Here is a 46064-nt window from a genome sequence, read left to right on the forward strand (position 1 = left end):
CTTTTTTATTTTTCTGATTTTCAAAACAGACAAAAAACCGGTATTAGTTATTCACCAATACCAGAAAGTGTAGACCCTATAATTTATGTCGTACCCCCTACCTTTTTGGCTTGAAAACATTACTCTAGAACAGAACCTAAAACTGATCTTTGTCTCCCTTTTAAATAACGACCTAGTCAATTGTTAATTAGTGTTCAATTAAATTAGTTACGGCGGTTATCGTGTCTTTAGCGGTGAAAAGGGATAGGTTGTGACTTAACGCGTAATAAACCAGTGAATCCGTCGTAGTAGCATCGGCGTTGCAGGCACCAACAAAGGCGACATCCGCAGTTGTTAGTGAATCTAGTTTGGTAGGTGCAATTGTCTGCCAACCAGCTACTGGAAGTTGACTAACTAAAATTGGTGTCATTTCCTTGGCCAGTAGTTGTTTTTTTAGTCCGTAATCGGACTGAAAACTAGTATCTAGTAAAACAATCTTGGCCGTCGTGGCCGGTTTAAAATGATAGCTATCTAAAAGTGCCTTGGTTAACGCCTGCTGGTAGGTTTTACCTTGACCAATCGTTTCACCAGTTGATTTCATTTCTGGACTTAAGGTTGTTTTCATTGCTGGTAACTTCATAAACGAGAAAACTGGTGCTTTGACCGCCACTGTTTCGGGCGTTTTGCCTAAACCAGGTTGTAAATGTAAGTCGGTCAGTGTTTTACCAAGAATTAAGCTGGTTGCAATTTTAGCTAAATGTTGGTGGGTGACTTTACTCATGAATGGAACCGTCCGGCTGGCCCGGGGATTAACTTCAATGACGTAAAGTTGATCGGCAGCAATAAATTGAATGTTCATCATTCCGACACAGTGAACTTGCTCACCGATTTTAATGGCGGTGGCAACAATTGCCGCTTGTTGCGACGCGCTTAAACGTTGTGGGGGGTAAACGGCAATTGAATCGCCAGAATGAACGCCAGAACCCTCTAAATGCTCCATAATTCCCGGAATAAAAACTTGTTTACCGTCACTTAAAATATCGACTTCACACTCAATGCCCTTAACGTAATGGTCAATTAGAATTGGCTGCCCTGGAGCAACGGTCAGCGCCCGTTTTAAATAACCCGTTAAGGCCTGTTCATCTTGTACAATTGCCATTGCCCGGCCCCCAAGCACGAAACTGGGCCGAACCATTACGGGGTAGCCGATTTGTTGCGCAATTTTTTGGGCCGTCGCTAAGTCAGTCGCAGTTGCCCCGGCCGGCTGTTTGATCGCTAGCGATTGTAGTAGCTGTTCAAATTGTTTGCGATTTTCAGTTTGTTCAATTCCCTTTAATGATGTGCCAAGAATTTTTACACCGTTGCTAACGAGATCTTTCGTTAGATTAATGGCAGTTTGACCACCGAATTGAACAATAACACCAAGGGGCTGCTCCAGTTTAATGACGTTCATGACACTTTCTAGCGTTAATGGTTCAAAGTAAAGCTTGTCGGAAATGGAAAAATCGGTTGAAACGGTCTCTGGATTGTTATTGATGATAATCGCGTTATAGCCATTTTGTTGAATTGATTGGACACAGTGGACAGTTGTGTAATCAAATTCAATTCCTTGCCCAATTCTAATTGGACCAGATCCAATAACAAGAACACTATTTCCCAGGGGCTTACTTTCGTTTTCACTAGCAAAATAGGTGCTATAAAAATAGGGCGTCGTGCTGGCAAATTCACCGGCGCAAGTATCCACCATTTTATAAACAGGTTTTAAAGATTGTGTTGCCAGTGTTTGCTCAATGGTTGCAGTAGGTAAGCCACTGGCGGCCGCAAGCATTTGATTACTAAGACCAAATTGCTTAGCTTGCCCAATGGCAGTTGCCGTTGGTTTAAGTTTTAACGCTTGTTGAAGTTGGTAAATGTGGTCCAATTTTGTTAAAAAGAATAAATCAATTTGGGTTAAAGCATGAATTTCAGTGATTGCTAAACCAGCCTGCAGGGCGCTAAACAAGTAAAATAAACGGACATCAGTTGCGTGTTTTAGTTGTTGAACAAGTTCAGTGTGCGTTGGTCGTTTTTTTGGTTGCAGAGTAATTTGGTAATTAGAGTCAATTTCTAACGATTGAACGCATTTCAAAAGGGCCTCTTCAATTGTAATTCCAATCCCCATGACTTCGCCAGTGGCCTTCATTTGGGTGCCTAATGTACGTTCGGCATCGGGAAACTTATCGAAGGGAAAACGCGGAATTTTGGCGACTACGTAATCCAGGGCTGGTTCAAAGGCCGCAAAAGTTGTCTTAGTTACTGGATTTTGAATTTCACTCAAATTCAAACCAACGGCGATTTTGGCAGCAATTTTGGCAATTGGATAACCAGTTGCTTTTGAAGCCAGTGCTGACGAACGGCTGACTCGTGGGTTAACTTCGATAATGTAGTATTGGGCACTAGTTGGATCCTGCGCCAATTGAACATTGCAACCACCTTTGATATCTAAGGCATCAATAATTTGAAGGGAAGCCTTACGTAATGTTTGATATTCTTGATCAGTCAAGGTTTGCGAAGGTGCGAAAACGATTGAATCACCTGTGTGGATGCCAACGGGGTCCATGTTTTCCATATTACAAACCACTATTTTGTCGCCTAAATTATCGCGCATTACTTCATACTCGATTTCTTTGTAGCCGGCAATACTTTTTTCAACGAGACATTCATTAACTGGTGAAAGTGTTAAGCCGCGTTGCATTATTTTGGCCAATTCGGCTTGGTTATTAGCAATACCACCACCAGTGCCGCCTAAAGTGTAAGCCGGGCGAACAATGACTGGATAATGGATGCTGTTGGCAAAAGTAATGGCGGCCGCAATTGAATGAACAGTCAGGCTTTCCGGAACTGGTTGGTGAAGTTTTTGCATGAGTTCTTTAAAGGCTTTCCGGTCCTCTGCCTGCTTAATTGTTTTTAAACTGGTACCCAATAATTGAATTTGGTAGCGATCTAAAACGCCAGCATCATCTAGTTCAACGGCAAGATTGAGACCTGTTTGGCCACCTAAAGTTGGTAATAAGGCATCTGGTTTTTCTTTGGCCAAAATCTGGCTCACTGAATCTAGCGTTAATGGTTCAAGGTAGACCTTATCGGCAATTTCGTCATCGGTCATGATGGTTGCTGGATTGGAGTTAATCAAAACAACTTCATAACCTTCTTCCTTTAGGCTAAGGCAGGCTTGACTGCCAGCGTAGTCGAATTCTGCAGCCTGACCAATGATGATTGGCCCAGAGCCGATAACAACGATTTTATGAATTGTACGATTCTTAGGCATGCTGCAAAACTCCTTCCGTCATTAGTTGGTTGAATTGGTTAAAGAATGAATTGCCATCACTTGGACCTGGATTTGCTTCGGGATGGTACTGAACGGAAATGGCAGGCAGTGTTTCGTGTTTTAGTCCTTCAACGCTGCCATCGTTACCCTCAACTTGCGTCACTTGCAGTGGTGTAGTTGCCAATGAATCGGCAGCGACAGCGTAACCATGATTTTGACTCGTCATGATCGTTTTACCGGTTATTAAGTTTTTAACCGGATGATTAAGCCCGCGATGACCATAACTCAATTGATAGGTAGTTGCACCGTTGGCCAACGCAAATAATTGATGGCCTAGACAAATTCCGGCGAGGGGGTAATGCGTTTGTAGTTGTTGAATTAATGGTAGGCTATCTGCATAATCAGTGGGATTGGCAGGGCCATTAGAAAGTAAAATGCCGTCCGGGTTTAAATTGGCAATCGTTGTGAAATCACTAGCGTAAGGAACAACATCAACGGAGCATTCATGGGCCAGTAGATTGTCAATAATGGCCTGTTTTACGCCAAAATCGATTAACACAACGTGATGTTTTGCCAGATTAGTTGAATAATACTGTGTTTGGTAAGCTGGTTCTTTTTCTGTGAGCGTTTGTTGTGCCGCTTTAGCAAAGTTTGTGACGTGCGCCTGCTTGCTTAAAATTCCCGCCATTGTCCCGTGTTGCCGTAAATGTTTGGTTAAAGCCCGAGTATCAATACCACTGATACCCGGAATTTGTTGTGTCTTCAAAAAGTTATCCAAACTTTCTTGACTTGTATAATGGAAGCTTTGTTCGGCAAGTTGATGAACAATCACCGCCGTACAAGTAGCCTTTAATGATTGACTCCGATTTTGATCGATTCCGTAATTACCAATTAATGGATAAGTAAAAGTAATTAGTTGATTTGTATAGGATGGATCGGTAATTGCTTCTTGGTAGCCAGTCATTCCAGTATTAAAAACAACTTCGCCACTAACCTCTTTAGTTAAATCGCCGAATGCTTGTCCAGCAAATGTCGTGCCGTCTTCTAAAATGAGATATCGTTTCATAAAATTCATTACCTTTCATTTTATATTCATTTAAATTTAATTATCTTTGTTAACAGTAAACGGCATTTTTGATAAATAGTCAATACTTTATTCATTAAAAACGAAATAGTAACCATAAAATGACTGTTTTTTGAATAAAAATATAAAAGCATTGCATTTTAAGCGGAACTGGTATATTGTAATTGGCATACAGAAAAAATGATTAAATATTAATTTAAAGTCTTGGTGAGGTGACTTTTATGCACGTCGCGTTAGTTGGTGTCACGGGATACAGTGGCATGATTTTATATCAGTTATTGCAGCAACATCCAGAAGTAAATCAAGTTGATCTATACGGGCATAAGAATGCTAAGGCACAGTCGCTAGCTACAGCAGTACCCCAGTTTATTGGTAGTCAGGCGATGATTGAACCTTTTGCCGCTGAAAAAATTATGGCGGTTGATCAGGTTATCTTTTTTGCAACTTCAGCAGGGGTAACAACTGAACTTGCGAAAACATTTATTGCCGCCAATTTTCCGGTGATTGATCTTTCTGGTGATTATCGGTTACGAAGTCGTTCCTCCTTTAAGAAGTGGTATCACAAAGAGGCACCTGATCAGGCTGCACTACAGCGAGCCCATTATGGTTTGGCCGAATTTCATCAAGCTAGTGGCCAAACGTATATTGCCAATCCAGGGTGTTACGCCACGGCAACGTTGTTGGGGTTGGCACCATTAGTTCAACAAGGTTTAATTGAACCAGATTCAATTATTGCTGACGCTAAATCCGGCACTTCAGGGGCTGGGAAAAAATTAGCCGCTAACACACACTTCACGCAAACAAATGAGAACTTACAAGTGTATAAAGTTAACCAGCACCAGCACATTCCAGAAATTATGCAGCAACTACAAGAATGGAACTCACAAGTGCCGGCCATTCAATTTACAACTACCTTACTACCCATTACCCGCGGGATTATGAGCTCGATCTACGCCACAGTTAAACAAGGCGTGACTACGCAAGCTTTACAACACGCGTTTCAGGATACTTATCAGGAGCAACCTTTTGTTCGTGTCTTTACCGAACAGCTGCCAACTTTAAAACAAGTTATTGGTACAAATTTTTGTGACATTGGCATCGTTTTTAATCCCATTACGCAAAAAGTGTTTGTCGTCAGCGTGATTGATAATTTGCTGAAGGGTGCAGGCGGGCAAGCAATTCAGAATTTTAATCAACTATTTTCATTTCCAATAGCGAGTGGTTTACCGCAAACACCAATATTGCCCTAGCAGTTTTACTTAAGAGAGGATTGAAGCAAGATGCAAGAAATAAAAGAAGAAACTAAAATGAAGATTATTGATTTTACCTGGCCAGCAGGCTTTTATAGTGATGGCATTAACGCTGGATTACGACAAGTGAAAAATGATTTAGGCTGGTTGTACTCTAAAGTCCCAGCGCAAGCCGCAGGTGTTTATACCACTAATCAATTTCAGGCTGCTCCAACGAAACTGACCAAACAAACAATCAATGCCAAGCATGTCCTGCAAGCAATTGTCATGAATAGCGCTAACGCTAATTCATGTACAGGAGCCCAAGGCGAGGCGGACGCATTGGCGATGCAACAGTTAGCGGCCACCAAATTAGAACTTAAACCAGCTCTAGTAGGCGTTGCTTCTACGGGCCTAATTGGTAAAACATTGCCGATGAAATTGATTAAAGCAGGTATCAAACAGTTACAACTCACTAAAACAACGGCTGTTACCAACGCTATTTTAACGACGGATAAACAACCGAAGACTTGCAGTGTTCAATGTAAAATTGCCGGTAAGTTGGTTACAATCAGTGGCTTTGCAAAGGGATCCGGGATGATTCACCCAAAGATGGCAACCATGTTAGGCTTCGTGACCACGGATGCCGCAATTTCTGGGACTCAATTGCAAGAATTGCTTAGTCAACAAGTTGATGCGACCTTTAACCAAATTACGGTGGACGGTGACACGTCAACCAACGATATGGTGGTTGCGCTGGCAAATGGGTTAGCGGGTAATCAAGCGTTAGTACCAAATAGCCCAGATTATTCTAAATTTAAGGCTAATTTTAGTTACGTTTTAGGTGAATTGGCCAAAAAAATTGCGGCCGATGGTGAAGGGGCTTCAAAATTAGTTGAAGTGAACGTTCACGGTGCGGCTGATAAAGCGGACGGTCAAAAAGTGGCTAAGGCAATTGTCGGTTCTAATTTGGTCAAGGCCGCCATCTTTGGTGAGGACCCTAACTGGGGCCGCATTATGGGTGCAATTGGGCAGACGGACGCCAAATTAGATATTAGTAATGTCGCCATTCAAATGAATGGGCAGGCATTGGTAAAAGGCAGTATAGCAGTTGATTTTGATCCGACAGCGATGAAGCTTGCTTTGGCCAAACCAAAAATCATAATTGAAGTTGATCTACATAATGGTGTCGCGAGTGGCCAGGCCTGGGGTTGTGATTTGACTTATAATTACGTCAAAATTAATGCCAGCTACCATAATTAACGAATATCGGGGGAATTAGAAATGACGCAAACGATTGTCATTAAAGTTGGTGGAAACGCCATTAATGAACTTGATGCTAACTTTTTTAACCAGCTACGACAGTGGCGTGAAGCGGGTAAGCAAATCCTGATTGTCCATGGTGGTGGCCCAATTATTACGGAGTGGAGTAAGAAGTTGCACCTTTCAGTAAAAAAAATTAACGGTATCCGGGTGACTGATCAGGCCGTTTTAGCAGTGACCAAGGCCGTTTTGCTAGGTCTAATTCAACCACAATTATTAAGCAAATTAAGTGCTAATAACTTGCTGGCCATTGGTTTGAATGCCAGTGATCAGCACTTGTTGGTTGGTGAAACACTCAATCAATCACTATATGGTGAAGTTGGAAAAATTACCCAAGTTAATTTGCCATTATTACGGCAGTTATTACAGAAACAAATAGTTGTCTTGGCACCGTTAGCACAAACAAAGACCGGAGATTGGCTGAACGTAAACGCCGATCTTGCGGCCGCAGAGATTGCCAGTCAGCTAAACGCAACTAAATTAGTGTTGATGACGGACGTACCAGGAGTCATGACAAAGGGGCAAGTGATGTCCCATTTGAACTGGCCAAAGGCACAACAACTTTTGGGTAAACGGATCATTAAGACGGGGATGGCACCTAAAATCAAAGCAGCATTTCAGGCCTTAAATAAAGGGGTGGCGCAGGCCTTAATTACCGACGATCTAGCGCACGCCGGAACAACACTGACAACTGTTGCAACGGACTAATAGGCCTGTTTAGCGGTATAAAAATATTTAGGTGCCATGTTTCCAGTGCACGATTTTTGTGCTAGGAGAATGGACAACCTACGATAATAAGATTTTTGTGTAAGACACAAAAACACCCATAAGAATATTTAGGAGGTAATTCTATGCAGTACGTTTTTCCAACTTATAATCGCTTCCCGTTAGATATTGTCGCGGGTGAGGATTGGCATTTAACTGATGATAATAATAAAACCTATTTGGATTTTACAAGTGGGATTGGTGTTTGTAATTTTGGTTATAGCAACGAGTTGATTCAAAAAAGTGTGGCCCAGCAATTAACGAAGATTTGGCACACTTCTAATTTATATGAAAGTCACTTGCAAGATGAGGTGGCCCACCAATTAGTTGGAACTGAGGATCGGCTGGTCTTTTTTTGTAATTCGGGGACGGAGGCCAATGAGGCGGCGTTAAAGCTCGCGCGTAAATTCACTGGTAAAAGTGCCGTATTATCTTTTAACAATAGTTTTCACGGGCGGACATACGGGTCAATGTCATTGACCGGAAACCCAGCAATTCAAACTGGTTTTGCGCCGTTAGTACCCGGAATTTCTTTTGCAGACTACAATGATCCTGCAGCGATTGAACAGATTAAACCAGATTTGGCGGCAGTGATTTTAGAAGTTATTCAAGGTGAAGGTGGCGTTTACGCGGCCAAGGCTCAATGGTTAAAGGCGGTGGCCAAGGCCTGCCACGAACAACAAGTGTTATTGATTATTGACGAAGTGCAAACGGGTATCGGGCGAACTGGCAAACGTTTTGCCTACCAGTACTACGAACTAGACCCGGATATTGTGACCGTGGCTAAAGGATTAGGGAATGGCTTGCCAATTGGCGCAATGATTGGTAAATCTAATTTGGCGGTGGCGTTTGGACCGGGTAGTCACGGAACAACTTTTGGTGGTAATAAAATTGCCTTGGCGGCTGCTACGGCCGTTTTACAGCAACTAACACCTGAATTTTTAGCAGGTGTACAAACTAAAGCGACGCAGGTTTGGCAGACTTTACAAAATGAAATTCTAACTTTACCGGTAGTTACTAGTGTTACAGGTTTGGGCCTAATGATTGGGATTCATTTAGACGAAACTGTTGCCGTCGCTGATGTTATTGAAGAACTACAACAAAATGGTTTGCTGACACTTTCGGCGAAACATAATACTTTGCGTTTACTGCCACCATTAGTGATGGATTCTACAGATTTGATGTTCGGCCTACAAAAAATCAAACAAGTTTTAAGTTCTAAAACTCAAAAATAAAGGAAGATGTGCTATGAACCATTTTCAAAATAAAAGTTTTTTAAAAGAAATTGATTTCACGACCGCCGAGCTAAATTACTTGATTGATTTTGGCTGTCACTTAAAACAACTAAAAAAGCAGCACATCCCGCACCCTTATTTGCAGGGCAAGAGTATTGCGTTGTTGTTTGAGAAGACTTCCACGCGGACACGGTCGGCGTTCACTGTTGCGGCCACTGATTTAGGGGCGCACCCAGAATTTTTAGGAAAAAATGATATTCAATTTGGAAAAAAGGAATCCACGATTGATACGGCAAAAGTTTTGGGTAGCATGTTTGATGGGATTGAATACCGTGGTTTTGCACAAAAAACGGTTGAACAGTTGGCAACCTTTAGTGGGGTTCCCGTTTGGAATGGGCTAACTGATACTTGGCACCCAACGCAGATGATCGCTGATTTCATGACGTTAAAAGAACAATTTGGTCAATTAAAGGGGTTAACCTTGGCCTACGTGGGCGATGGGCGTAATAATATGGGCAACTCGTTATTAGTTACCGCAGCCAAACTAGGGGTTAACATCCGAATTGGTAGTCCCAAGGAATTACAACCAGACCAGAAAATTGTGGCGTTGGCTAAACAGGCCGCCGTTGATAGTGGGAGTGACATTACTTTGACGACTGATCCTGAGGCTGCAGTTAATGGTGCCGATGCGATTTACACTGACGTTTGGATTTCAATGGGTGAAAAAATTGATGTTGCCGCACGGGTCAAGGCACTGTTACCTTACCAAGTTAATGCCAAATTGTTGGCCGCAACGGGTAAAAAAACAACGATTTTATTACACTGCTTGCCGGCCTACCACGACGATCAAACAGAAGTTGGAAAATCGTTAGAAGAGCAGTTTAACGTCTCGGCGTTAGAAATTACGGATGATGTCTTTAACGGCCCACAATCATTAGTTTTTCAAGAGGCCGAAAACCGTTTACACGCGATTAAGTCAATCATGGCCGCTACTTTAGGCAATCTATTTATTCCGGACACATTATTTAATTCGGCAAATTAAAAATGCTAGTCAACAGGTTTTTACCTTGCGACTAGCATTTTTTAGTTGTTATTGGCTTCATCCGGTAATAGAATCGTTTGATTTTCACCATCATCGTAGGCCAGCAGTAAATCGGGATAACCAGGATCGGACGGAAAGTCAGTGTCAAAGCTTGCTACCACGTCATTGTCTTGAATGTAATCGTAACTAATCGTGCCGTTATGATTGGTTAACTGAAAAGCAAGCGTTTGACCAAGTGGAAAAATACCCTGCAGATTATTATCGATAATCGACCAAACCTGATCAATTAATTCACCAGGAATCTGGGCGATAACACCGTAAGTTGCAAAACGATTCCGATTATTTTCAAACATTGGCTATACCTTCTTTTTTGTGAATTACACTGACTACAGTATAACGTATTTGGCCTAAAAAATCGTGGAGTTAACTTCACGATTTTTTTAACGAATAACTTTCACGATTCCATTTTTTGTTTCTAGATTAAGGGTGTCCCCCGTATTTTGATTTTTAACCAGTGATTCTTTGAAGGATTTACCGAAAAAGTCATTATATTTAGAATTACTACTGTGAATAACGTAACCAGTGGTCGGAGTGGCCTGCACGCCAATACTGCCATTATTGGTGTGTAAATTAATTTGGCCGTGAATTTTATTGTGGCGAAGGTGGATGTCACCGGAAGTACTAGCTAGGCTAGTTTTTGTCAGCTGGCTTTTGACAATGGTGATTTCACCACTTTCAGTTATCACATGACTATTTTTTAGCCGAACTGTGTTAAACCGGATTGCACCATTACGTGAATGTAGTTGACTTGATTGCTTAGCTTTAACAGATTTCATGGCCAGGCTTCCGTTATTCGTTGTTGCACTTAAGTTTTTGCTGGTTTGATCTTTAACGTAGATATTACCGCTAGTAGTGGATAATTTAAGGTGGTTTAATTCACCTTTAGGTAACGTTAGAATGACCTCAACTGGCTTATCATTTGCGTCAAAATTTAACTTGGCCTTAGCTACCGGTGTTCTTTTTACCCGGACGGTTAAATGGCCATCTTTAACTGTGACCTGTGGTTGGCCAGTTTTTATGGTTCTTGTGGTAAGTTGGCGGCGGTTACCCGCTTTTACGGTAATAGCGGCATCTTTGGTATTAATCAGAACGTTATTAATTTTGGGCAATGATCTAGTTTTAGTCGTTTTTTCAATGATTCTAAAACCATGAGCATAGTAACCAACGTTTTTGTGGGCGCCAAAAAGAAGGCCAAGCACAATTAAAATGGTACCAGTGAGTAAGAGCAGCGCACTCCATTTAAAAAGTCGTTTCATTTAGCTGCCACCTTTCTTTGTGAATGCTGGCGGATTTTTTGGTATAAGAATTTGGTGAGGGTGGCGCCAGCCTGAAGTAAGACTTTAAGAATGAGGTAGCCGAGAAGGCTAATCAAAATAGTGGCACCTAAGGCTGCCAGACCGACACCAATATAAAAAATACCCGTAACGAAAGAGCTGAATAAAACACTCGCGCCGGCGATAATACTGAAAACACTAACAACGCCGGCCGCTAGTGTCAGTACTAAAAGAAGGACACAGCAAAGTAAGAACATCAAGATTCCTAACGCAAAGAAAAGTGCTATGGCCAATGCTAAAGGAATTGCAATGGGGGAAGCCATGACAGCTAGTAAGATCAACCAAATTAAGTGTGCATTATGTTTGGGTGTTGTTACCGTTGGTTCTTCTTCAGTAGCGCGAATTGAGTAATCGGCCAAAGTCTTACGAGCAAGTCGCTTTGGAGAACCAAGTTTTGCTGTGATTTCTTCGGTAGTCGTCAGTTCAGCATCTTCAATATACTCGGTATAAAAATCGATTACATCGGCACATTCATCTGCCTTTAACGGCGTCAATTGTTGTTTTAGTTGTTCTAAGTAAGTCTCTTTATCCATGGTTATCTCCTTTCAACAACCAGTCAATATTATGTTTGTAACTTTCCCAGTCGTTACGGATTACCCCTAACTGTTTAGTTCCTGCCTTGGTTAAGCGGTAATACCGGCGGTTACGACCTTTAAATGACTCATCATAAGTTTCCAACCAACTTTCCTTATGCAGCCGGCGTAGTACTGGATAAAGGGTGGATTCAGAGATTGGGATTGTTTGCTGAATTCGTTGCGTGATTGCGTAGCCGTAATAATCTTTTTCAGCAAGCAACGCCAACACGCAGCCATCAAGTAATTCCGTGCTAACTTGAATTTTCATAGCTATTCTCCTAACTATATTATACGTCGTATAGTATTAATTTAAATATAGTATAGGTAACCACTGGTGTAGCGGTCAAGCGTTTTTCGGGATTGGGACTAAAAATCAGTCGTAAGTAGTAGTTCTCAGGCACGCTTAAACTAAATCGAACAGGTAAATACTAAAAAAGCCTTTTTCAAAACTCGATGGGGTGTAGCGTTCATATTTAAATTGAATTATATCGCTATTAAAGATAATGCTTATGCCGCTTGGTTACTGAATTGCACGTGGTCAGATTTGGTTAGGTTCCATTCCGGCGCTGGTGTATGGAACGCGTGGCGCGTTAACAAGCTAATTTTCTTTCCGATTAAACCCATTCGGAAAAGAAAATGGATCTTGTCAATCACGCAAGGTACTAAATGACCACAATTCGGTCATCAAGTACCTTCGACACAGCTGATACGCCAGCGCCTCCATTTCACCTTGGCAGTGGTTGAGTTCTGATTATTGGCTAATTTAACCGTTTAGTTAGTGCCATTGAGTAGGAATCACAGCCTTAATGCTGCGCAACTTATCGGTGATCCTAATTGGCTATCAACACTGACAAAGGTAGTTTTTCCTACTTACTGGCCATACAAACTGGGACAGTAGCTGTCAGAGAAACAAATAACGCTTAAATGCTCCACTGTGGCCAGATTTCATTTTGGTGCGCGAGGGTCAGCTGTGTCGATAATTATTAATGGCGATCTGGGCCATTTAGAGCCATGTTTCAGCTTGGCGCTTTATGCCTTAGTTGAATGGCCATCGTCCGTAGCATCTAAGATTTTCGTTTCGAAAATCGTCCACTATTGCGAAGTAGAATCATGTGGGCTTGGCGAGATCCATTTTTACTCCGGCTTGCCTTTATCTGGTAAAAGTTGGCTCGCCAACCCGCCCTCGCGCATCGGAATGGGATCTAATCTATTCTGTCTCGTTCCAGTTAAGTTTTGGCGTGTTGCTACGACGCACTAGTCAGTCCGTGGTCTCCAGCTGTTGTTTAATCAACTGTTGAAGTTGACAAATTGTTTTTCGGAAAATTATGGGCTCGGTATAAGCAAAGGATAGGCGAATCATTTGGGTTGCTTGATTGCCGTAAACTTTGCCGGGATTAAACAGAATCTCACTGCCAATGGCCTGATGAAATAATTGATTAACGGAAATTTCTGCGTTAAGTTGTAGCCAAATATAAAAACCACCAGTTGGTTTTCGCCAAGTTGCGTAAGGGGTTAAGTAATCCTGTAGGGCAGTTAGAGCCAGCAGGCAACGCTGCTTCAATTGTTCGCGAATATCATTCAAATAAGTGGGAAAGGCCGAACTTTGCAGAACCTTGGTTAGTGTCAATTGAGCTAATGAACTAGCACCACCGTAATCAGTTTGCATTTTAACGTCACTCAAACGGCGAATAATAGCTTGTGGTCCTACAATCCAACCGAGGCGTAAGCCAGGTGCTAAAAATTTTGAGGCGGTCCCTAAATAAAGAACGGTTTGGTGTGTATCAAGACTTTTTAACGGTAATGGCGGTCGTTTAGCAAACCAAAGATCTTGGTACGCGGAGTCCTCAATGATTGGCAAGTGGCGTTTGGCCGCAAAGGTAAGTAGGTCTTGGCGGCGTTTAAGCGACATGACGAGTCCAGTTGGATTTTGGTAACTTGGAATAGTGTAGAGAAGTTGTTGTGCGTTGGATTGGGGAATTTGCCAAAAAGCAACGCCTTCATTATCAAACGGTAGGCCGACCAAGTGACTTTTAACCGATTGAAAAACTTCTAATGAATTCAAATAGCTAACCTTTTCGGTAAAAATAGTTGCACCATGGGTTAATAGACCAACTGAGATTAGTTGTAGTGCTTGTAAAGAGCCAGAAGTAATTAGGATATTTTCTGGATTGACCTTAATTTGCCACTGTTTTAAATATTCGGCAAGTGCCACCCGTAGCTCGTATAGGCCTTCTGGCGGTAGGTAATTGAGACTGTTAAGCTCAGTTGTCACGTCCGTCAGGGCCTGGCGCATTAATTTTTTTGGAAACAGACTAGGGGCTAGCTCGCCAGTACTTAATCTAGTGAAATCAGTTGTTTCTAGCTGATTAATCGTTTGGATCGTCGGTTGATTGGGAACAAATTGACCCGAAGAGGTGTAATTATGCCAGTTGAGTGCTGGCCGGGACATTAATAGTGACCAAGTGTTGCTACTTATTTTGGTTCCGCCGCCAGTCGTTGCACTGATAACACCGTAAGAATGCAGTATGGCGGTTGCACTTGCTAGGGTACTGCGGTTTACGTTAAATTGTTGCGCCAAGCGACGTTGATTAGGTAATTGATCACCTACGACCCAATTACCTGTTGTAATTTGTTTTAAAAAATAATCGGTTATTTGCTGATAAAGGGGTGCTTTTTTAGTTGGATCAGGTTGCCAATTGATTGTTAATTTCATTTTAGGACCTTCATTTTAAATTTGGTTGGATAAATTATTTAATTTGGCTGGGTAATTCTCATTGAAAATAACTTAAACTCAGATTTGTGTCAAACACCTAGGAAGTGTTTTTCCAAACAGGTTTACACCAAATTGGTCAAGAAAATACGAATAAAAATATTTTTCAAACATGGCCTAGGAAACGTTTGGCATAATTTAAAGTAATTTAGTTTGGTGGGATAATTTTAGAATGACTTATTTACAAGGATTATTATTTGGTGTGGCCTACATTGCACCAATTGGAATGCAGAATCTGTTCGTGATTAATACGGCCTTAACCCAACCGCGCGGGCGTGCCTTTCGAGTTGCGTTAATTGTGACTTTCTTTGACGTCACGCTTGCATTGGCCTGCTTTTTTGGCATCGGTCAATTATTGACCATGTTTCATTGGTTAAAGGCGGCCATCTTGTTAGTGGGCGGCCTAATCGTTATTTATATTGGCCTGACTTTATTAAAGGCGCGGGATGTCACCGTAACTACAGCAACAACTGAGCCAACGTTTAGTTATTGGCGGGCAACAGGGACGGCCTTTGCAGTAGCTTGGCTGAATCCACAAGCCCTAATTGACGGCACAATGTTATTAGGGGCCTTTCGTGCGTCGTTGCCAGGTGCCAAGGGGAACTTTTTTATTGGCGGCGTAATGACTGCATCGTTGATTTGGTTCACTAGTCTAACCGGCCTAATCATAATCTTTAGAACACATTTAAAAACGTCCTTTTTGTTGTTGCTAAACCGAATTTGTGGCGTGATCATTATTGGTTACGGTCTAAAATTATTAGTTAATTTTTGGCAAAGTTACGTCCATTAAGAAAAAACTAAAGTTTATTTGAAGGATAGGCTGAACCAACAGTGGTGCAAATTATTTGTAAAAAAATAATTCTTAATTAAAAATAGTGCAAAAAAATAAGCCAGAAGTATAGTAACTTCCAAATCAAGCACAATTACTGAATAATTTACCGATCTAAACTATTTTGGTGATTGTGGTTGGTTTTGAAGTTAAATATCTTTTGACTTATTTTTTGTAGATCTTGAAACAAGTTCAGTTAATGCTTACATGCCAGGCATCCATAGATCCTTACGATCAACACCGCGCTCTTTAGCAAAGGCGTTCATTAAAGTGTTCATATCCATTAAATGATATTGACGGGGGTGCTTCGGATCATAAGATTCAATTTGGGCCATCATACCGCCATCTTCGTGTTCAATAATGTGGCAATGGTACATGTAAACGCCGGTTAAATCGAAACGAACTTTAATTCGGACAGTTTCCTTTGGGTTAACCCCAACAGTATCTTTTAGCCCATGTTCGTTTGGATAAGGTTCGTGACCATTGCGCGAAACAATTGTGAACTGCGTACCGTGAACGTGGAAGGGATGAACCATGCCATCTTTTGTACTATTAGTATTGGTGATGTCCCAGTATTGGGCGGTACCAACTTCTTGACGCGCATCAATTCGTGACATATCAAATTTCTTGCCGTTTAAGGCAACTTCTTCATCCATACCATCCATCGTAATTTTACGAATTGGTGTATCCGGACTTGGATCAGGGTCGTCAATCGTCACTAAGTGGTCTGGTAATTTGGTATTATCAGGCTTGAAATCATGAATCTTAAATTTAACCAGGGGAACGTCATCTGTGTAGAGTGTGACCTCATCGCCGGGCTTATATTTACCAAAGTCAACGATAACTTCTGCGCGCTCGGCACAAGTTAACATTAGTTTGGTGAGGTAAACTGGTTCAGGTAAGACACCACCATCCGAAGCAATTTGGGTAAATTCAAGGTCATCGCTGAAATGCAAGCGCCATTCACGGCGATTAGCACCATCTAAGAAACGGAGACGTAACCGCTGAGTTGTTACGTCAAAATATGGATTAACAGTGCCATTGATCAAGGCAGTTGGACCTTGAACGCCATCTGGATCGTAGTCAGCCTTGTAATCCCACTGATTATTTTCGTGGAAACGACGGTCTTGTAAAATTAACGGAATATCGTCAACACCATAATTTCGTGGGAAAGGTAGCTTGGCTTCAACATCGTCCTTAATAATGACGCCAGTCGCTAGTCCGTGCCAAACTTGGACTGCAGTTGATGGACAGGGGTGAGCATGAAGCCATGATAATGAGGCGGGCTGTTCAAGCGTGAAATCAATTTGGTTAGTTTCACCAGGGTAAACTGGAGCGTGACAACCGCCATCAGTAATGGGTCCAGAAACATCTAAGCCGTGCCAATGGAAAGTTGTTAATTCAGGAAGTTCATTTTTTAAATTAATGTGAATGTGTTTGCCACGTTGAAAAACGATGGTTTGACCTAATAACGGTGCGTTGTAACCCCAGGTCTTAGTCTTGGCACCGGGAACGAGCTGTGATTCGCCGGTTTGGGCAATAACGGTGTAGTACGTATCCGTTGCAGTTTCTTTATCAGGTTTTAAGAGTGGTGGAACTGCTAGCGGTTTTTCCGGAGCATCATAAACCTCTAGCGGAATATAACCACCATCGTGCGTATTAAAAGCAGGTTCATCAAAGAAGTAGTCAGTATAAACTTTAGTTGCCATTTTAACTTCCACACCTTTCTTAATATCAACCACATTATAACGCAAGAAAAAAGAAAGCGATTGCCTATTTTTGCTGGTCGGACCATTACCCAACTTATTACTGGTTAATGAATCCGCCCTAAGCCCTAAGACAGACCGCTTGAGGCTTGATAGGCTAATTATGGAGGCGAATAAAATGTGGTTACAACAATTTTGGCACCGACGTTCTTACTATAGTAAAAATATGTTGGTTGCAATCTTATTATTTTTAATAATGAATACATATACTGTTTCGTTAGTACTGATTACGCTGATTGTTATTGTGGGAACGCTGTTTTTCAGTTACTTACAACGACTGACGCTATTTTTACGCGGCGACTATGGTAGTTTCTAACAAGTGATTGGAAAACGGTTAGAAGTAAACTCTTTAGGTCTTAATCTAATTAGGATTCAGACTAAATTCATTTTGTGTGCCCTTGCAGACACTTACTAGTCATCTAGTGATAAAGCGCGTATACTTAATTAAGAAAGCGCTGTCTCTAAAAACAAAGATCTGTGTTTTTTAAAGAAGGGGTGATTGTAATGCGACGTATTATTAATTACTGTCAATTGCATTTTTGGGTGAGTATCATGTTACTTTGTGTCCTTTGGGTTAGTTCCTTTTCACTAGCGTCATATTGGCTGGGAACCGGGCACATTATTATTCATAATTTTGTTTTTCTAACTTTGATTTTGGTTTGTGCGCTACTTGAAAAATTCGATCGGATTAAAACGAAGTGAAATAAAAATAGGGGGAACCGCTAAAACAATTATTTGTTTTAGTGGTCTCCCTATTTTATTTGGCGCTATTGTGGTTCGATTTGATAAGTTAGCTGAACTAATTGACCAATTTTTTGTGCTTTTTGAAGTGCCAGTGGAACATCTTTTAAATTTGTGTTAAGTAACGGAATTCCCTTTCCTAGCAAAACTGGTGCAATTGTAATAACCAATTTATCGATTAGATGCACTTTAAGTAACTGAGAAAAGAGATCAGCACCACCAACTAACCAAATGTCCTGGCCCAATTCATTTTTCAATTGTCGGACAAATTGGGTAACGTTACCCGCTACAACCGTTGCTCGGTCTTCAGTATCATGAAGCGTTGTTGAAAAAACGTAATTTTGTTTATCACTGTAAGGGTAACTGCCAGCCAAGTTATTTGCTTGTAAATAGGTTTTGCGGCCCATGATGACTGTATCAATTGTACTGTAAAAGCTTTGGTAAGAGCTGTCTGCTTCAGTTGTATCTAATTGTTGTAACCAAGCCATGTCGCCATCTTCTTCGGCAATGTAACCATCAAGACTTTGAATCAAATATAAAACAACATTTCGGTTCTGTTCAGACATATGATCACCCCGTTTATTTAGGATCAGGGTAGTGCACCCCAATTCATTGAATCAATTATATCACGAAAGCGCTTTAAAAAGTGTGACTTAATAGTTAAACTAGGGAGTGTTTGGAAAAGTGCCAGATTCTACTCCGCAATTACGATTGGTCATTTGTAAAGACCGCAAATAATTGTTGGCGCTACGAATGTTGTCTATTCTTGCGGCAATGAGTTAAGAAACACAGTTATACAAAGTCTGGAACTGCGCGCGACTTAATTTGTCGCGAACACAAGACATAAAGCGCCAAATTGAAACACAGTAAGCACAGGAGCCTGCCTTTTCAAACACGTTTACACCAAATTAGCCAGAAAAATACTAATAAAGGTATTTTTCTGGCTAATCTAATATAAAGGTATTTATTTGTTGGCATCGTGCAGAGGTAGTCTCAAGACACTCCCAGTTCACAATCACTAAAAGCTTTGCTATGATGAAGGAGATAAACTACGATAACGAAGGAGTCAGTTATGACAGAAGATCAGTTTTCACAGCCAGTTTTAGATTTATTAGCAGAAGTTCGCCAACGCTTTACTGGTGAGGTTAAAGTTCGAGTAAGTGATGAAAGTAGTGGCTATTTACGGCATGATCAAGCCCAACAGGTTTTAAATCCAGATGGCAGTTTAGCTATCTTAGTTAACGATGCGACCGATGTTGATTACACCGTCTCACATGAGCTATTACATTTATTGATGGTGATGCAGGGTTATCCGCAGATTTATTTTAACTTAACAACTAACGATGAGGCACTAGACCAACAATTAATGGCAACGGCAACTGATTTATATAATGCCGTTTGTCACGTTGTTGTTGTCAGTGAACAGCATAAACATGGTCTACTGACGGATACGGTTAAGCGCCAATACTTAAAGGGAATCCTCGATGTCGTCACGCCTGAGGATCCTAAAAAAGCGGATCGCTTGTTAGTTTTCCGAGCAGTTAGTTTGTTAGATGCGCTAGTCTTTTATCAAGGAGAGACTGAGTTTTTTGACGATCTATTTACGCAACGCTATACCGTGGCGTACGCTGCTGCCAAACAACTATACCAAGTGGTTAGTGCTAAACCAATTACGTCACCATTTGCGTTACGACGGACAGTGGTTAACTTATTTCGGGCCTTTGATCAGTGGTTGGAAAGCGCTGGTTTGCCAGTAGCACACCACGATCAATTTACAACCTTGGCCGGTGTCTTTTCAGATCGACAGTCAAGGCTGGAAGTGCGGCAAGTCTTTGACGTTTTTCATTCTGAATTGACTACCAAGGGTTCAAACGAACGTGCTTACATCGGTTTAGGCAAAAACGATCAACAAAATACGTTTGTGGTAACACCACCTAAGAATGAAAAGGATAGTGCCGCCTACTTCAAAGAACTTTACGCACTATCGGTTCAAGAATTAATGGAAAAAATTAATATGGCTTTTACGTTGCGTTAAAAATTTAGGGGGCTTTTTTATGTTTGATTTAAAGCAAGCAATAACAAAGGCGCACTACGTCACTTTTTTAACTGGAGCAGGCGTTTCAGTGCCTTCAGGAATCCCGGATTACCGGTCAAAGAATGGCTTATACGCGAATCAGCAAAATCCGGAGTACTTATTAAGTCACGATAATTTAGTTGATCATCCCGCCGATTTTTATAAATTTGTAAAGGACAATATGTACTATCCTGCTGCTAAACCGAATATTATTCACGAAAAAATGGCGGCCATTAGCAATGCCAAGGGTATGATTGTTACGCAAAATGTTGACGGGTTGCACACTGCAGCTGGTGCTGAGCACGTGGTGGAATTTCATGGCAATTTGTACCAAGTCGATTGTCAGCGGTGTCACCAGACCGTTCCTTATCAAGAATATTTGCAGGATTATCACCATAAAAGTGATGGCGGTATTTTGCGGCCAAAAATTGTTTTATATGGCGAAGGATTAAATGAGCAGGCAGTCAGTACGGCAATTGATGCTGTCGCTAAAGCCGATTTAATTATTATTTGTGGAACGTCATTTCGGGTAGCACCGTTTTCGATGTTGACAAATTATGCCCGACCTAATGCGGAAATTGTGGCTGTTAATGAAGAAAAGCTTGATTTGCCGTTTAAGTTCACAATGGTGCAGGCCAATGCTACTGACGTTTTCGCCAAGCTATAGCGGCACGGACTTGTGTTGAAAATGAAAATTCAGTAAAATAAAATTTAAAATAACGAATGGAAAGTGGCTTCCGGCTGCTTTTTTTATTAAGAAGAGGGGGTCATCGATATGTTAGAAGAAGAACGCAAACAGATTGATGAAATTGATCGGCAGTTAACGGCCTTATTTGAGCAACGTCTAGCCGTTTCAAAGAAAATTGCTACGGTTAAACATCAGCAGAAAATGTCACTAACCAATCCCACGCGCGAGACCGAAGTTATTCAGGCGCAAACTAAGAACTTAAGTGACCAGACGCTGGCACCGTATTTAACCGACTGGTACCGGAGCACCATGTTGCTGTCTAAGCAATATCAGGCTAATGTGATTAAAAAATTACGGCAGTAAAGACTAGAGAGTGTTTGAAAAAGCGGTTAGATTCTGAGGATTAGCCTAAACAGACGAATTATCTGTGCAACAGATGATTTGGCTGTTGTAGCTAACCGCAGGAATCTGCTTTTTCAAACACGTTTCCACCAAATTAGTCAGGTGAATACTAGTAGAAACTATTTCCAAACATGGCCTAAACAGCCGAATTATCTGTACAACAGATGATTTGGCTGTTGTAGCTACTATTCCGCAACTGAGAATTATTAGCTAAGTACGCTAATAATTTTGATGCTTCATCCGTTGTCCATTCAACTATGGCGAAAAGCGCCAAGTTGAAACATGGCAACCGCAGAAAGCTGCTTTTTCAAACACGGTGATACGAAATTAGTCAAGTAAATACTGGTAAAAGTATTTCCAAAACACGATTAGGCAGTGCAATATGCTAGAATAATCCCAGTGGAGGCAATAAGATGACCTACAAATATACCTTAGCGATTGTTCACGCACAAGAACAAATTTTGGTGATCAATCGGTTGAAAAAGCCGTATCCAGGGCAGTGGAATGGTGTAGGCGGTAAGGTTGAACCACACGAAACCGCAGATGTGGCAATGCAGCGTGAAATACAAGAAGAAACACAATTTCGGCCGAACGATTATCAACTAACGTTGGCCGGAATTCTTGATTGGCATATTGATGGCCGTTACATTGATAGTATTTACGTTTACGTGGCTGCACTGACTAAGGCTGCACCACAAAAATACCCACAAATGACGCGTGAAGGAATTTTGAATTTCTTTTCATTAGATTGGTTAACCCAATCTGCCAATTTAGGAGTTGTAGCTGATTTTCAACAGATATTGCGGCCAGCACTTTCTGGGAAAAAGCAGCGTTATAATACGAACTTTATTGACGAACGATTAGTTGACTTTAAAGTGACACCATTGATAATGTAACTAGGCGGAAGGGCCGCCTAAGAGAAACTTAGTTTGACTATAACGTTCAGAAAAGCAAACAGAAAGTTGCAATCTAGGTTGTGTTTAGAAAACACTTTTTACTATTGTTTTTTGGCCAATTTAGTGTAAGCGTATTTAAAAAACAGCTTTCCTAGTGTTTTTCTAAATGTCCCTTAAATTATAGATTGCGCAATTTTATCAATTGCAAAGTAGCGTTTTGATGGAGGACACTTGCTAAAGAATTGGGAGGTGTAAATTAAAAATGAGATTAGATTTTTCTGTTGCCGTTCATAGCTTACTTTATTTGGAACAAAAACAACCGGCCGTTATTTCAAGTCGTGAGTTGGCCGTTTCCATGACGACTAACCCGGTAATGATTCGAAATATTCTATCGGTTTTACATAAGCAACATTATATTCGCGGTGTTGTTGGGAAAAACGGTGGTTATCAACTCGACCGGACACTTGCGGAGATTAACGTTGGAGAGCTCTACGATTTAACGATTCCGCCAACAATTAGTTACGCTCGTTTTACGACTGGAAATACGGAGGCCAGTGGTGCGGGCAGTGATATTAGCCGTAATATTGAGGCCACGTTGACGGATTTATTTACACTTGCTGACACGGGTTACCGTGCTTTTTACCATCAATTTACGATGGCCGATTTAAAGCAGGATATTGCTCAACACGGTTATTTTAAACAAATTGCGCGGTTGCCTTATCAAGGAGGCACGGAGTAAAGTGGTGCACGAGGATCTATTACTGGCGCTTCAGTTATTGATGATTCGGATGCGGCGGACCAAACGATTACAGTATTTTGTTGGTATCATTACAGTGTACGTCGTGCTTAAAATCTTCTTTCAGGCTACCCCAACGTTATTTGCCGTTTCTTTTACGCGCACGCGGGCATCCTTGGTCGCTTTTTTAACGGTGATTATTATGATTGCCCTGAATAGAATACGCCGTAATTATCGTGTTAGCGGTCAACAACTAATCTCGATGTTGGGACCACTGAATCAGCAAGAAGCTGCAATTGTCCAACAATTCAAACGTTGTTAAAATCGTAGGATGAGGATTAAAATAGTAAAATGAGTAATTGGAGCTTGGGGATTTTCCAGACTCTTTTTTTGTAAAGTATGATTTTGGAATTGGAGGATGTTGCCGTGATTACGATTGGTTTAACAACGTGGACGGAACACGGCAGCTTAATGGGCGCCGATCAGTCACGTAAGTTAACGTTACCAGAGTATAGTGAATTTCTACCCTGTGTTGAACTAGATACGCCATTTTACGGAATTCCGCGACAAAGTTCTTTTGCTAAATGGGCGCAAGAGACGCCGGAACAGTTTCAATTTATTGTTAAGGCCAATCAGGTTATGACGCGCCATCGTGATTATCAAGAGACTGGGGCACCAAGTGTTGAAGCCGTATTTCAGCAATTTAAGGACAATAGCCAACCACTTGTTGAAGCCGGAAAGCTCAAGACGATCTTGCTACAATTTCCACCGTACTTTGGGGTTTCTAGAGAAAATATTTTGTATTTGCAACAGGTTCGCCAGTTTTTACCTGATCTGCCGTTAGCCGTTGAATTTCGGAATAAGACTTGGTATGAAGAAATTTATTTAAAACGAACTTTAAATTTATTAAGGCAGTTTGCGTATAGTCACGTTATTGTGGATGAACCACAAACGCCGGCGGGTAGTGTTCCGTACTATCCAGTGGCAACTAATGACGATTTAGCAGTTTTTCGGTTGCACGGTCGCAATTTTAGTGGCTGGGCAAATCAGGATCGTAATTGGCGTAGTCAGCGAACACTTTATCGCTACCGTGAAAGTGAATTACAAGCGCTGGTGCCAGATATTCAGCGTTTGGCGGCCACAACCAAGGAAATTTGTGTTATTTTTAATAATAATTCTGGTGGCGATGCCGCAGGTAACGCCTTAACCTTGAAAAAACTATTAGGGCTAGAGTTTACAGGCCTCAATCCCCAGCAAATTGATTTATTTTAGATTAAAAAAGGAGAATGAGCATGACGATTCAACGTTGCACTTGGGCAGAAGCTGATCCTTTGTTGCAGGCTTATCATGATCAAGAGTGGTGTCGACCAACCCATAATGACCGAACACTGTTTGAATTACTTTGTATGGAAACGTACCAGGCTGGTTTAAGTTGGTTAATTGTATTACGGAAGCGAGTGGCCTTTCATCAGTATTTTCATGACTATGATCCGCAGGTTGTTGCTCAAATGTCGGTAGCAGAAATTGATTCGGCCATGCTTGATCCAGCAATTATTCGTAATCGCCGTAAGCTAGAAGCAACAGTAATCAATGCTCAATCTTTTTTAACAATCCAAAGGCAACAGGGCAGCTTTGCTAATTATCTTTGGCAATTTGTTGCCAACCAGCCAATTGAGCATCAGATTACTGATGCAAGGGAATTACCGGCTAAAAATGAATTATCCCAGCAAATTGCTAAAGACTTGAAGCAACGTGGTTTTAAATTTATGGGCCCGGTAACAACTTACTCATTTATTCAGGCTGCTGGGCTGATTAACGATCATGTTATGAATTGCGCCTTTCGGCAGGTAACACCACGAAGATAGCGTGATGACGCAGAGTCTTTTATGGTATACTTTTGAAAAGGCCCTAACGTTTAAAACGGCGGGTTAGTATGGCTTGCGCTCATTTGTGCACAACGCTCATTAAACTGAATTAAGGGAGTTAGATTATATGGCAACAACAGAAAAGAAACCAACATTTTATATCACATCACCAATTTATTATCCATCCGGACGGCTGCATATTGGTAATTCATACACAACGATTGCGTGTGATGTTTTGGCACGTTATAAGCGATTACAGGGGTATGATGTCTTTTATTTAACCGGCACAGATGAACATGGTCTAAAAATTGAACAAAAAGCAGAGGAAATGAATATTAGTCCCCAGGAATACGTTGACAGCATGGCGGCCGACGTTAAAAAGTTGTGGAAATTACTAGAAATTTCTAATGATAAATTTATCCGAACAACCGATGACTACCACGTTAAGGCCGTTCAAAATATTGTTGAACAGTTGATTAAGCAAGGTGATGTTTATCTAGGTGAGTACGTGGGCTGGTATTCGGTTTCTGATGAAGAATACTTCACAGAATCACAGTTGGCCGAGGTTTACCGGGATGCTGCTGGTAAGGTTATTGGTGGTAAAGCACCAAGTGGCCATGAAGTTCAGCTAGTTAAAGAAGAGTCTTATTTCTTCAAAATGAGCAAGTACGCTGATCGGTTAGTTAAGTATTACGATGAGCATCCTGATTTTATTCAACCAGTTTCACGTAAAAAGGAAATGTTGAAGAACTTTATCGAACCGGGGCTGGAAGACTTGGCAATGTCACGGACAACTTTTAATTGGGGAGTGCCAATCAAGAGTAACGATAAGCACGTGGTTTATGTTTGGGTCGACGCCTTATTAAACTATATAACGGCTTTAGGTTACGGGACCCCTGATGATCACTTGTTTAAGAAGTATTGGCCGGCTGACGTTCAATTAGTTGGTAAAGAAATTGTTCGTTTTCACACAATTTATTGGCCCATTATTTTAATGGCCCTTGGTTTACCGTTACCAAAGAAAATCTTTGGCCATGGTTGGTTGATGATGAAGGACGGTAAAATGTCTAAATCTAAGGGTAACGTTGTTTATCCAGAAATGTTAGTTGAACGTTATGGGCTTGATGCTTTGCGTTATTATTTGATGCGAGCAATTCCGTTTGGCAATGATGGTGTTTTCACGCCGGAAGATTTTGTTGCGCGGATTAATTATGATTTGGCCAATGATTTAGGTAATTTACTTAACCGTACGATTGCTATGATCAACAAGTATGATGATGGTCAAGTTCCGGCTTGGGTGGATAACGGGACTGATTTTGATGCCGATCTGACTAAGACTGCTAATGAAGTGTTGCAGAAATACGATGACAACATGACTGCGCTGCATTTTTCGGATGCCTTAGATGAAGTCTGGCGTTTAATTAGTCGGGCTAATAAATATATTGATGAAACAGAGCCGTGGAAATTAGCTAAGGATCCAACCCAGAAACCTGCCTTAGATAGTATTCTTGTTCATTTGGCGGAAACTTTACGGATAGTTGCTTTGCTATTGCAACCGGTTATGACGCATGCACCAAAGGAAATGTTCCAGCAATTAGGCTTAGATTTTGCCGATGATACAGCGAAAAAGTTAGTTTACGGCAATTTCCCAGCAAACACTAAGGTTGTTGCTAAGGGAACACCGATTTTCCCACGATTGGATATGGACGCTGAAGTTGCCTATATTCAAGAACAGATGAAAAAGACGGTTGGTACCAACAAAAAAGATCGTTCAGTAGCAAAGACCGCCAATTGGGATCCCGCAACAACGGAATTGAATCTAACCAAGAGCAAGATCAAAATTGATGATTTTGATAAAAATGAACTTAAAGTTGCGGTAATTAAGCAAGTCCAAAAAGTTGAAGGCGCCGATAAATTATTACAATTTCGCTTGGACGCTGGGGATAATCAAGATCGGCAAATTTTATCAGGAATTGCCGAATACTATCCTGACTTTGAAAAGCTCGTAGGTAAGCACGTAATAATCGTTGCTAATTTGAAACCACGTAAAATGCGCGGTCAGCTGAGCCAAGGCATGTTACTTTCGGCTGAGCATGAAGGTAAGGTTCAATTAATAACGATTAGCGAGTCGATTCCCGCCGGTGCATTAATTAGTTAATTAGGAAGAATAGCAGCTATTTTGAAGAGTGATCAGTAAACTGGATTTGGTTGTGGAATAGAATTTGCAGAACCACGTCAGTGCTTTTATACTGAAGAAAACTTATTTAAAATGGCGGCTATTCTTTTTTTGTTCTAGAAAGAGAGATAAAAAATGCAGATATTTGATTCACACACACATTTAAATGATCAAGCGTTTGCTGGGAAAGTACCAGAATATATCAAGCGTGCTCAAGATCTAGGCGTGACAAAAATGGCAATTGTCGGCTCTGACGCAACCTTGAATCAAGGAGCACTTGATTTGGCACATCAGTACGCCAACTTATACGCCGTGATTGGTTGGCACCCAGAAGAGGCGTTAACTTATAATCAGCAAGTTGAGGATCATTTAGTGACACAACTCCAGGATGACAGAGTGGTCGCCCTAGGTGAGATTGGCCTAGATTACCATTGGGATAAGGAGCATCATGAACAACAACGAGCAATTTTTACTCGCCAAATTGAACTTGCTAAGACGTTACACTTACCAATTTCAATCCACACACGGGATGCTTTTGAAGATACCTACCGAATTTTAAAAGCGGCCGATATTCGAGATATTGGCGGAGTTATGCATAGCTTTAATGGTAACGCCGAATGGTTACAAAAATTTCTCGATCTTGGTTTAATGATTTCTTTTAGTGGCGTTGTTAGTTTTAAAAATGCACCTGAAGTACACGAGTCCGCTAAATTAGTACCGGCTGATCGCTTTTTAGTTGAGACGGATGCCCCATATTTAACACCAGAACCACATCGTGGCGAACAAAATCAACCGGGGTACACACGCTACGTTGTTGAAGCAATTGCAAAATTACGGCAAGAGGAAGTTACCACAGTGGCCGCGCAAAGTTACCGTAACGCAAGCCGATTTTTTGGAGTAGTGGCCAATGGTTGAGGAAAAAATCAAAGAAATTATTGTAGTTGAGGGACGTGATGATACACGGCGCCTACAGCAGGTTGTAAATTCTGATACGATAGAAACCAATGGCTCAGAAATTAGTGACGCCACGTTGACTGCTATTGCCACGGCCCAAAAGCGGCGCGGTGTGATTGTGTTTACCGATCCTGATTCGCCTGGAGAAAAAATCCGTAAAACGATTTCGGCTCAGGTTCCTGGTATCAAACACGCCTTTTTGTCTCAAGGGCAAGCTCAGCCGGAAAAACATAAAAGTAGCTTAGGGGTTGAACATGCTGGCAACAAAGCCATTAAGCACGCTTTAGCGCATTTATATACGCAAATGCCAACTACTGCTAAGCCCATTATTTCGCGGCAGGTCTTACAGGCAATGGGATTGACGGCAGGTCCGAACGCAAAGGATCGACGGCAACGGCTGGGAAATATTTTACAAATTGGTTATACCAACAGCAAACAACTATATAAACGGCTACAGTTATTTCAGATTAGTGAAGCCGAGTTTGCGGCCGCGATGAAACAAGTTCAAAAAGATAGTGATTTAAGTGAACAAAAATAGACCAAATAGAACTTAGGAGGGCCATGTTTCGCGTGCACGGTTTTCGTGCTAGAAGAATGGACATCCTCCGGAAATAGGATTTTGCGGCTTGATGCAAAATAGACTAAATAGAACTTAGGAGGAAAATAATGGCAGAGGATGAACGGCCGATCGGCACTCGCAGTCGTACGCGGGAGATTTTAGATACTTATGGTTTATCGTTTAAAAAAAGTCTTGGCCAAAACTTTTTAACTGAACCAGCAATTTTAAATGAAATTATTACTACGGCCGATTTAACTACGACGGATGATGTCATTGAAATTGGACCAGGAATCGGTAGCCTAACTGAACAATTGGCGCAACGTGCTCATGAGGTTCTCGCGCTAGAAATTGATCAACGTTTGATTCCGATTTTAGCGGATACGTTAGCCGCCTATAAAAATGTAACGGTGATTAATCAGGATGTATTAAAAAGTGATTTGGCGACACTCGTTCGTGACCATTTGGATGGAAAGCACCAAATTAAGGTAGTTGCTAATTTACCGTATTACATCACGACGCCTATTTTATTGCGGTTATTAGACAGTGATTTGGATTTCACACAAATTGTGGTAATGATGCAGCGTGAGGTTGCGGAACGTTTGGCCGCTGATTCGGGAAACAAGGTTTATGGCTCATTAACGGTTGCCGTTCAGTACCGAATGCAGGTTGATATTGCCCATATTGTGCCAAAGACAGTTTTTGTACCACAACCTAATGTTGATTCGGCGATCGTTTCACTAACCAAGCGAACAGATTGTACGGAAAGTGCTAATGACTTTAAGGCTTTTTCACGATTGGTCAAAGGGAGCTTTGCTAAACGGCGTAAGAGTTTGTGGAATAATTTACTGGCGCTCTATGGGAAGGATGAATCTACCCGTGAGCACTTGACGGCGGCCTTAACGGCGGTTGATATTAGTCCTGGTAAGCGTGCTGAACAATTAAGCATTACTGACTTTGTCCGTTTGGCAAACGCAATAAATTTGTAACTGCTACTAGAAAATTCATTGGGATATTTAAGTTGCAACGAAAAACGGCTTGTGGTATAATTGCAAATTTTGTAAAATCGTGTTATACTAATATTCATCTTAAGAAGAGGTGAAACGAATGCCAATTACACTAGCGAGCATTAAGGAAAATCTCGATAGCAAAGTCGGACAAAAAATGATGGTCGTTGCGCAGGCTGGACGCAAGAAAATCACTAAGCGAAAAGGAATTCTTCACGAAACTTATCCTGCAGTATTTGTTGTAGACTTAGATCAAGAAGAAAATTCTTTTGAACGTGTTTCATATAGCTATGCGGATCTTCTTACAAAGTCTATTGAAATCAAGTTCGATGATGATAAGCAAAACGTTGCATCGTAAATAAAAATTTAAGTGAGTGATATTGCAGTCTGTTAGGTTGTTTGGCCTAGATTAGCGACTGCTGTTGCTTATTTTTTTTGCTCTTTTTATTTACTGAAAAATCAGTATAATAAGAAACAAATTAAAAACGGCTTGGGGCAAAGCAATGATTACGGAGAAGGCGGCGGCCAAAATACGCCAATTTGGGGTCGATGTCGGTAGTAGCTCAACTATTTTTAGCTTATGTAATAAACAATTTGGGCCCAACACATTTACAACAGTATGCGCGGTTTTTGCCAGGAGGTTTACCTAGTTCACTCCTTACATTAAAACATTGATGGGATTAAATGGTCTTACTGCTTCTTTTTAATTCAAATTTCGGTTGATTTCTAATTATTTCCGAACAATTTAGGCTAATTTGGGTAAATCGCTAGTTTTTTAAGAATAATATCTTTATAATGAGTAAGCAAACTTTTTGAAAATGAAAATTGAGGTGTACTTATGAAGATCAGAAGAAGTGAACGGTTGATTGATATTACTCATTACTTACTGGAAAGACCGCATACGTTGATTCCGCTAACTTTCTTTGCAAAGCGCTACGAATCTGCAAAATCATCGATAAGTGAAGATTTAGGCATTATCCGCCGAACCTTTGCAACACGGGGGACAGGGATTCTTGAAACGGTACCTGGGGCCGCAGGTGGTGTCCGTTTTATTCCGACAATTAGTGAAGAAGAAGCAAAACAATTTATTACTGAAATGACAGTGCGTTTGGCTGAACAAAGTCGTTTGTTACCTGGTGGTTACGTTTATTTGTCCGATTTACTTGGACAACCAGAAGTGTTGCGCCAAGTTGGACGTCTAATCGCCACGCAGTATGTCGATCAAAAGATTGATGCAGTTATGACAGTTGCGACTAAGGGCGTGCCCATTGCTCAAAGCGTTTCAATGTACTTAAATGTTCCTTTTGTTATCGTTCGACGGGATTCAAAAATTACGGAAGGTTCAACGGTAAGTGTCAATTACGTTTCTGGTTCATCAGAACGTGTTGAAAAGATGGAATTATCGAAACGTAGTCTACCGCGTGGCGCACGAGTACTGGTTGTGGATGACTTTATGAAGGGTGGCGGTACAGTTAACGGTATGCGCAGCCTGATTACGGAATTTGAAGCTGAATTAGTTGGTATAACCGTATTTGCTGAATCAACCTTTGATGGTCCACGGGCGATTGATGATTACACTGCGTTATTATCAGTAGATAAAGTAAACAGTCAGAGTGATACTATCCACGTTAAGGCGGGTAATTATTTACAACGCGCATTTAAACATTAAAAAGTTTGAGGGTGATTAAGTGGCCAGCTATTTGTTTCCCATTAAAATGGCTTTACTTGTTTTTCCACCGCTTGCGTTGGTTATTACAATACCGTTCTTGGTATTACAGTATCGGCGTTACGGTGCGTTAACTTTTTGGCGTGCTTTTGTGCTGTATACATTTGTCTTTTATTTATTGTCGGCCTATTTTCTAATTATTTTACCATTGCCAACACGGACAAGTGTGGCGCTGTTAACCACGCCAAAGTATAACTTACAGCCGTTAATGGTGTTTCGCCAATTCTTTGATAACACAGTATTACAGCCATTACACCCAAGCACTTATTTACCGGCCCTAAAGCAACCAGGATTCACACAACCGTTTTTTAACCTTGTACTAACGATTCCCTTTGGCATTTACCTACGTTATTACTTTCAACGTTCGTTAAAACAGACGATTTTACTATCCTTTTGTTTAACGTTATTTTTTGAAACCACGCAGTTAACTGGTTTATATGGTTTGTACGTCCGGCCTTATCGGCTATTCGACGTTGATGATTTATTAATAAACACATTAGGTGGCATCTTGGGCTATTTCTTAGCACCAATTTTTATTAAGCTATTCCCATCGTATTCAGATATGAGTATTGCTGATTCAAAAAAGGGAAAACGGGTAAGTTATACCCGTCGGTTTATTGCCTTTATTATTGATTGGGGTATTGTTTTAATGGCCACGGTTACTAGTGTTGTCGCTGTTCACCGGCTGCTAGGTATTTTTGGACTGAGACAATATCTAACTGGTATCTACATTGTGATGGTACTTGGTTATTTTGTCTTAATTCCGTTACTTACTAATGGAATGACAATTGGAAAATGGTTCGTCCGAATTCAAATGGTGAGTAATAAGGCCAAGGCAACTAGTATTACGGTAGGTCAATTGTTAGTCCGCCAAAGCGTTCTTTACCTGGGAATTTTACCGGTGTTTGTTTACTGGTTTCCAAGAATGGCCCGGGCGGCATTACATGCACCTTACCGCCAGGTCGATTTTTATTTATTGCTAACTTTGGTAATGGCTATCTTGGCCGCCGTCTTTTGTGTTCACGTTTTAGTGAGTATGTTGTTTCATAATGATCGGTTAATTTATGAACGATTAAGTCATACTAAACAAATTAGTACCGTTACAACACAGAATCGATAAAAATGACCAGCAAGTATCTACGCTTTTAGCGAGATATTTGCTGGTCGTTTTTTTGCGGATATTATTGGTTATTTGTTTGCTTTTCGCCGGTTGTTCGATTACCCAAGGCAAAGAACACAGTGGCCAGTAATATACTGCACACACAAAGTAGGAAGACTAGTTGGTAGGAGCTAGATTCAATAATTGTGGCACCAACTAAAGGACCAACTGCGCGGCCCGCCGAAGCAAAGACGTTGACAAGACCTTGGTAACGTCCCTTTTGGCTTAAGGTCACACGTTGATCAACGTAGGTCGAAACAGCAGGTAGTGCTAGTATTTCGCCAATCGTTAAGACGCCCATTGCTAAAATAAAAAGGTGGTATGATTTGGCGATTAAAAGTAAGGCAAAAGACGATGCAAAGAGTGTAAACCCAAGGTACATTCTACCGTGTAAATGCTTTAGTAAAAACTGATCGAAATAAGTTAAAATTGGCTGTAATAAAACAATTAAGACGGCGTTAAATGTCCAAAGAAGGCTGTAATCTTTAACGGTCATTTGGTGGGCAACCATGTAGGCGGCAATATTGCTTTGCCACTGTTCGTAGGCCACCCAAGTAACGAATAAGGTAAATAATAGCAAAAAGATTTGGTGTTGACTGCGTCGATTGAGTACTTGAGTTGCGGCCTTTGCCCTATTAATTGGGTTCTTAATTGGATCAACGCGGTAGGTAATGGCGGCAACAATTAAAAATAGCGCGAATAAACTGAACGCTAAGACGAAAATGTAGGTAATACCATAGGGTAAAATGAAACCAACTATCAACGTTCCTAGGACAAGGCCTAAGTTATTTGTAAAGTATAAAAGGTTAAAGACATAGCTAGCTGGTCGTCCGGCCACAACCGTTGCAAAAGAATTAATGCAAGTGGCCACGATTCCGTTTCCCAAACCAGATAAAATTAGAAATAGTGGGTAGGCAGGCCAACCGTGGAAGAAGATCAAAAAACCGGTGGCGATCGTAGCCAAGCTAATACCACAAAGCGTCGTGTAGTAACGATTCCAGCGATCGAATAAAAGGCCACCAAGGTAATTACCGATGATCATAAATAATGAATCGGCAAATAAAACAATTCCGGCCGTAGTTAAACTTTCGTGCAAGTATTCATGCATGTAAATTGTTGTTAGTGGCCAAATAAAACTAATCCCAGTGTTGGTGATTAGCGATCCTAATAGTAGCCATTTTAAACTTAGCGTCTTTTTCTGCACTACTTCTAATACCTCCCAACTTTTAATAGCTATTTTTGGCGAACCAGGCGCACACCTATCAATGACGTTGTCTATTGCAATTGCCAAGTAAGGTTGAGCCATTATTGGTATTCCCTAGGCTATGTTTGAAAAATGCTTTAACTAGTATTTCCCTGACTAATTTGGTGTAACCGTGTTTGAAAAGCAGATTCCTGTGGTGACCGAAACGAACTTAGTCGCGAGCAGTTATGGACTTTGTAACTGTGCTCCTTGGCGAATTTTGCCACAAGAATAGATAACATTCGAGGCAGCAAAAGTTATTTGCAAATAACTAGCCATACTTGCGAAGTAGTAGTTGAACGGACAACGTCTGAACATCAAAATTATTAGCGCCTTAGGTTGCGCTTCAGACTTTGGTTTATCCAAGTCCAATCGACATTGTCAGTAATGCCCGGAACCTGGTGCTTTTTCAAACACTTCCTAAGTATGAGCCGTGTGTACCTGAAGGCTCCTCCAGTCAATTATTATAACTGACTGGAGGAGCCGTCCGCTACGAAATAAAGAACATTCTCATCTGAAGCTTATTTTCAAACACACGCTTGATCGTATTTTAAAATTACTTTTGTGTAACAAAGCTAGTTTTAATTGAATTTACGTTTATATTAGGAGTTATAGATTAATTATTAAATTAAGGGGGTTTGAGGCCCATGGATTGTACTTATTGTCAAAGGGAAGATTTTGTTTTAGAAAATAAACTAGCCGGTGCCTTTTTTTCGGATAAGCCACGAGCAAAAGGTGATATGTTAATTATTCCTAAGGCACACGTTGAGAATTTTGTTAAGCTAAGTCCGAAGCAAAAGGCAGCAATTGATCAGCTAATTTTTTTAACTAAGAAATACCTTGATCAAAAATACCAGCCAAGTCACTATAATCTTGTTGTACCAGAGGAAGATAAAATTACGGCACCGAAGCACCTTTACATTAATTTGGTACCCGGCTATTAAAAATCAATAAGTTTGACCTAGTACCTTGTTGCTTTAATTTTTCTAGGATATGATAAAGAAGTAAAATAATGAATTGGATAAGAATGGAGCGTTTTTAATGATGTCTCGGTACACAATAATTCTTGCGGCTGGTCAGGGTACGCGCATGAAATCAAAGTTAGCCAAAGTATTGCACCCAGTTTGTGGTCGGCCAATGGTAGATCACGTTTTAACGCAGGTTGAGCAGATTAATCCGGACAAAGTGGTTACGATTGTTGGCCATGGTGCCGGTGAAGTTGAAGCGGTGTTAGGCAAACGAACTGAGTACGTTTTACAGGCAGAACAAAAAGGTTCTGGCGATGCTGTATTGCGCGGGGAACCAGTGTTAGGCGATCTAGATGGTATGACCCTAGTCGTCAGTGGTGATACACCGCTGCTCACTGCCAAGACTTTTGAGCAACTCTTTGAGTACCATAAAGAAAAGGGTGCTAAGGCAACTGTTTTAACCGCAGTTGCGGATGATCCAACTGGCTATGGCCGGATTATTCGGAATGATTTAGGTGTTGTTGAAAAGATTGTTGAACAAAAGGACGCTAGTAAAGAAGAAGCAGCAATTAATGAAATTAATACCGGTGTTTATTGCTTTGACAACAAAACATTATTTGCTGCATTGCATGAGGTTGGTAATGACAACGCCCAAGGTGAGTATTATTTAACCGATGTTATTGGAATTTTGAAGCAAAAAGGTGAAATTGTTTCGGCTTTTAAAATGAAAGATTTTGAAGAATCCATGGGCGTCAATACCCGGGGAGCGCTTGCTAACGCAACACGGGTGATGCAGCGCCGGATCAACGCCGAACATATGGCCAATGGTGTCACGCTAATTGATCCTACAACGACGCGGATTGATGTTGGGGTTAAGATTGGTGCCGACACAACAATTGAGGCCGGTGTATTGTTAAAAGGACAAACAGAAATCGGTGAAGATTGCTACGTTGGTTCACACTCAGAATTACGTGACGCTAAGATTGGTGCTGACGTGACGATAACCAGTTCAACAATTGAAAAATCGGTTATGCATGCCCACAGTAATATTGGCCCAATGAGTCATCTTCGGCCTAACTCAGAAATTGGCGAATACGTTCATATTGGGAACTTTTGTGAAGTTAAAAATGCTCAGATTGGCGCTTACACGAAGGTCGGGCACCTCACTTACGTTGGCGACGCAACTTTGGGTCAACACATCAACGTTGGCTGCGGCGTTGTCTTTGTTAATTATGATGGCTTGGATAAACACCACACAGACGTTGGTGACTGGGCATTTGTTGGTAGTAACGCGAATATTGTGGCGCCGGTTAAGGTTGCCGATCACGCCTTTATTGCGGCTGGATCAACGATTACGGCCGATGTTGATTTTCATGATATGGCCATTGCTCGTGCCCGACAGGTGAACAAACCAAATTACTGGGATAAATTACCACATGAGCCAGAAAATTAGGCTTTCATGAAAATAATATTAGTTTTTTAACTGACGCTTGATTTGTTGTTGTAAATTGAATATCATTGGAACTGAGTGTTTTACTCGATAAACAGTGAATTATTTGGTGATTTGTTGAAGCGCACTAAAATTATAAATGGAGGCTCTTATGTCAGAACATTATTTTGATCCGAAGCTAAAAATCTTTGCTTTGAATTCTAATAAGCCATTAGCGGAGAAGATTGCGCAAGAAGTTGGTGTTGAATTAGGCAAAACAACTGTTACTAAGTTTAGTGATGGTGAGATTCGGATCAACATTGAAGAAAGTATTCGTGGTGATCAAGTCTACGTTATACAATCAACATCGGCACCAGTTAATGATAACCTAATGGAATTGATGGTTATGATTGATGCATTACGCCGCGCATCGGCTGCTTCAATCAATGTTGTTATTCCTTATTATGGTTATGCTCGGCAGGATCGTAAAACACGTTCCCGGGAACCAATTACGGCTAAGCTTGTTGCCAATATGTTAGAAATGGCCGGAGCCACGCGAATTTTAGCTTTAGATTTACATGCGGCACAGATTCAAGGATTTTTCAATATTCCAGTTGATCATTTGATGGGAGCGCCCTTGATTGCTGACTACTTCTTAACACATGGTGTTGATAAGGATGCCGTTGTTGTTTCACCTGATCATGGTGGCGTAACGCGGGCACGTAAGCTAGCTGAATTTTTAAAGGCGCCATTAGCAATTATTGACAAACGCCGTCCACGAGCTAACGTTGCTGAAGTAATGAACATTATTGGTGACGTTAAGGGTAAGAAGTGTATCCTGATTGACGATATGATTGATACGGCCGGCACGATTACTTTAGGTGCCCAAGCTTTGATGGATGCTGGTGCAACCGAAGTTTATGCCAGCGCCACACACCCCGTTCTTTCTGGTCCAGCGATTCAACGAATTTCTGATTCCGCAATTAAGCAATTAGTTGTGACGGATTCAATTCAATTACCAAAAGAAAAATTAATTGATAAAGTTGTCCAAATTTCAGTTGGCCCATTGATGGGTGATGCGATTAAACGTATTCACGAAAATAAGCCAGTTAGTCCATTATTTGAGAATAAATTTCATAAAGACGCTTAGCGAGTGTTTGGAAAAACGTTTAGATTCAGAGTATGTTTAGGCCAAATCATTTAGTAAATACTAGCAAAAGTAATTTGCAAGCGTGACTTGGTTTGGAGCGTGTGTTAAGTACATGCGAGACTATGTAAAAATAGGTTTAAGGTACGCTCTAAGTAATTAAATAAAAGTAACGGTAAGCGTGGAACGAAAATTAATTTTCGTTCCACGCTTTTCTAAAACTAAATTTAAAACCCTAATTTTTGCCTTGGTCGGGTTTGGGAAATTTCTTTACTAGTACTTACCTGATTAATTTAGTGTGAACGCTTTTCCAGGCGTTCCTTAGCGTTAATATAGTAATGGTGAGTTAGTGATTAAGGAGGAGAGAATGTGTTACTAAGGTGGTTAATTATTTCGATTATTTTATTGCTTGGTTTAACTTGGTATGATCGTCGCCTCCTGCTTAATGGCTATCTTGTGGTTTTAATTGGTGGTTGCTTGATCTGGATGGGGTATGCGGCTAGTCCACCTTTTTTTAAAAATGGCGGTCTAGCGTTAATTCGCATAGTCAGTTATTTAAGTGTTGGCGCAATTGGTTGTGGCATGCTATTTTTAAGTTACCGTTTGCATTTAAGCAAACTTCAACGTTGTTTGTTATTTAGTGCTGGTTGTTGGTTAATTGTGACGATTATTTTTAGTTTTACCAATTCAGTCGGCGTAAAGCTATCGTGGTTGATTATTGGCTATTTTGCTGTTGGGTTTGTCGCCTACCTTGCGGGGACGTTACTGGATATTATTTCGTTTAAAAGGCCGGCAACACCATACCTATTGGTTCTGGGCTCAGGGTTACGCCGTGATGGCTATGTTTCGCAAGTTTTACAGTGGCGGTTAGATCGGGCGGTTCGGCTATACCAGCAACTTACCATTAAACCTAAAATTATTGTTTCTGGTGGACAGGGCAGCGATGAACCACGTACAGAGGCCGCCGCGATGGCCGAGTATTTGCAGCGGCATAAAATTCCTAGTAAGCGAATTATTCAAGAGGTAAAGGCAACGTCAACTTTGGAAAATCTTAGTTATACCAGGCAGTTGATTTCCGGTGATTTAACAATAATAACTAGTAATTTTCATATTTTTCGAACTGGATTATACGCCCGCCGATTACGTATTTCCTGTCAATTGGTGAGTGCACCTACACCACCTAATTATCTATTGTGGGGGACTTTGCGGGAATACGTTGCTTTAGTTGCTATGAATCGTTGGTGGCATTTAGTTATCAGCCTTTCGTTGCTTATCGTTGGTGGATTTTTACTTAGGTAATTAAACTAGTTTACAAAATATGGCCTAATAGTTAGAACCGAAGAAAAGCCGGAGGCATAGGAGTGGAACAAAAGTTGGTTTGGCATGTGAACCCAGACTTTTGGTCCATGTTCTGGAGTAATACTCGGAAATAGTAAAAGGCCAGGACTTTTGTCCCAGCCTCGTCACGACAACTTTTTTACTGAGTTTAGGTTGTGTTTGGAAAATGACTTCATTAGTTTCTCTTCGGCCAATTTAGTGGAACCATGTTTGGAAAAGGTGATTCGTCTGTTTAGGCTAGACTTCAGAATCTGAACGCTTTTTCAAACACGCTCTAGTTCTTCGTAAAAAGTGGATGCTTTATAATTTCTGTGCTTTAACGATTTTGCTAGTTCATTCAGTTTTGTCTGGTGTGACACCAGGCGTGCCACTAGTTGTTGTTTTACTGGCTAAAAGATCGCGAATTTCTTTTAAATAAAGTTCTTCTTGAGTTGGTTCGATTGTTTCTTCTTGTTTCTCATGGCCGGACATTGTTTGTACACGTTTCAGAGCCTTTATTAATAAGAAAACAATAAAGGCAATGATGATGAAGTTAATAACGTCGTTCAAAAATGAACCAACTTTGAATTCGGTTTGGCCAACGTTAACGACCCAACTGGATAAATCTACTTTACCAACGACTAATGCTAAAATTGGGTTGATCAAGTTAGTTGTCAGTGATTTGACAATGGTAGTAAAGGCACCACCTATAATAACCCCAACTGCTAAGTCCATTATGTTACCGCGCATAATAAAATCACGAAATTCTTTTAACATACTTGCCCTCCTTGGATAACAATTATCTTATATGGAACCTATCTCTATTATACAAATAGATAACAGCAGCACAAAATTTTTGCTTAATTTCAATGGCGATTTCTGTCGTTCAGCAGAGGTTGGCTTGAAAGCTAACTCAACATAGATTAGTATGAAGCGTAGACTTTTAAAAAGTGAGGAAAATATAAAAATGATAAAAACAACCATTTACGGCTTAACTAAGAAAGAACTTCTTCAGTGGTTCCTTGATGCCGGTGAAAAAAAATTCCGGGCAACTCAAACCTGGGATTGGCTTTATAATAAGCGGGCCGCTAGTTTTGAAGCCATGACAAATTTGTCAAAGGCGACAATAGCTAAATTAACGGAGAACTTTTCATTTAACCCACTAACGCTGGTGAAAGAAAAGGAACAACAGGCAGCAACTGATTATTCATTTCAATTGGCCGATGGCGCTAATATTACAACGACTTTAATGCACCATGATTATGGCTTGTCCGCTTATGTTGCTAGCCAGGCTGATGACGATGATGAACGTAATTTGTCCACTGGCGAATTAGTTGCTCAGGTAGTAACTTTGCAACATTATCTGGATGAAAAGGAAACTGACGAACGAATTAGCCATATTATGGTGATCGGTCAGGAACCACTGGCAGATCTTACAAGTGTGCTAGGCTTTCTAAAAATTGTTAACGATCAGGCGGGGCTTGAAATTGGTGCCCGCCACATGACGGTGACGACTAATGGGTTAGCTGATAAGATTCAAAGGTTTGCTAACGTTGACCTTCAAGTTAACTTGGCAATCACTTTAAATGCACCTAGTAATGATTTGCGCAGTCGCTTGGTACCAACCAACCGGGACTGGAGTTTGGATAGGCTATTTAACGCGGTTCACTTTTACGTTGATCGGACTAACCGGCGGATTACGTTCCAATATGTAATGCTGAAAGACGTCAACGATCAGCCGGAAGATGCCTTACAACTAGTTAACCTACTAAAAGATATTCATCATTTGGCTTACGTTAATTTGATTCCTTATCAGGCACTTGAGGATGATAGCCGTTACGCAGCTAGTTCACGCAATCGCCAATTGGCCTTCTTTGATGTTTTAAAGAAGCAAGGTATTAATACGGTGATCAGAAACGATTACAGTCCAGAATTAATGTTGGCAATTAAACAATTAAAGTAAACGCGATCTGAAAATAAGATTATGGTCAAAAAAAAGTGGTGTGCTCGAACAGCTAATAGTTGCTCGGGGACACCACGTTTTTTTGAAATACTTCTTAATTAATGATTATCATTTGGGTGAGTAATCTTCCCAAGTAGAAGTGAGTTAGTTATAATGAGAACAATTAAATAGCTTTAGTAATGTAAAAATGGACACTAGAACATTAAGGAGGCTTGATCATGGCACCGGAGATTGTTTTTGGAAAAAAAGACCCGGCAATTCAGTATAAAAAACGAATTGGTGCGTATATTGTTATCCCTGATGTAAGTGAAGAAAATATTCTTGTCGTATCACCACCGAATAAAACATTTTTACTTCCTGGCGGCGGTATTGAAGCCGGCGAAGATGATATTGCAACTATTTCGCGGGAACTCATTGAAGAAGTTGGCGGTACTATCACCATTAATTGTTATCTGGGTGCGGCTAGTGAATACTTCTATTCAACTTTTCGGCACAGTGGCTATTATCATCCGGCCCACTTTTATTCTGGCAAAAATTTTGTGAAAATTCAGGAACCCTTGGAAGGCGACTTTAATCGGATTTCTTGGATGCCAGTTAAAGAGGCGCAGCAAAAGCTAAAACGACCAACTCACCGCTGGGCAATTAGACAATGGCTTCAGCGCCCTAGAAACACTTTCAAGGACACGTTCTAATCTGAAGTGTGGATTAGGGTACCATTTAAGATATGTTGTTGAAAACTGTCATAGGTCTCAGCAAAGAGATTATCAGTTGTTTCTGCCAACATTTCTTTGGGAAAGAAGAAGCGCTCATCACCAGTAAATTTACCGCTGATTGCCGCAACAATATCACTTAAGGTTGATAATTCAATCAAGCTACCATCGGGTTGACTAATCTCAATTTGGGTCTTTGGATTGGCTGCTTTTGGATTGTACGCATCATAAGGCAAGTCAAAACTATTGTTGATTGCAGTGTAATAATTAGCGTCATAACCGACGGCGGCGACCTTCTTTTGCAAAATTGGGACTAAATCCTTGGTGTCCTCAGTTACTTGCGCCGATTTTAATGGGCGCCGATTTAAAAAGCGGTAGGCTAAATCACTGAGAATTGGGTCACTGGAATCCTGCCAATGAATAAAGTAAGTGGTTAGCACCCCATCATCTAATTTTAGATAATCCGCTAAGGTGAAATCATCTTCAAGAAATGGAACTAATAGGTGCGGAATAAAGCTTTCACTTAGAGCATGACGATCATAAAGTAATTTAGCCCGTTTGAGTAAATGTTCTAAGATAACTTCCATGGAACGAGAAACAGGGTGAAAGTAGACTTGCATATACATCTGGAAGCGACTAAGGATGTAGTCCTCAACTGCGTGCATCCCTTCCATTGAGAAGGTGATTCCATCCTTGTAAGGCTGCATGACCCGTAAGATGCGGGTGAGGTCAAACTTACCGTATTCAGTTCCAGTGTGGTAAGCATCCCGCAATAGATAATCCATCCGATCGGCGTCGATTTGGCTTGAGATCATTTGGACAACTTGTGGATTAGGGTAGTCATGTGTGATGACGCTGGCTACTTGTTCGGGAAAATCTGGGCTAACTCGGCGCAAAACGTGGTTAACTTCAGTTTCTGGAGAAGTCAGGATGGCTACAGTAATTTGCTCATGATTAGTGTGAAAAATATGTTCAAAAGTATGTGAATAGGGGCCATGGCCAATATCGTGAAGTAAAGCGGCGCATAAAACGACTAAGCGTTCTGAGTCGTCCCACAGCCCATCACCAGGTTCTTGGCTAGGAAAATTGCGGGCAAAATTATCACAGATTTGGCGGGCAATTTCGTAAACACCAAGTGAGTGACCAAAGCGACTATGTTCAGCACCATGAAAGGTAAATGAGGCCGTTCCCAATTGCTTAATCCGGCGTAAGCGTTGAAATTCCTTAGTATCTATTAAATCTAGAATGACACGGTGTTGGATGTGAATATAATTGTGAACAGGATCGCGAAAAACCTTTTCTCTTTTTAGTAGTTGGTTACGATAAGACATTTGAATAACTCCTTTGATTGATCTTTGTTTTCATTATACCTGTCTAGAATAAATTTGGCTTTAAGCATTTATTAATAAAGGTTAGCTTTCTTTGGCAAAGGTTGTTAAATGACTTATAATATTCACAAAGTCTAAATAAAGAAGGTTATAAGTCATGGATTTATCAACTGGTTTACCAATTGCAATTCATCTAGAAACATTTGTAACTCAAGATGATGAAGAAACGCAACACGTTTTTGATGAAGCCGGCCAACTGGTAAAAATGGGTCAAACATTATATATTCGCTATAAGGAAACTTCTGAGGATGATGGTTCCTTAATTCCAGTCACACTTAAGGTGGAGCCTGAAGGTGACGTTAAGCTAACTCGTGGTGATCGAGAAAGTGGCCAACAGTTACATCTACGTTTTAGTCGTAATACACGCTTAGTGGCTCACTACCAAACCCCATACGGCACTATTCCAATTGAGACAATTACGCCGCGGTTGAATATTCGGGTTAAAGAACAGCCAGTATCTGGTGAAATCTACATTGAGTACCAATTATTTGCTCAAAATGAACATTTAGGTGATTATCGGCTGCGGTTGGTTTTCACTGCTTAGAGTGTTTAAAGAGAGTATTGTTGATGTTTTTCTGGAAGAACTAATGTAAACGTGTTTGACTTGCTAATTTTAATAAAAGAGTGTATGCTATCGGTTAGACTGCTGAAAGGACGTGTACCTGTTGGAACTCGACGTTTTTAAAGGACAAAAGAAAAATGAATTATCAATGATCGAAGTGGCACATGCTATTTTAGAGCAAAAGGGTGATGTCTTACCATTTGCCGATTTAGTAAATGCTATTCAAGGTTATCTTGGTGAGACTGATGCTGAGGTTAGAGACCGTTTATCACAATTCTATACGGATTTAAACGTTGATGGCAGCTTTATTTCGTTGGGCGAAAACGTTTGGGGTCTACGTTCATGGTACCCATTCGATTCAGTCGATGAAGAAGTGAATCATCCAGAAGATGATGAAGATCAGCCACAACGTAAGCGGCGTAAGAAGGTTAACGCCTTTCTTGCTGACGTCAATGATGACGATGATGTAATCGATTATAATAATGATGATCCAGAAGATGACGATTCTGACCTCGATGATGAGGCTGAATACGTTGACAATGATGATGCAACTGATGCAGCAGTTACACCAAAGCATTTAACGTCTGATCTTGATGATGTTGACGCTGACGATGATGATGCAGATACTGGCCTCCCAGACGGTATGGAAGGTGAATTATCTGAATTCAACGTTGATGCGGATGATGATTCGGATTCAGCTGACTTCAGTGCTGATGACGATGATACAGATGACGACGATGATGATGAATAATTAAGTAAAGATAGACGAGGGAGTGGGACAAAAGTCGGTTTTGGTCCAGACTTTTGGCGCATGTTCTAGCGTAATATCCGGAAACAATAAGCGGCTGGGATAAAATTCCTAGCCGCTTTTATTACTCTAGAACGTGTGTCCAGACTTTTGTCCCACCCGTCATTTTTTGATAAACATGCCCATTTTTAACACTTTGGACTTGACGCTATTTTGATTTCCATGTATTATATTGCTTGGGCGCTTTACAGGTCTTATCTGTAAAGCCAACGGAACGGTTAGTAAGCTCCCTGTTCATTTGAATAGGGAGCTTATTTTTGTTTTTTGGTAAAAACCGGGTTTGTGGATCCCGCAGAAAAAATTAAAGGAGTTTTGATATGACCAAGTATATCTTTGTAACAGGCGGCGTTGTTTCTTCACTAGGTAAAGGTATTGTAGCAGCTTCACTTGGACGTCTTCTAAAAAACAGAGGTTTGAAAGTAACGATTCAAAAATTTGATCCTTACATCAACATTGATCCCGGCACGATGAATCCATACCAACACGGGGAAGTTTTTGTTACTGATGATGGTGCCGAAACTGATCTTGATCTTGGTCACTACGAGCGTTTTATTGATGAAGATTTAAATCAATATTCTAACGTGACTACTGGTAAGATCTACAGTGAAGTTTTACAAAAAGAACGTAATGGCGATTATTTAGGCGCCACGGTTCAGGTAATCCCGCATATTACTGATGCTTTAAAGGAAAAAATTATGCGGGCAGCAACAACAACTGATTCAGATATTATCATTACCGAAATTGGTGGGACAGTCGGTGATATTGAATCCCTACCTTTCATTGAAGCAATTCGGCAGATGAAGGCCGATGTTGGTCGCGATAATGTTTTGTACGTCCATGCGACATTGATTCCTTATTTACGGGCGGCTGGTGAAATGAAAACTAAACCTACCCAGCATTCGGTTAATGAATTACGGGGGATGGGGGTTCAACCAGACGTTTTGGTTGTTCGTTCTGAAAAACCAATTACGCAAGAAATGCGTAATAAAATTGCTTTATTCTGTGATGTTGACCCTGAGGCTGTTATCGAATCCTTAGATGTTGATACACTTTATCAAATTCCGCTTAATTTACAGGCACAAAACATGGATGATATTGTTTTAAAACATTTTAAGATGACGGCGCCAAAGGCCGATATGTCCGCTTGGAGTGCACTGAATGATAAAGTTCATAATTTAAAGAAGACAACTAAAATTGCTTTAGTTGGTAAATATGTTGAATTAAAAGATGCGTATATTTCAGTTGTTGAGGCATTAGAACACGCTGGCTATGCCTTTGATACTGATGTTCAAGTTGAGCGGATTAACGCTGAAAACGTTAATGACGATAATGTTGCGTCCATCTTAAAAGATGCCGATGGCTTATTGGTTCCTGGTGGTTTTGGCGACCGTGGCTTGGAAGGTAAAATTGCGTCAATCAAATACGCCCGGGAAAATAATCTACCATTTTTAGGTATCTGTTTAGGCATGCAAATGGCCTGCGTTGAATTTGCCCGGAATGTTGCTGGTCTAAAGGATGCCGGCTCATCCGAAACGCGTCCTGATTCAACGGAACCCGTTATTGATTTAATGCCTGATCAAAACGCGGAAGAAAACCTTGGCGGCACTTTACGTTTAGGTCTATATCCTTGTAAGTTAAAACCAGGTTCAGTTGCGGCACAGGCATATAATAATGTTCCCGAAATCCAAGAACGTCATCGCCACCGTTATGAATTTAACAACAAATACCGCCAGCTATTGGCTGACAAAGGTTTAGTTTTCTCAGGGGTTTCACCTGATGATCGTTTGGTTGAAATCGTTGAATTACCACAAAATGACTTCTTTGTTGCTTGTCAGTATCATCCGGAATTTATTTCCCGCCCAACTCGTCCAGAGGGCTTGTACAAAGCATTTATTAAAACGGCTAGTCATAGTTAAACCATAGTAAAGTTTAAGATTTACAGTAAGAACTTGCCTTTTGGTTAACGACTATGTCAAAATATTTAAGGAGGGGCTGGACTTCCAGCCCCTCTGCTGTATCCAGATCTTCGTGTTGCATTATTATGGTGATGGCAACCGGCTAAATTTTTGTTGTATCGTCAAATATTTGTTAAATAAACGGGGATTTTCAAAAAAATGAGCGCAATTTGTGAGAATTTACTAACCAATTGAGATAAGCTATTGTATTTTTACACGCGTGGTGCTAGTTCGTCACAAAATTAAAAAATCCTAAATTATAGACTAAAATTGCCAGTTCAATTTTTAGTTGAAAG

The 46064-nt window shown here is 40.8% G+C and carries 44 protein-coding genes; 32 read left to right on the forward strand and 12 right to left on the reverse strand.

The window, feature by feature from the left end; genetic code table 11:
• Nucleotides 1–187 precede the first annotated feature (187 nt).
• Together carB and EKM61_RS03375 are read right to left on the reverse strand one after the other, a co-directional pair.
• Nucleotides 188–3286: a carbamoyl-phosphate synthase large subunit gene (gene carB, locus EKM61_RS03370; RefSeq protein ID WP_068225611.1), complete on the reverse strand. Its 3099-nt coding sequence runs from the start codon at nt 3284–3286 to the stop codon at nt 188–190.
• A complete protein-coding gene (locus EKM61_RS03375; protein WP_068225610.1) occupies nt 3279–4352 on the reverse strand; it encodes a carbamoyl phosphate synthase small subunit in 1074 nt (357 codons plus the stop codon). The genes carB and EKM61_RS03375 overlap by 8 nt, the downstream gene beginning before the upstream one ends.
• Nucleotides 4353–4591: 239 nt before the next feature.
• Here EKM61_RS03375 and argC point away from each other — a divergent pair, with 239 nt between their 5' ends.
• The 5 genes from argC (at nt 4592) to argF (ending at nt 9964) form a co-directional block, all read left to right on the forward strand.
• Nucleotides 4592–5620, forward strand: coding sequence for an N-acetyl-gamma-glutamyl-phosphate reductase (gene argC / locus EKM61_RS03380; RefSeq protein ID WP_068225609.1), 1029 nt, complete (start codon nt 4592–4594; stop codon nt 5618–5620).
• A 30-nt stretch (nt 5621–5650) separates the two neighbouring features.
• Nucleotides 5651–6862, forward strand: coding sequence for a bifunctional glutamate N-acetyltransferase/amino-acid acetyltransferase ArgJ (argJ, locus tag EKM61_RS03385; protein ID WP_068225608.1), 1212 nt, complete (start codon nt 5651–5653; stop codon nt 6860–6862).
• 21 nt (nt 6863–6883) lie between these two features.
• Nucleotides 6884–7630: an acetylglutamate kinase gene (gene argB, locus EKM61_RS03390; protein ID WP_068225607.1), complete on the forward strand. Its 747-nt coding sequence runs from the start codon at nt 6884–6886 to the stop codon at nt 7628–7630.
• Nucleotides 7631–7773: 143 nt separating this feature from the next.
• Nucleotides 7774–8922 carry an acetylornithine transaminase gene (locus EKM61_RS03395; protein WP_068225606.1) on the forward strand — a complete coding sequence of 383 codons (1149 nt, stop codon included), beginning with the start codon at nt 7774–7776 and terminating at the stop codon, nt 8920–8922.
• Nucleotides 8923–8935: 13 nt separating this feature from the next.
• A complete protein-coding gene (argF, locus tag EKM61_RS03400; RefSeq protein WP_068225605.1) occupies nt 8936–9964 on the forward strand; it encodes an ornithine carbamoyltransferase in 1029 nt (342 codons plus the stop codon).
• Between the two features lie 41 nt (nt 9965–10005).
• On the opposite strand, the gene EKM61_RS03405 is transcribed toward argF, so the two are convergent.
• The 5 genes from EKM61_RS03405 to EKM61_RS03425 form a co-directional block, all read right to left on the reverse strand.
• Complete coding sequence (locus EKM61_RS03405) at nt 10006–10317, reverse strand: DUF960 domain-containing protein (RefSeq protein WP_068225604.1); 312 nt, start codon at nt 10315–10317, stop codon at nt 10006–10008.
• Between the two features lie 87 nt (nt 10318–10404).
• Nucleotides 10405–11280, reverse strand: coding sequence for a DUF4097 family beta strand repeat-containing protein (locus EKM61_RS03410; RefSeq protein ID WP_068225603.1), 876 nt, complete (start codon nt 11278–11280; stop codon nt 10405–10407).
• Nucleotides 11277–11891 carry a DUF1700 domain-containing protein gene (locus EKM61_RS03415; protein WP_068225602.1) on the reverse strand — a complete coding sequence of 205 codons (615 nt, stop codon included), beginning with the start codon at nt 11889–11891 and terminating at the stop codon, nt 11277–11279. The genes EKM61_RS03410 and EKM61_RS03415 overlap by 4 nt, the downstream gene beginning before the upstream one ends.
• On the reverse strand, nt 11884–12201 hold the full coding sequence (locus EKM61_RS03420) for a PadR family transcriptional regulator (protein WP_068225601.1): 318 nt from the start codon (nt 12199–12201) through the stop codon (nt 11884–11886). Before EKM61_RS03420 ends, EKM61_RS03415 begins: the two co-directional genes overlap by 8 nt.
• Nucleotides 12202–13191: 990 nt before the next feature.
• Complete coding sequence (locus tag EKM61_RS03425) at nt 13192–14646, reverse strand: aminotransferase-like domain-containing protein (protein ID WP_068225600.1); 1455 nt, start codon at nt 14644–14646, stop codon at nt 13192–13194.
• Between the two features lie 229 nt (nt 14647–14875).
• Here EKM61_RS03425 and EKM61_RS03430 point away from each other — a divergent pair, with 229 nt between their 5' ends.
• Entirely contained in the window at nt 14876–15493 is a 618-nt protein-coding gene (locus EKM61_RS03430; RefSeq protein WP_068225599.1) for a LysE/ArgO family amino acid transporter, read from the forward strand.
• Nucleotides 15494–15735: 242 nt separating this feature from the next.
• On the opposite strand, the gene EKM61_RS03435 is transcribed toward EKM61_RS03430, so the two are convergent.
• On the reverse strand, nt 15736–17241 hold the full coding sequence (locus EKM61_RS03435; RefSeq protein ID WP_068225598.1) for a multicopper oxidase family protein: 1506 nt from the start codon (nt 17239–17241) through the stop codon (nt 15736–15738).
• Nucleotides 17242–17416: 175 nt separating this feature from the next.
• On the opposite strand from EKM61_RS03435, the gene EKM61_RS03440 reads away from it, so the two are divergent.
• Nucleotides 17417–17614 carry a hypothetical protein gene (locus tag EKM61_RS03440; protein ID WP_068225597.1) on the forward strand — a complete coding sequence of 66 codons (198 nt, stop codon included), beginning with the start codon at nt 17417–17419 and terminating at the stop codon, nt 17612–17614.
• Nucleotides 17615–17802: 188 nt separating this feature from the next.
• Nucleotides 17803–18000 (forward strand): hypothetical protein, encoded by a 198-nt coding sequence (locus EKM61_RS03445; protein WP_068225596.1) that lies wholly within the window; start codon nt 17803–17805, stop codon nt 17998–18000.
• 65 nt (nt 18001–18065) lie between these two features.
• On the opposite strand, the gene EKM61_RS03450 is transcribed toward EKM61_RS03445, so the two are convergent.
• Entirely contained in the window at nt 18066–18605 is a 540-nt protein-coding gene (locus EKM61_RS03450) for a dihydrofolate reductase family protein (protein WP_068225595.1), read from the reverse strand.
• A gap of 506 nt (nt 18606–19111) precedes the next feature.
• Between EKM61_RS03450 and EKM61_RS03455 the strand changes: the two genes are divergently transcribed.
• The 15 genes from EKM61_RS03455 (at nt 19112) to EKM61_RS03525 (ending at nt 32239) form a co-directional block, all read left to right on the forward strand.
• Entirely contained in the window at nt 19112–20074 is a 963-nt protein-coding gene (locus tag EKM61_RS03455) for a hypothetical protein (RefSeq protein WP_068225594.1), read from the forward strand.
• A gap of 19 nt (nt 20075–20093) precedes the next feature.
• Nucleotides 20094–20780, forward strand: a complete 687-nt coding sequence (locus tag EKM61_RS03460) for an NAD-dependent protein deacylase (protein ID WP_068225593.1) — start codon at nt 20094–20096, stop codon at nt 20778–20780.
• 108 nt (nt 20781–20888) lie between these two features.
• On the forward strand, nt 20889–21164 hold the full coding sequence (locus EKM61_RS03465) for a chorismate mutase (RefSeq protein WP_068225592.1): 276 nt from the start codon (nt 20889–20891) through the stop codon (nt 21162–21164).
• 452 nt (nt 21165–21616) lie between these two features.
• On the forward strand, nt 21617–22099 hold the full coding sequence (locus EKM61_RS03470; RefSeq protein ID WP_068225591.1) for an NUDIX hydrolase: 483 nt from the start codon (nt 21617–21619) through the stop codon (nt 22097–22099).
• Nucleotides 22100–22361: 262 nt separating this feature from the next.
• The gene (locus EKM61_RS03475; RefSeq protein WP_068225590.1) at nt 22362–22838 is read left to right on the forward strand and encodes an Rrf2 family transcriptional regulator; all 477 of its coding nucleotides are present in this window, start codon (nt 22362–22364) and stop codon (nt 22836–22838) included.
• 1 nt (nt 22839) lies between these two features.
• Nucleotides 22840–23157, forward strand: coding sequence for a hypothetical protein (locus EKM61_RS03480; RefSeq protein ID WP_068225589.1), 318 nt, complete (start codon nt 22840–22842; stop codon nt 23155–23157).
• Between the two features lie 104 nt (nt 23158–23261).
• The gene (locus EKM61_RS03485) at nt 23262–24107 is read left to right on the forward strand and encodes a DUF72 domain-containing protein (protein ID WP_068225588.1); all 846 of its coding nucleotides are present in this window, start codon (nt 23262–23264) and stop codon (nt 24105–24107) included.
• A 20-nt stretch (nt 24108–24127) separates the two neighbouring features.
• The gene (locus EKM61_RS03490; RefSeq protein ID WP_068225587.1) at nt 24128–24700 is read left to right on the forward strand and encodes a DNA-3-methyladenine glycosylase I; all 573 of its coding nucleotides are present in this window, start codon (nt 24128–24130) and stop codon (nt 24698–24700) included.
• 127 nt (nt 24701–24827) lie between these two features.
• Nucleotides 24828–26858: a methionine--tRNA ligase gene (metG, locus tag EKM61_RS03495; RefSeq protein ID WP_125636156.1), complete on the forward strand. Its 2031-nt coding sequence runs from the start codon at nt 24828–24830 to the stop codon at nt 26856–26858.
• Nucleotides 26859–27011: 153 nt separating this feature from the next.
• Nucleotides 27012–27791 carry a TatD family hydrolase gene (locus EKM61_RS03500; protein ID WP_068225585.1) on the forward strand — a complete coding sequence of 260 codons (780 nt, stop codon included), beginning with the start codon at nt 27012–27014 and terminating at the stop codon, nt 27789–27791.
• Entirely contained in the window at nt 27784–28368 is a 585-nt protein-coding gene (rnmV, locus tag EKM61_RS03505; protein ID WP_068225584.1) for a ribonuclease M5, read from the forward strand. Before EKM61_RS03500 ends, rnmV begins: the two co-directional genes overlap by 8 nt.
• Nucleotides 28369–28496: 128 nt before the next feature.
• Nucleotides 28497–29375 carry a 16S rRNA (adenine(1518)-N(6)/adenine(1519)-N(6))-dimethyltransferase RsmA gene (gene rsmA, locus EKM61_RS03510; protein WP_068225583.1) on the forward strand — a complete coding sequence of 293 codons (879 nt, stop codon included), beginning with the start codon at nt 28497–28499 and terminating at the stop codon, nt 29373–29375.
• 118 nt (nt 29376–29493) lie between these two features.
• A complete protein-coding gene (locus EKM61_RS03515; protein WP_068225582.1) occupies nt 29494–29751 on the forward strand; it encodes a Veg family protein in 258 nt (85 codons plus the stop codon).
• A 480-nt stretch (nt 29752–30231) separates the two neighbouring features.
• The gene (purR, locus tag EKM61_RS03520; protein WP_068225581.1) at nt 30232–31062 is read left to right on the forward strand and encodes a pur operon repressor; all 831 of its coding nucleotides are present in this window, start codon (nt 30232–30234) and stop codon (nt 31060–31062) included.
• Nucleotides 31063–31081: 19 nt separating this feature from the next.
• A complete protein-coding gene (locus EKM61_RS03525) occupies nt 31082–32239 on the forward strand; it encodes a VanZ family protein (protein WP_068225580.1) in 1158 nt (385 codons plus the stop codon).
• Nucleotides 32240–32300: 61 nt separating this feature from the next.
• On the opposite strand, the gene EKM61_RS03530 is transcribed toward EKM61_RS03525, so the two are convergent.
• Entirely contained in the window at nt 32301–33482 is a 1182-nt protein-coding gene (locus tag EKM61_RS03530) for an MDR family MFS transporter (protein ID WP_068225579.1), read from the reverse strand.
• Nucleotides 33483–34168: 686 nt separating this feature from the next.
• Between EKM61_RS03530 and EKM61_RS03535 the strand changes: the two genes are divergently transcribed.
• From EKM61_RS03535 to EKM61_RS03550, 4 genes are all read left to right on the forward strand, one after another.
• Nucleotides 34169–34465: an HIT family protein gene (locus EKM61_RS03535; protein ID WP_068225578.1), complete on the forward strand. Its 297-nt coding sequence runs from the start codon at nt 34169–34171 to the stop codon at nt 34463–34465.
• A 97-nt stretch (nt 34466–34562) separates the two neighbouring features.
• Nucleotides 34563–35942 (forward strand): bifunctional UDP-N-acetylglucosamine diphosphorylase/glucosamine-1-phosphate N-acetyltransferase GlmU, encoded by a 1380-nt coding sequence (glmU, locus tag EKM61_RS03540; protein ID WP_068225577.1) that lies wholly within the window; start codon nt 34563–34565, stop codon nt 35940–35942.
• A gap of 148 nt (nt 35943–36090) precedes the next feature.
• Nucleotides 36091–37068, forward strand: coding sequence for a ribose-phosphate diphosphokinase (locus EKM61_RS03545; RefSeq protein ID WP_068377067.1), 978 nt, complete (start codon nt 36091–36093; stop codon nt 37066–37068).
• A 366-nt stretch (nt 37069–37434) separates the two neighbouring features.
• A complete protein-coding gene (locus EKM61_RS03550) occupies nt 37435–38364 on the forward strand; it encodes a YdcF family protein (RefSeq protein ID WP_068225575.1) in 930 nt (309 codons plus the stop codon).
• Nucleotides 38365–38736: 372 nt separating this feature from the next.
• Here the strand turns inward: EKM61_RS03550 and mscL are convergent, their stop codons facing one another.
• Nucleotides 38737–39159 (reverse strand): large-conductance mechanosensitive channel protein MscL, encoded by a 423-nt coding sequence (mscL, locus tag EKM61_RS03555; protein ID WP_068225574.1) that lies wholly within the window; start codon nt 39157–39159, stop codon nt 38737–38739.
• 190 nt (nt 39160–39349) lie between these two features.
• On the opposite strand from mscL, the gene rlmN reads away from it, so the two are divergent.
• Both rlmN and EKM61_RS03565 read left to right on the forward strand, forming a co-directional pair.
• Nucleotides 39350–40345 carry a 23S rRNA (adenine(2503)-C(2))-methyltransferase RlmN gene (gene rlmN, locus EKM61_RS03560; RefSeq protein WP_068225573.1) on the forward strand — a complete coding sequence of 332 codons (996 nt, stop codon included), beginning with the start codon at nt 39350–39352 and terminating at the stop codon, nt 40343–40345.
• Between the two features lie 218 nt (nt 40346–40563).
• Entirely contained in the window at nt 40564–41037 is a 474-nt protein-coding gene (locus EKM61_RS03565; protein WP_068225572.1) for an NUDIX hydrolase, read from the forward strand.
• Here EKM61_RS03565 and EKM61_RS03570 read toward each other — a convergent pair.
• Nucleotides 41034–42386: an HD domain-containing protein gene (locus tag EKM61_RS03570; RefSeq protein WP_068225571.1), complete on the reverse strand. Its 1353-nt coding sequence runs from the start codon at nt 42384–42386 to the stop codon at nt 41034–41036. The genes EKM61_RS03565 and EKM61_RS03570 overlap by 4 nt on opposite strands.
• A gap of 154 nt (nt 42387–42540) precedes the next feature.
• Here EKM61_RS03570 and EKM61_RS03575 point away from each other — a divergent pair, with 154 nt between their 5' ends.
• From EKM61_RS03575 to EKM61_RS03585, 3 genes are all read left to right on the forward strand, one after another.
• Nucleotides 42541–42987: a DUF1934 domain-containing protein gene (locus EKM61_RS03575; RefSeq protein WP_068225570.1), complete on the forward strand. Its 447-nt coding sequence runs from the start codon at nt 42541–42543 to the stop codon at nt 42985–42987.
• A gap of 121 nt (nt 42988–43108) precedes the next feature.
• On the forward strand, nt 43109–43756 hold the full coding sequence (rpoE, locus tag EKM61_RS03580) for a DNA-directed RNA polymerase subunit delta (protein WP_068225569.1): 648 nt from the start codon (nt 43109–43111) through the stop codon (nt 43754–43756).
• Between the two features lie 374 nt (nt 43757–44130).
• Entirely contained in the window at nt 44131–45729 is a 1599-nt protein-coding gene (locus EKM61_RS03585; RefSeq protein WP_068225568.1) for a CTP synthase, read from the forward strand.
• Nucleotides 45730–46064: the final 335 nt, after the last annotated feature.

Origin of the sequence: Loigolactobacillus backii (assembly GCF_003946275.1) — a bacterium.
GTDB classification, from domain to species: Bacteria; Bacillota; Bacilli; order Lactobacillales; family Lactobacillaceae; genus Loigolactobacillus; species Loigolactobacillus backii.

Coding starts and splice junctions, on each gene's coding strand:
- carB (WP_068225611.1), bottom strand. CDS start 3,286: ATGCCTAAGAATCGTACAATTCATAAAATCGTTGTTATCGGCTCTGGG.
- EKM61_RS03375 (WP_068225610.1), bottom strand. CDS start 4,352: ATGAAACGATATCTCATTTTAGAAGACGGCACGACATTTGCTGGACAA.
- argC (WP_068225609.1), top strand. CDS start 4,592: ATGCACGTCGCGTTAGTTGGTGTCACGGGATACAGTGGCATGATTTTA.
- argJ (WP_068225608.1), top strand. CDS start 5,651: ATGCAAGAAATAAAAGAAGAAACTAAAATGAAGATTATTGATTTTACC.
- argB (WP_068225607.1), top strand. CDS start 6,884: ATGACGCAAACGATTGTCATTAAAGTTGGTGGAAACGCCATTAATGAA.
- EKM61_RS03395 (WP_068225606.1), top strand. CDS start 7,774: ATGCAGTACGTTTTTCCAACTTATAATCGCTTCCCGTTAGATATTGTC.
- argF (WP_068225605.1), top strand. CDS start 8,936: ATGAACCATTTTCAAAATAAAAGTTTTTTAAAAGAAATTGATTTCACG.
- EKM61_RS03405 (WP_068225604.1), bottom strand. CDS start 10,317: ATGTTTGAAAATAATCGGAATCGTTTTGCAACTTACGGTGTTATCGCC.
- EKM61_RS03410 (WP_068225603.1), bottom strand. CDS start 11,280: ATGAAACGACTTTTTAAATGGAGTGCGCTGCTCTTACTCACTGGTACC.
- EKM61_RS03415 (WP_068225602.1), bottom strand. CDS start 11,891: ATGGATAAAGAGACTTACTTAGAACAACTAAAACAACAATTGACGCCG.
- EKM61_RS03420 (WP_068225601.1), bottom strand. CDS start 12,201: ATGAAAATTCAAGTTAGCACGGAATTACTTGATGGCTGCGTGTTGGCG.
- EKM61_RS03425 (WP_068225600.1), bottom strand. CDS start 14,646: ATGAAATTAACAATCAATTGGCAACCTGATCCAACTAAAAAAGCACCC.
- EKM61_RS03430 (WP_068225599.1), top strand. CDS start 14,876: ATGACTTATTTACAAGGATTATTATTTGGTGTGGCCTACATTGCACCA.
- EKM61_RS03435 (WP_068225598.1), bottom strand. CDS start 17,241: ATGGCAACTAAAGTTTATACTGACTACTTCTTTGATGAACCTGCTTTT.
- EKM61_RS03440 (WP_068225597.1), top strand. CDS start 17,417: ATGTGGTTACAACAATTTTGGCACCGACGTTCTTACTATAGTAAAAAT.
- EKM61_RS03445 (WP_068225596.1), top strand. CDS start 17,803: ATGCGACGTATTATTAATTACTGTCAATTGCATTTTTGGGTGAGTATC.
- EKM61_RS03450 (WP_068225595.1), bottom strand. CDS start 18,605: ATGTCTGAACAGAACCGAAATGTTGTTTTATATTTGATTCAAAGTCTT.
- EKM61_RS03455 (WP_068225594.1), top strand. CDS start 19,112: ATGACAGAAGATCAGTTTTCACAGCCAGTTTTAGATTTATTAGCAGAA.
- EKM61_RS03460 (WP_068225593.1), top strand. CDS start 20,094: ATGTTTGATTTAAAGCAAGCAATAACAAAGGCGCACTACGTCACTTTT.
- EKM61_RS03465 (WP_068225592.1), top strand. CDS start 20,889: ATGTTAGAAGAAGAACGCAAACAGATTGATGAAATTGATCGGCAGTTA.
- EKM61_RS03470 (WP_068225591.1), top strand. CDS start 21,617: ATGACCTACAAATATACCTTAGCGATTGTTCACGCACAAGAACAAATT.
- EKM61_RS03475 (WP_068225590.1), top strand. CDS start 22,362: ATGAGATTAGATTTTTCTGTTGCCGTTCATAGCTTACTTTATTTGGAA.
- EKM61_RS03490 (WP_068225587.1), top strand. CDS start 24,128: ATGACGATTCAACGTTGCACTTGGGCAGAAGCTGATCCTTTGTTGCAG.
- metG (WP_125636156.1), top strand. CDS start 24,828: ATGGCAACAACAGAAAAGAAACCAACATTTTATATCACATCACCAATT.
- EKM61_RS03500 (WP_068225585.1), top strand. CDS start 27,012: ATGCAGATATTTGATTCACACACACATTTAAATGATCAAGCGTTTGCT.
- rnmV (WP_068225584.1), top strand. CDS start 27,784: ATGGTTGAGGAAAAAATCAAAGAAATTATTGTAGTTGAGGGACGTGAT.
- rsmA (WP_068225583.1), top strand. CDS start 28,497: ATGGCAGAGGATGAACGGCCGATCGGCACTCGCAGTCGTACGCGGGAG.
- EKM61_RS03515 (WP_068225582.1), top strand. CDS start 29,494: ATGCCAATTACACTAGCGAGCATTAAGGAAAATCTCGATAGCAAAGTC.
- purR (WP_068225581.1), top strand. CDS start 30,232: ATGAAGATCAGAAGAAGTGAACGGTTGATTGATATTACTCATTACTTA.
- EKM61_RS03535 (WP_068225578.1), top strand. CDS start 34,169: ATGGATTGTACTTATTGTCAAAGGGAAGATTTTGTTTTAGAAAATAAA.
- glmU (WP_068225577.1), top strand. CDS start 34,563: ATGATGTCTCGGTACACAATAATTCTTGCGGCTGGTCAGGGTACGCGC.
- EKM61_RS03545 (WP_068377067.1), top strand. CDS start 36,091: ATGTCAGAACATTATTTTGATCCGAAGCTAAAAATCTTTGCTTTGAAT.
- mscL (WP_068225574.1), bottom strand. CDS start 39,159: ATGTTAAAAGAATTTCGTGATTTTATTATGCGCGGTAACATAATGGAC.
- rlmN (WP_068225573.1), top strand. CDS start 39,350: ATGATAAAAACAACCATTTACGGCTTAACTAAGAAAGAACTTCTTCAG.
- EKM61_RS03565 (WP_068225572.1), top strand. CDS start 40,564: ATGGCACCGGAGATTGTTTTTGGAAAAAAAGACCCGGCAATTCAGTAT.
- EKM61_RS03570 (WP_068225571.1), bottom strand. CDS start 42,386: ATGTCTTATCGTAACCAACTACTAAAAAGAGAAAAGGTTTTTCGCGAT.
- EKM61_RS03575 (WP_068225570.1), top strand. CDS start 42,541: ATGGATTTATCAACTGGTTTACCAATTGCAATTCATCTAGAAACATTT.
- EKM61_RS03585 (WP_068225568.1), top strand. CDS start 44,131: ATGACCAAGTATATCTTTGTAACAGGCGGCGTTGTTTCTTCACTAGGT.